Origin of the sequence: Salinivibrio sp. IB868 (assembly GCF_001995655.1) — a bacterium.
GTDB classification, from domain to species: domain Bacteria; phylum Pseudomonadota; class Gammaproteobacteria; order Enterobacterales; family Vibrionaceae; genus Salinivibrio; species Salinivibrio siamensis.
The window spans coordinates 1-57,671 of the sequence record NZ_MUEW01000004.1 but is presented as its reverse complement, the minus strand read 5'-3'; the positions used below and the strand labels follow the sequence as shown (position 1 = coordinate 57,671).

The following is a 57,671-nucleotide window of genomic DNA, read 5'->3' as shown; positions in this document are numbered from 1 at the left end:
TTAAGGGTGTGTTCGGCCAGCACTTCGATCCGCTCCGGCGCTAGGCTGTAGTCGAGCACTTGTCCCGCTATTGGTTGGCCGACAAAAGGGAAGACGGCCATACTCAACAGCGACAGCGTGGCCAGGTCGGGATCGAGATCGGCCCTGAGCTTTCCCAGCTTCTGGGCTCGCTTGACTAAGTCGCGCACGCCGCTACCGCCGCGGCTGGCGAACCCCTTCAGAAATGTCTCGCGCATCTGACCGCCGGGCGAGAGCACGTCGCGCACGATCAGCGATGGCACGGCCGGATTCTCGGCAAGCAGCCGCATATAGCCTTGAATGAAGCGCGGCAGTAAGTCCTCATCCACGGGCGGATCTGAGCGTGCGGCTTCGAGCTGGGCGAGGATGGGCCCGAGCGCGTGCTGCAGCACCGCTTCGTAGAGATCCTGTTTGTTGCCGAAGTAGTAGTGGATCATCGCCGGCGTCGCACCGGCTTCCTTCGCGATGACGGTTACCGAGACGCCGCGAAAACCGTGCGTGGAAAACTCGCGCAGCGCTACTTCAAGCAACCGCTCGCGGATGTTCGAGTCGCCGCAGGGGCGGCCCGGTGTCCGCTCGCCCTGCCTGGTTCCTGATGTTTTTCTGTTCATAGAATTAATTAATAAATCGTTTAATTAATTCTGTCAAGAAGAAATGGCCGGGCGGGTTGGGTGCCGGGCGGCCTTGCAGAAGGCCGGCGAAAACGATCAGTCCTTCAGGCGCTTGCGTCCAGTCAGCATAGCCCGCACAAGGTTGTCGCGGTGCAGCCCGTCGGCCGCCCAAAGCGGATCGGCGTTTTTTCTCGTTCCCACGCAYGAGCGTGTGCACGAGTTACACCAAACTCACCACTGAACCAAACCGAACCTCGTTCGTACTAGGTACCGTTATATTCAACCGATGTACTATCTAACGGGGTGAGCGTGAATCAAATCAATCCAGCCAAGTGATGCAATAGTAGGTGTACGGCGGTCAAACCCCTCCATCGCGATCAGCACGTTTTGCGCGAGAAAACACACCTTCATGGTAATTAGACGACTCGCTGCTACGCTTATAGCAAATAGCAGTGCAGAGGATTTTGCCATGACAATCAGCCGTAAGATTAAAGCCATGGCGCTTGCCCTTTTGTTGGGGTCATTTCTTACCATTTACCTGGTTATGGAGTGGGTAGCGAAGCCCGTTTTGCAAGAGCAGGCAGAGGCGGGCGCTCGGCAAACCGTCACAAACATTGAAGGGCGTATTGCCACGGTACTGAATGAAGGGGCAGTGTTGACCGATACACTCGCGGCGCTATCGGAAACATTGCCGTTAGATCGCGCGCAGTTTATTGAACGTCTTGAGCCTGTGGTCGATCACTACGGTAACGCCGCGATTGCGGGCGGGGGTGTTTGGCCTGAACCTGGTAAGTTAACACCGGAAAAAACACGTGATTCTCTATTTTGGGCGCGTAATGCACAAGGCTCGCTGGATCTATTAGATGATTACAATGATCCCGCTGGCAGTGGTTATCACAACGAAAGCTGGTATCAAGCGGGTCGAGGCTTACCGGCAGGGCAATGCGCGTGGTCTGCCGCTTATGAGGATGCGATTTCTGGCACGCCCATGGTCACTTGTACGGTCGCAATTCGCCGAGATGGCCAGTTTTGGGGCGTTGCGACAATCGATTTGATGCTCTCCGGTCTGTCAAACTTATTAACTGACCAAAATGAGGCAACCGGAGGCTATGCCTTTGTGCTCGATCAAACCGATCGCATTCTCTCGTTTCCAGATGTGCGTTCTTCAAGCCTTAGTATGCAAAGCCTGAGCGACGCCAGTAGACAGTATCCTCGTTTATCCCCGCTTGTCTCGGCCTTGGACGCTGAGGAGCCGGTTTATCTGCCGGAAGGCGTGGTAGGCGATAGCCGGTCGCTCCTCGTGCAGGTTCCTCTGTCGGAACAGGGTTGGACAGTGGGCATGCTGTTGCCTGAGGCAACGGCCTTGGCGGCGCTGAATCGAGTAAGTTCTGGCCTGTATATAACACTGTTACCGCTGGTGATTGTCTTCGCGTTAGTTGTGGTATGGCTCGGCCAGAGGCTCATTCGCAGTATCAAAGAGACGACTCAGCAGGTTAGCAGCCTATCGAAAGGTGAGAAAGGCGGTAAGTTAGAGATTGTTCGTGCTGATGAGATGGGCGAGCTACGGCGCGCTGTCAACGATTATGGCGCCCATCTTGAAAAAATTCTCGAAGACGTAGCGAGAGAAGCGATTGGCGTTAAAAGCAGTGCAAACGACTTACAGGCACTGAGCCAAGATTTGAGCGACCGAACGTCGGCGCAGACGAATGAGAATATCACGCTCGCCTCATCGATTAACCAAATGTCCGCAAGTGCCACCGAGGTGTCGAGCAATACTGCCACCGCCGCAGATACTGCCGAGGATGCATCGCACGTGGTGGCAAAAGGGCAGCAAGCCGTCGATGAGAACAGTGACGCGATTGCCAAGCTTGCTACCACACTGAAAGAAGCCTCCTCTGTGATTGATAAACTGGCCTCAGATTCACAGCAGGTGGGAACGGTCCTTGAGGTCATCAAAAAGATTTCCGAGCAAACCAACTTACTGGCACTGAATGCGGCTATTGAGGCGGCGCGCGCGGGAGAGCAAGGACGTGGGTTTGCAGTGGTTGCCGATGAGGTGCGCTCATTGGCCGCCAAAACGCAGGAATCAGCGGAAGAAATTGATGGCATGATTCATCAGCTTCATTCGGCGGCTAGCCAGGGCGTGGACGTGATTGAATCGAGTTATCAGTTGTCTCAATCTTCGGTTGAGCGAGCGAGTGTGGTGCGTGAGCACTTTGAAGAGATTGTCACAGCATTTGATAACATCAAAGAGCGCACCGTCAGCATTGCCACGGCATCGGAGCAGCAAGCGCATGTAACAGAAGAGATCAGTCAACTGGCGGATCGAATCAGGACGTTGTCGGAGCAGAACGCTGAAGGGGCATCTGAACTCAAAGTAATGAGTGCTGATTCACTCGAACGGGCTGACCGTCTAACCCAAATTAGTCAATGGTAGCGTTCGTTTACCTTGTATTGCTATTCTTGAAAGGGCTGATAAGTCGAAACGAGTGCATTCATTGTCAGCCTTATCAGGTGTTTGTTAAGGGGCAGTCGTGAACCAGATCAATCCAGCCAAGTTACGCAATAGCAAGTGGACGGCGATCAAACCCATTAATCGCGAGAAGCACTTTTTGGTCTCCGACGTTGAGTATGATGAAGAGGGTATAGTGGTGTTGTGCGTGCTTGAGTAGGATGACGCGGGTCGCTAGTCGTATCGCATCGTCCAACTGACGATCTTGCCGTCCTCGACAATGAACAGAAAATCCGCTGGGCTTCGGTAATTGTCATTGTTGACGTAAGTGCCGATGACGATGGCTTGTTTGTCATCTGCCATGAGTGTCGGGTTGGTTACTCGTCCATGCACATCGATGATATCGGATTCGAGCCATGCCCTGAACTTGTCGCCGGTTTTCTTGCGCGCGTACCAACGCTCGTACTCCTGGGTCGCGTTCTCGGCAAACAATGATCGGATATGTTCTGCATCGTTGGCCTCCATCGCGCTGACCAATTCGGAGATAACCTGCTCTGGCGTTCGGCTTTCGCTAGAATATGCGGAAGATGTTCCCAGCAGACTAGCACTCATCAACACAAGGGCGACAAAAAATCGGTTCATGGCATGACTCCTTATTTTATTAACGGGTTGTGTATCCGCCGTTGGCGAAAATAGTTTGTCCAGATAGCCACCAGCCATCGGTCGCAAGGAATTTTACGATTGGTACGATATCCTCGATCTTGGTGAGATCGTTACCCAGTGCCTGTGATTTATGAAACGCCACTCGCTCAGGCGTTTCTTGACCGTAGAAAAACGGCGTATCCATTGGACCTGGGCCGATATTGTTCACCGAAATGCCGCGTGACGAAAACTCTTTGGCGGCTGCGCGGGTGAAATGTTCCACCGGAGCCTTACCGCCAGCATAGGTTGAATAACCGTCGGTAAACGCGGCGAGCAATGACGTCACAATAGTGATCAGCTTACCGTTATCATTGAGATGTAAGCCTGCTTCTTTCATGAATAGAAAGGCTGATTTGGCGTTGATCGCCATCATTTCGTCGAGCTCTTCTTCCGTTGTCTCAATGATGGGCTTGCGCAGTACCTTACCCACCGTATTGATGGCCACATCGATACCGCCAAAATGATCCTTCGCCTGTTCGAACAGGGCGGTCACGTTAGCGCCTTTGGTCAGGTCACCCTGAATCGAGATGGCTTCACCCCCCGCCTCTTTGATGGCCTTTACTGTTGCGTCTGCGTCGCTTTCCGTCGCGGCACTGTGATAGTGGACCACGATCTTCGATCCCATCGCAGCGAACTCGCGGCTGATAAGACCACCAAGGTTCTTGGCGCCACCGGCGACCAATGTGACTTTACCGTTCAAATCAATCTTAGACATAACCTATCTCCCGAGTGAGTGAGTAATGTCAGCCAGCCAGTTGGTTAGCGTGACATCTACAGGCTATCTAGTTGACGGTAGCGCTGGAAGGGTGTAAATAAACAATCATTAATTGCGAAACTAACAATAAATGGCGATATAGCGATGGATAATGTAGAACGTCTGTTTCTCAGGGTGGTAGAGACTGGCAGTTTCAAACGCGCCGCTGAACAACTCAACCAAGAGCCGTCTTCAATCAGTCGTAAGATCGCGGCACTTGAAGATCGCCTCAAGGTCAAGCTGCTCAGGCGCTCAACTCAACGCACGACGCCAACCGAGCTGGGTCAACGTTACTATGAGCGCATGCGTCATATCGTCGATGAACAAACTGAGTTAGAGGAAGAAATACGGAGTGGCGTCAATCGATTAAGTGGGACCCTGCGGATCGCTGCTCCGGTGGATTTTGGGACGCGATTTGTGGTGCCGGTGGCAAGGCAGATGCAACAGCAGAGCGACGATCTCAACATTGAGCTCTTACTCGGCAGTCAGTTCGATAACCTCCAGGAGAGGAGCATCGACGTGGCTGTGCGTATCGGTAATCTGCCTGATTCAAGTCTCGTGGCGAGAAAGTTGGGTGATGTCCCTAGGGTGCTGGTTGCAAGTCCCGACTACCTTAAGGTACATGGTGAGCCAGAGACAATTGACGATCTGGAACAGCACAATTTCGTGCAATATTCCCCTGAGACACGTCGCAGTGACATCAAGTTTGAAGATGGCCAGTATTTCCCACATACAAAGATACATAGCAATATTACCGTCAACAGCGTAGAAGCGATCCGTGAATTAGTGCTGGCCAACGTTGGCATCCATCTAGGGCCTGAGTGGATATTTAAGAACGACCTGAGTAGCGGACGTGTCGTCAGGCTTTTGCCTGATTACCGCTTAAGCAGTTTTCCTGTTCATGCTGTTTACTTGGCGCGATCCTACTTACCGTTCAAAACCAGAGAGTTTACTCGTCTGCTAGCGGATTCACTGTGAATAGGCCTTGATTGTTGAGTATGATGAAGACGGTGTGGTGATTTCCTGCGTGCTCGAGTCAGTGCTGTCGAAAAAAGAGTATCCGATTGACTGGCGTGAGCTCAAAAAAGACGAGAAATGGCGTCAAGGGTGGAAGTGATGACGCAAGGGAGGAGGCTATCCTCCCTTTTTTGTTTGTTTTTGACCCGTTTCTGAAACGTCGCGCGTGGCGCTTGCTATTTCAGGTGGAAGATTTGCTCTGTTTCTAGCGATGTCATCGCGCGGATCTGACGCCAGATGTAGTAAAAAATACCAAACATCATCAACATGCTAGGGATAGCAATCATCGGGTAGCTGTACAGCGTCATCTTGCCTAGCTCTTCATTAAACGCGGGTGTGCCGGCAGGGCTGGTGACAATCCACGTGGCAAGGAAGTAGTTCATCGCCGATGAGAACACAAAGGTGCTGGCGAACAGATAGTTTGACCACATCAAGCAGCGCTCAAAGGCGGCGGATTGCCCGCTCTCTCTTAAACGCTGATTGATCAACGAGAGGTTGAGCACGGTGTCATTCAGAATTAACTTCTGCATCAGTGGGTAGCGGGTAAAGGTTGACCCTAACACCGCCAAGCCAATAACGCCGGGGATCAGCGCTTCTTTTAAGGCTAACCAACGGGTATCGAGCTCGAGTAGGCCAATCCCACCTGTTAGTAATACGCTGATAAAACCCAGTGCTGAGATAAAATTGAATTTCTGGTTACGGACCAGATCCATCCCGCCGTAAGCGAGAGGAAAGGCCAAAGCGACGACCAATGCCATGGCTGTACCTAAGTATTCATCGCCGCTCAACTTCATCAGGATGATCGAGGGGATGAAAACGTTGAACAGGATTTCAAACAGGGGACTCGGCTTTTTCGCGGTGGTATTGCTCATAATGTGTGACTAACTCTAGGTGATATCGGTTGTCATTATACTCTGCCAAGCAGTGTTCATCGACCTGGGATCGATGTAAAGCGTAAAAGCGCACCGTTGTGTAACTATGTGTGAAATCAATAGGTGTGAGGGGGTAGCGTATTAGTGAGCTCTTTCTCTAAATTCATGCATAGGCGTTATGTCGATGAAACAGAAAATGATAACCTCAAATTCAATTTTATCTAGTTGTAAATACTATGAATAATGCATTAATTGTGGGAATGAACGGTCGTGTTATAGCAATGTGTCCAGAGACAGGGACTGAGCTATGGAGAACTAAATTAGGTGATTTTTTGAGTGCTAGCTCGGGCTCAAACGTTTCAATTCTGAATCAAAATGGACTTATCATCGCTGGTTGCAATGGCCATGTTTATGGTTTGAATGAGGTTACTGGGGAGGTCATTTGGCATAATGAACTACCTGGAGCAGGGTACGGTAGTGTTTCACTAAGTATTGATGGTCATTCAGTTCAGTTTATTGAACAAGTCGTGGTTAAAGAAGTGCGGAGTGATAATGTGTAAAGCACTGTTGTTTCTGTGTACGCTGATTTCACAGGTCGAATCGATGGTTTTAGGTCGCTCGAAGCGGCCAGTGTATATTGATAGATAGGTATAATTCCATTTCATTAACCCCCTACCGAACCGCATAGATCAGCAAGCCGGTGTAGCTGACGTAGCATATAAACAGTAATCCCCCTTCGGCGCGGTTGATTTCCTGTGTCTTGCCAAAGCGTATTGCGACTAGCAGCAAGAGCACGGTGGCGGCGAGCATCACCATCCAATCTCGCCAGAAGACCGCTTCGGTGATGTTGCGAATCGGCTCGATGGCGCCGGCAATACCAATCACGGCGAGGGAATTAAAAATGTTGGAGCCGACCACGTTGCCCACGGCAATATCGTGTTCTCCTTTGCGGGCGGCGATAATTGAGGCGGCCAACTCGGGCAGGGAGGTGCCTAATGCGACTATGGTTAAACCAATAATCAGATCGCTTATGCCCAGCTGTTGGGCGATCTCAACGGCACCCCATACCAAGATGCGCGAGCTGACAATTAACAGTGCCAGCCCAATCGTTAGCCACATCAGTGCTTTTTTTAGCGACAGGGTTTGCTGGTTGAGTTCGGCATTCATGTCGGTGGCGAGGGTATCGTTTTTAGTTCGTATGCCAGACCACACTGACCAGCCTATCAGCAGTAAAAAGCCTGTGATAAGCAGTAAAGCTTCGTAGGCGCTGATCGTGAAGTCCCATAGCATTGCCCCGATAATGAGAGTGATGGCTAAAAGAATGGGTAGCTCTTTGCGCACAATGGTGGAATGCACTGCAATAGGCGCGATGAGGGCGGTCACCCCGAGAATTAAGGTGATATTGACGATGTTCGAGCCCAGCGCATTGCCCAATGCTAACGCAGGATTGCCATCGACTGCAGCCATCGCTGAGACCACCATTTCAGGCGCTGATGTCCCAAACCCTACCACCAGCATGCCAATGAGTAGCGGCGGTATACCGGCATAATGGGCGCTCACAGCCGCGCCTTCTACAAACCTATCTGCACTCCACACCAAAAGCGCAAATCCAGCAATAATCGCCAGTATTGCAAGCAGCATATCGTCACCTTGGTTGAAATAAGAAGCGTGTTTAATCATCGCCAATAATATCATGGCGATGATTAAACACAGAAGATTCAAACCCTTAATGCTAGTTGATGGGCGTTAACTGTGCCAGTCAGACGTGGCGTGGTGTGGTCAACGCCACTTCCCTGATGTATCACCTAACACTGGCGTTTTTCAACGCATACCAATCCATCTCTTTTGGCAAAGGCGTGTCGTGGCGATCGCGTGTCAGCGCTAAAAAGGTTGCGTCAATAGCGCTGAAGTAACGGCTGGTCATCGTCCATCGCCCGCCGGCGACAAAGAACTCCAGTGAGCTGGTGTCGGCGAGGACTTGTAGTGGCAAATCTTCTAGCGGCTCGGGCAAGTGAATACAGCGACGGGTATCGCCTTCTGTGGCGAGGCTTGCGCTTCTATCCAGTGTTAGGGTGCGGCTGTCACCGTCAATGGTGAGTGCACAACCGGATGGTTTGCCGGAGGAGGCTGGCGTCATCATGCCGCTGCGGCTGTGAAAGTATAGCGTGTAGTGGCCGCTGGTCGGAATGGGCAGCGTGGTGTTGAGCTCAAACTGCTTGGTGCCTAAATCCACGGTGGTTGAGTGGCACTCAGGATTAATCACCAAAAGTTGCTGAGGGCCTCTTAAGCTTTGCAGCGCGGCGGCTGGGCGCTGATAAATTTGCCCATTTTCCCAGCGTAACTCACGTGGACAGGTTAACTGATGCAACCAGCCCGCACTTAAACTGGGTTGTTCAACTTCGTCTGGCAGGCCCATCCAAGCAATGAGCATGCGCTTATTGTCAGGGGTCTGCGCCGTCTGCGGGGCGTAAAAATCAAACCCATGATCCAGCACTTGCCAGCTATCAAGCCTGATGCCGTCCGCTTCTAGCGTGGCTTTGGCGTAACCATTGTGGTGAGGAACATGATGATCGGGCGTTGGTGAAGGGCTGCCTTGTGGGCAGAGAATACAGAGCCATTGATCGCTTAATTGGAACAGATCTGGGCATTCCCACATATAACCATGCTCGCCTAAGCTATCACCGCTTAGTCCGTCATAGTGCCACGTAAGGCCATCAGCAGACGAATACTGCGCCAGGCGGCCTATTCTATCTTCACGTTGCGCGCCCAACAGCATCCGATAGTGTTGGCCGTCATGGATGACTTTGGGATCGCGAATATGCTCGGTCACGCCTGCTGGTGGGGCATCAATCACCGGGCCGAGCTTTTCAAAATGAATGCCATCGCTTGACCGCGCCACACACTGGGTTGTTTGGCGCAAACGCTCGGGGCCAATGCGGGTATTGCCGGTGTAATACAGCCAAAGGGCGTCGTTCATCACCATGGCGTGGCCTGAAAATACCCCATGGCTGTCATACCAATCACTGGGGGTGAGGCCGAGCGGCGCGGTATGCCATTGCACCCCATCAGGGCTGATTAAATGCACCCAGAATTTATCTTTGTGTTCACAGGCAAAGGGATACCACTGATAAAAAAGGTGATAGTGACCTTGAAAATAAATAAAACCATTGGGGTCATTCAGCAGCCCTTGGGGAGGACTGATATGCCATCCGGGGCGATGGAAATCTGTCTTTTGGCTGGGTGAATAGAAGGGCGCGGCTTGTTCACGCAGGTTGTGGTCGATCACGCGTCCCAGTGCCGTTAGCGCCCCCTGACTGACGGGTTGATCGAGGGTGATCTGGCGTAGTGAATGGTCAATCGTACTGATTGGCAGCACGTCTTGGTTCACGCGTTCAAGCTCGATGAGCTCAATGATCACCTTGTCTTGATGGCGCAATGCTCGTCGCACGTTATCGGCGCCACCACATGCGTCAACCAGGCCTGTTGGGGTTATTTCCATCTATCCGTACCAATTATATTTTCGGGAACGTTCCAAAAATAGCGAATAAGACGGCGGTGGCGCAAGTAAAATTTCTCTGTATTGGGTTAACGATCGCTGTGTTAAGGGCAGGTGGCGCGGCTGATATAGTTAAAGCCCATCACCAATTTGGACACATGACTTTGTCCAGTTTCCAGTAACTCGAGCAGCATTTTGGCACCACTTTCTCCTGCTGCATCAAAGGCATAGTTAAACGTCGATAAGCTTGGCGATACCACTTGGGCAAGTTCGTCATCGCCCACTCCCATCAGCTTCACGGTGTGCCCAGGGGTGATCCCTTGTGCTTGCAAGGCTTGGATAGCGCCAATCGCGATACGGTCGGTGGCACAAAATACGCCGTCAAGATCAGGATATTGCTCTAGCATAGCGGTCATGGCGACATAGCCCGATTGAATCGAGAATTGGCCTTGGTAATGGAACAAGGGTACCGTTTGGGTCAACGTGGTCAATGCGCTCTCGAAGCCTTGATAACGTTGCTGATCAACGGCAATATCTTCCGCTTGTACCCCCAGAAAGCCCACCTGTCGGCAGCCAGCATTAATAAGCTGCTCGCCAGCACAAAAGCCCACCCGATAATCATCATGGATCACGCTGGGAATGTTATAGGGTGAGCCGTCTTGACCAATTACCACCACCGGCGCACTCGAGCGCTTAATGGCGTGCACCAAGTCGGGGTTGAGCGTGGAGGCAAACAGCAGTATCCCTTCTACGCGTTTTTGGTTGAACAAATCGAGGTAGTAGCAAATACGCTGATCGTCTTGGCGCGTGTTGGCCAATAGCACGTGTTTGCCTTTTTTATCAAAGACATGGCTAAGCCCATCAACGCTGGCTGACATCGCATTCGACGATACTCGCGGTACAATCACCCCGATGAGGTTGGTTTTGTTGGATTTCAAATCCTTAGCGATTTGATTGACCACATAGCCGCATTGCTCAATGGCGCGGTTAACTTTTTCAATGGTGGCGGGCTTTACGCCATATTCCTGGTTAATCACGCGTGAAACGGTTGATTTAGAAACACCCGCTAAACGGGCGACATCATTCAAGCTAGCCATGGGTTCTCCTTTTCTGGGAGTACCATGATCGTTCCATTTACGGATCCTTTGCAAACATAGCGCCTTAAATGCCCCCTATTTAGTGATATTAATCACGTTTAAGGTGAGAGGTACGCGTCGGTTTACTGATCGATCTCACAGCGATTAGCCCTCATACTTGATGCTTTACAGGATTCAGCACATCATTTTCGGGATCGTTCCCGAAAATGTGGAGCGTGTGACGCCACACGAAAAAAAAAGTGACGGTGGCAAAGACGGTGAGAGCGTGCAGGGGAAGTAGCCATGAACTACCAAAAAATAGCACAACAACTACTCGATAAACTGGGTGGAAAAGAAAACATCGCGGCGGCGGCACACTGTGCCACGCGGCTAAGACTCGCACTCCATGATGATAACTTGGCGGATTTAAGCGCGATTGAATCGATTGAAGGTGTGAAAGGCCAATTCCAAGTCAGCGGTCAGTTACAGATCATTTTTGGCTCGGGCATTGTCAATAATGTTTATGCCGAATTCAGCAAGTTAACGGGCCAGTCAGACATGTCGTCGAAAGACGTGGCGGCGGCTGGCGCTGAAAAGCAAAATTGGCTACAACGCGCGGTGAAAGGGCTGTCAGATATTTTTGTTCCCATTATTCCAGCCATCGTCGCCGGTGGTTTGCTGATGGGGATTTTTAATATCCTGACTGCGCCGGGTTTGATTATTGATGGCAAGTCTTTAATTGAGGCCTACCCACAAATGGGCGACTTGGCCAATATGATCAATACCTTCGCTAATGCGCCATTTGTGTTCTTGCCGGTACTGCTGGCGTTTTCTGCCAGTAAAAAGTTTGGCGCTAACCCCTTTTTGGGCGCGGCACTGGGAATGTTAATGGTCCACCCTGATCTGCTCAATGGCTGGGGCTTTGGCGGTGCGGCGGTGTCCGGCGATATTCCAGTATGGGAAATCTTTGGTTTTGAGATTGAAAAAGTCGGTTATCAAGGCTCGGTACTGCCTGTGCTGGTTGCCACTTATATTCTTGCGCAAGTCGAGCAAGGGCTACGTCGTATTATTCCCTCGGTGCTGGATAACTTGCTGACGCCTCTACTGGCGATTTTTATCACCGGGCTGATTACCTTTACTCTGGTGGGTCCATTTACCCGTGATCTCGGCTTCTTGCTCGGCGATGGCCTTAACTGGGTGTATGAATCGGCTGGGATGATTGGTGGTGCATTGTTTGGGTTTGTGTATGCGCCGTTTGTGATCACCGGGATGCACCACAGCTTTATCGCAATTGAAACGCAGCTATTGGCAGACATTGCGGTCACCGGCGGTACCTTCATCTTCCCGATTGCCGCGATGTCAAATGTGGCGCAAGGGGCAGCCTGTTTGGCGTTCGGGCTAAAAACCGCGGATGTGAAAGCGAAAGGAATTGCGATGCCGGCGGGTATCACGGCACTGCTTGGCATTACTGAGCCGGCGATGTTTGGTATTAACCTTAAATACCGTTATCCGTTTATCGGTGCATTGGTAGGCGCAGCCTGTGCAGGCGCGTTCATCACCTTCTTTAAAGTGAAAGCGCAAGCGCTGGGTGCCGCGGGGCTGCCAGGGATCATTTCGATTCGCCCTGACGGAGTGGTGCCGTATATCATCGGAATGGCCATTGCTTTTGTCGTGGCGTTTGCGGTGACCTATGTACTGGGTACCCGTAAAAAATATGCGCAAACGGCGGCGGCCTAATCGAGCATTGAACGAGGAGCAAGCGTGATGAGTAAGGTATGGGTCACTGGCGATGCGGTAGTGGATTTGATCCCAGAGGGAGAACGCCACTACCTAAAATGTCCTGGCGGTGCGCCCGCCAATGTGGCCGTGGCGATTAGCCGGCTGGGGGAGAAAACAGGCTTTATTGGTCGAGTGGGCGACGATCCGTTGGGACGTTTTATGCAAACCACGTTGGCCGATGAAGGCGTAGACATTGCGTTTATGCATCGCGATAACGCGCAACGCACCTCAACCGTGTTGGTCGAGTTAGATGAGGCGGGCGAGCGCAGCTTTACGTTTATGGTCAAACCCAGTGCCGATCAGTTTGTGCAGCCCGATGACTTCCCTGTGTTTGAAAAGGGGCAGTGGTTACATGCTTGCTCCATTGCGTTAGCGAACGAACCCTCGCGATCGGCCACGCTCGGCGCCATGCAAGCGTGTCGTGACCAGGGTGGGTTTGTCAGCTTTGACCCTAACTTGCGTGATGATTTGTGGCAAAGCGAGGCGCAGATGCTAGAGACAGTGAGGCAAGCCTTGCCGCTGGCGGATGTGGTCAAAGTGTCTGATGATGAGCTTGCTTTACTGACTGCACCGTTAGTGACAGGCTCTGAGCCCGGCGAGAGCCGGTCTATCAAATCCGCGCTTGAAGTGCTCGTCTCGCACGTACCGAGTGTGTCCTTGTGGGTGGTCACGCTAGGCAGTGACGGTGCACAAGTTGCGTTCAACCGAGCGCTTTGGCAGGTGGCGACAACACCCGCCAAGGTCGTGGATACTACTGGCGCTGGTGATGCGTTTATGGGAGGCTTGTTGGCTGCCCTAGCCAAGTTGCCCGACTGGCAGTCGCCAGAGGCGGTGACTGAGGCCGTGCGTCAAGGCAACCGCTGTGGTGCGCTGGCCACTACCGCCAAAGGTGCTATGACCGCATTGCCCTCGGCGTTGCAGTTGGCTGGATAATGATATCCCATTTACCTGCCATCGTTATGAAGACGACGAGGCACGTTCGGGGGCCGTCAGTGGAATCGTCACAATGAAGCGACTGCCCTGTTGCGGTTTGCTGTTTACCTGAATACGGCCACCGAGCACACTCGTAATGAGGTTGAAGGTAATATGTAAGCCAAGGCCAGATCCGCCCTGACCGAGGTGGGTGGTATAAAAGGGATCAAAAATGTGTTTTTGCACGTCTGGCGTCATGCCCACGCCGTTATCTTGGACGGTAATATGTACCTGATCGTGTGAATCCTGACTCGCATGGATTTGAATATAGCCTTGATCTTGCTCGGTAAATGCATGCACTAACGCATTGTTAATTAAGTTGATCAGCGTTTGGGTGAGGGCTCCAGGGTAGCTATTGAGCTTAATTGCCTCAGGAATATCTACATCAAGGTGGTGAGGCGTTTGCTGCAGTGTCGGACGCAAAGACAGAAGCACTTCGTTGATAAGATGATGGAGGTCAAACTCGCGCTGGTGGTCGTTGGTTTGATCCACGGCCAGTTGTTTAAATGCACGGATTAATTCGGAGGCACGTGACATGTTGCGTTCAACAATCCGTGTCCCATCTTCAACATGGGTGAGAAATTGGTCTAAATCGTCACGTGTGATCGGCTTTTCGAGTTGTTGGACAAAATCTTGCTTCATCGACAAGATGGAGGTTGAAGACATCAGTGCGTTGCCGATGGGGGTATTCAGCTCGTGTGCGATGCCTGCGACTAGGGAGCCGAGTGAGGACAGTTTTTCATTCTGAACCAATTCATCTTGGAGTGTTTCTAAACGCAACAGCAGTGCCTTTAGTTTATCACCATAATCGTTGACGGCATGGCGTAATTCCCCGACTTCATTCAGGTTCCCCACGTCGAGTGCTTGGGTGGTTTCACCATCGATCAACTCTCGGATCTGATGGGTGGTTTGTCGAATTTTATCCAGTAAATTGCGGGCGGTGATCGTCGCGATGACACCGACAACGAGCAGCAAGCCACCAATCGCTATCATTAAAAACAACCCCATGTTGTCAGCGGCGGCGGTCATTTTGCTTTTAGGGACGGCGAGGCCAATCACCCAGTCGGCTTCAGGGTAGCGAATCAAATGAACATATGCGGCTTCGTTGAGGATGCCGTCATTTTCTACCGTGATTAGCTTGCTGGTGCTGAGTGTTAGGGTTGCCTTGAACGCCGATTGCAACCAAGGCAATTGCACTTGCAGTTCGTCTCGCGTCCATAGTGTGTTCCTGTAGGGTTGAAAGGTGACGGCTGATTGCGGAAAGCTGATCGCCTTGCTGTCTGCGTCGAAGGCGAAGACATAGCCACCGTTTTCTTTGCCATACTGGGACAAAATATCTGAGATGCCGGCGAGCCTCATATCGACGGTGGCGACACCCATAAAGCGCTTATCATCCTTCATTGGCACGGTGCAGGTGATCATCGGCTCTTTGGTAAAAGGGTCAATATAGGCGTTGGACCAACTGCAATGATCGGCGGGGGTTGTTTTGCCCGCTACGTACCAACTTTCATTGTGATACCCCTTCCCGTCTGGATGGTTGTAATCGTCGTAGTACTCCATGGTCGCGCCTGCTCGGCCCCAGAAAAAACTGCGCCGCGCCACCCCTTGTGTAAATGTGCCGGGCTCGGGCCAGATACCACCGCCGGCAATCGCTGGATCGCCATGATTATTGAGGATCTCGGGAAAGGTGGTGCGGAACAGAGCTTCATCTTTGGGGAGTGTGGTCCCCGCTAACGCCATGGTGCTGGTTAACAGTTCAATTTGGCCGAGTTTGGCGTCGAGTAAATCGAGCAGGGCGTGTTGATTGATGCTGATCCGCTCTTGTCGCTGCTCAATAAGCTCGGGTTTTACCTTCCATTCCACCACCGCAAAAATCGTCAGTAATGCCATAATCAGAACAAACGCAAAACCGAGGTTGATCTGATGACGAATCATGGGTGCGACTTTGGCCATTTTGAATACATCCTCTTTCTTAGCTGAAACAGGTGTGGAGCGGTTGCGTCCTGCGGTCAGCCTTGCCAAATTTCGATGAAGCTAGTCAATCATCCCCATTAGTGTAGTTGGCACTGAGTGTTTCTTCTGCATCAAGAAGGGGAGTGGAACGGAAAAGCGAACGTCACTCATAAAAAACCCCCTTAGCTATCCATCGCTAAGGGGGAGGCAGGGTTTTCGGTATGACGAAATAAAGCGCGGATACTTTATTTAATATTGACGACCATCTTGCCGAAGTTTCGGCCTTCGAGTACATCAATCAGTGCTTGAGGCGCTTGCTCAAAGCCATCCACCGCGTGTTCACGGTAATGGATTTGGCCTTCACCGACCCATTTGGCCATGTCGTGAGCGAACTCAGGGTAACGGTGCGCATAGTCATCAAAAATGATGAAACCTTTTACGGTTAGGCGCTTAACCAAGATGGTGCCCATCAACTGTGAAAGGCGGTCTGGGCCTTCTGGCAGGGCGGTGTTGTTGTATTGAGATACCAAGCCACACACGGGAATGCGTGCGCCGGTGTTAAGCAGTGGCATCACCGCATCAAATACCTTGCCGCCGACGTTTTCAAAGTACACATCAATGCCTTGCGGGCAGGCTTCGGCAAGCTGCTCGGCAAAGTTATCGGCTTTGTGATCGATACACGCGTCAACACTGAGGTGTTCACGAGCGTATTGGCATTTGTCTTCACCACCGGCAATCGCTACCACGCGGCAGCCTTTCAGCTTACCGATTTGTGCGACGGTCGCGCCAACGGGGCCGGTTGCGGCCGCCACCACCAGGGTATCGCCCTCTTTGGGTTGGCCGATATCTAATAAGCCCATGTAGGCGGTGAAGCCGGGCATTCCCAAGATCCCAAGCGCGTATGAAACCGGTGCGAGATCGGGATTAAGTTTAAGCAGGGTATCGCCATCGACGACAGAATGGGTTTCCCAACCTTTGTAAGCCAGTACCCAATCGCCGGCTTGGTAATCGGCATGGTTGGACTCTAGCACTTTACCCACGGTGGCACCGACCATCAGACCATCAATTGCTACCGGTTCAGCATACGACTTAGCATCGCTCATCCGGCCGCGCATGTATGGGTCAATCGATAGGTGATGGTTTTCAATCAGGACGTCATTGTTGCCTAGTGCGGGAATGGCGACTTCTTCTAAGCGAAAGTTCTCGGCAGTGGGTGCGCCAACTGGGCGTGATGCGAGAACAAAACGTTGATTTGTTAATGCTGACATTAGTTCCTCCCTTGATGTTGGGAAAAGAGGCGGCTGCTTCAGCGCGCCTCACAATAGCAATGAAATAAACCGGCGATTAAAGCGCGGCTTGCAGCACGCGGCGACACACGTCCGGGGTGACATCGCCATGTTCGCCGAGCTGGGTCATACCGTGTTGGGTTAGACTTTCAATCAACGGCTCAATCGCAGTTTCATCCAGATCGTAATCGCTCATGCGTGTTTTCACGTTCATGCGCTCGAAGAAATCGCGCGTTTTCTCGATCGCTAATTTGGCTTTCTCGGCGTCGCTGCCTTGGTCAATATGCCAAACACGTTCAGCAAATTGTGCGAGCTTGGCCTGTTTTTGCTCAAACTTCTCATTGAGCATCGCAGGCAGCACAACAGCAAGGGTTTGGGCGTGGTCTAAGCCATGTTGGGCTGTGAGCTCATGGCCGAGCATATGGGTTGACCAGTCTTGCGGGACACCCACGCCAATCAAGCCGTTAAGCGCTAAGGTGGCTGTCCACATCAGACTCGCACGCACATTGTAATCTTCTGGTGTTTCCAGCGCTTGTGGGCCCAACTCAACCAAGGTTTGTAGCAGGCCTTCAGCAAAGCGGTCTTGCACCGGCGCATTGGCAGGATAGGTGAGGTATTGTTCCACCACGTGAACAAACGCATCGACCGCACCGTTCCCCACTTGGCGAATCGGTAGGGTGTAGGTTTTCACCGGATCCAACACTGAGAACTGCGGGAACACCAGCTCACTCATAAACGGCAGTTTCGCTTGCATTGACTCACGGGTCACCACCGAGCCTTTGTTCATCTCAGAGCCGGTAGCAGGTAAAGTGAGCACGGAGCCAAATGGCAGCGCTGCTTCCACTTTTCCGCCCATGCTGGTGAGGATGTCCCATGCGTCACCGTCATATTTCGCGGCCGCGGCAACGAATTTGGTGCCGTCGATTACTGATCCACCGCCCACAGCGAGGAGGTAGTCATAACCTTCAGCGCCGACTTTCTCGACTGCCTTCATTAAGGTCTCATAGCGCGGGTTGGGTTCAATGCCACCAAATAGGCCAAATTGACGTTGCCCTAGCGCTTGTTCGACTTCATCCAAGGTGCCGGTTTTACGTGCGCTTTGGCCGCCGAAAAGAATCAACACTTTTGCATCGGCCGGGATGAGCCGATCCAGCTCGGCAATCTTACCTTCGCCAAAAACGATACGTGTGGGATTGTAGAACTCAAAGTTGTTCATTGCTCATCCTTCCTTTTATTGTGCTTGATGGTATCAAGCGTTTATTTAAATTAGACCGGTCGTCTAGTGAGTGCCGGTTAAAAACCCGCCAAAGCGGGTTTTGAGCAGATGGTGGCTGTGCGCTAACAACGAGTGCCGTCGCGAGTGCCACGCATCGGAGATTAATTTGTTGTTTAAGCGATGCTTGATACAGCAAAGCGTTGTTAATCGATCAGCCCGAGCTTTTCTTCGGTGATGGTCATCGCTTGTGCAAGATGACTATCGTTACGATGCAGTTTGGTTAATAAGCTGGCGCCCAGCCACAACTGATACAAGGTCGTGGCAGTGGTAAGCGCGGTTTTTTCATCAAACACATCGCTATCTTGGGCGAGGGTACTCGCCAAGCAGCTAATCAGCTGATCGGTGCCATCGCGCAGTGCCAGCCGCATTGGCTCGGATAAATCAGCCACTTCTGCACTCAGCTTCACGACCAAACACGTTTGCACCGGATCCAAACTACAATATTGTGCTTGCCAGCGACTGAAGTAGCTGTGTACACGTGCAATGGGAGAGAGCGTGCTATCTGACAGTAAGCGGTTTACATCGGCAATGTAGCAAGCAAAATAGTGGTCTAACACGGCTTGGCCGAATTGTTCTTTCGACGCAAAGTAGTGGTAAAAAGACCCCTTGGGCACGCCGGCTTGTTTTAGTATCGCGCTAAGGCCGACGCCGCTAAAGCCAAATTGCGCCATCACGCTCACGCCCGTTTCCAACAAGTGTTGGTGGGTCGCGTTGTGAGTGCTGGTTTCTTGGGTGCTGCTCGATTTCATGTGGGGTAGCATAATCAAAATTAGACCGGTCGTCTAGTGGTGCGAGAATTTTTTATGTTGGCGTGGTTCGGTGGCATAAATCAGGCCGGTATGCTGTGCGAAATCCCAGTTTGTGTCAGATTTATTACTCTGTTCACAATTTGAACGGCACGCCGTGGCACAGTGGCAAAAGTGTGCTTTACTGAAAATGTCAGCTGAGCTGACACACAATTTGGTAGATGATTAGCGCGCAGTGACGCGCCACATAATGCGTTAAGTCCCCGTTAATGTCAGGCGCCCATGACGACACCTTGTTAGCCGCCAGCCAGGCAATTAACACAAGACCATGCGGTGAGGACGCTCAACGTAGTGAGCACACGGGGCAATGTAAGAAACATGTTCATTGACCAACAACCAACAAGGAATGCATCTTGAAGCCGCTCAGTAGAGCGGCTTTCTCTTTTGTGGGCCTCGCGCCTGACCTACCTGACATATTGAATACGTATTTAGCACCTTGAGCTGGCTGTTTTCTCGCCTTATCGCTGCTTGACAGTGATCGAATTTGCTTTCCGGAACGAAATAATATAAGACTATGAATTGGCGCCGTATTCGGCGCTTGACATCAATATCGTTCATTAATCTGATTGAGAGGTGTTCGATGAACAACAAAAGCAGACGTTTGTGGTATTACTACAAAACAAAGTCGAATAAGACCCGCCCAGTTAAAGCGGCTGGGTCAGCGTAATCAAGCGTTAGTCAGGCAACCGATGGGTTGCCTTTTGTCGTTCTAAGCGATTGAAAAAATCACTAAGCTATTGTGCATTGTCGAATTTTTCATCTAATCTTATCAGTAAAGCTTTAACAAGCGCATTGACCCAAAGAGGGGCGCGGGAGGGACGATGAATGTACTATCTTTCCAGCATGTCAATGAATTGATTAATGAAACGATCACGCTCATTGATGGAACGGATACGGAATACGCAATGACGCTGGCGCGTGTCGACACCCATCCTGGCCACGGTGATGAGGTGGGTGGGCACGCGGTAGAAAACTTCAGCCTAGTATTGAAAGGGCCGGAAGACACCCGCTTTCCGCAAGGCAATTACCTGCTTACCCATCCAGCGCTTGGCGAGCAGATCCTACATATGCTCCCCGTCGGGGACGCCACCTATACCATTAACATCAACACGCAAGCCTAATCTTTCTGTGGTCGCTCACTGTTGTCCATTGGGGCCTCGTAATAGTTAGCGACCAACACTGATTAAATAACCGCCAGTCAATGAGTTACTTTCGCCTTTTCATAGATTAGTCACGGAAATTGAGTAGAATAAGACCGCTAAGCTAGCAGTAGGGAGGTCATATGTTTGCCTGGCTGAGTGGCTTATTTGAAAAGGAACAGCTGCAATCGTTTGTCTGGGTGAGAGACATTATGGCGAGCAACCCCAAAGGGAGCTACGCCAAGTATAAAAAGTATTACGATCGCCACGTTGATCGCATTCTTAAGGGTTATCACAAAGACTTTCTCCGCTTTGAGAAATTCGCCGCCCGTAATTACAAATACAGCGACCAATCGATTTTTATGGCGATAAAGGTTGCTAACTATGCCTATCAGCTTGGACAGCTGAAAGTGGCCGCTTGCATAACGGCGGCAGTGATTTCGGCGTGTAATCGTGCAAAAACAGGCGAGTCACAGGTTCACCCTAAACTGTATCGCGCCACCGTGGTGCTGCATAAAAAAGTGCTCGAAACGGGTAAGGCGAATAAGACAGAGAAACCGAAGACACCAGCGTGACGACACAGTGTTGGGTAAATTTTACCCACTTAACAAAAATGTCATATTCCTATTCAGCCCCCGCCATGGCTGAATAGGTGATGCTTGTCACGTTTTTCCCTTCTTTGACTGTAACAATTTGTTCTGGTCATTCATTCGCCACACTGATAGAGTCCCCTCCCTCACACACCTTGTGAGCGAACTAATGCTTAAATCTACACAAAATAATGACCGTCTCGTAGCCGTGTTTACTATCGGCTTTGTTGCTGTCTTCCTTGCCTTTGCCTTGTTTGACCTGAAACACTTCTCTTCTGTTATCCAGTCTCTATTTTCTGAGTCTGCCAACCTTTTTGGTTACTGGTGGCAGTGGTTGATGGTGATCAATTTTGTACTGGCGCTTGCTATCGGCGGCAGTAAATTTGGTAAATTAAAACTTGGCGCCACGGATACTGTCTCAATGAGTCGTTTCCGTTGGGTTGCGATGATCATGTGCACCCTGCTTGCGGGTGGTGGTGTTTTCTGGTCAGCCGCGGAACCTATTTATCACTTCATGACGCCGCCGCCGGCGTTGGGTGACATGGAAGCGGGTGTGATGGAAACCGTCGCCCCTGCCCTGAGCCAAAGCTTTTTCCACTGGGGCTTTTTAGCCTGGGCAGTATTAGGCACTTTGGCAACCATCGTACTGATGTATGCCCACCATCAAGCGGGTGTACGCCTGCGCCCTCGTGCGTTGCTGTATCCGCTACTCGGTGACAAGCTGGAAAACCACTGGTTAGGCTCTGTGATTGATGCCTGCTCTATCATTGCCGTGGCGGCCGGTACCATCGGTCCGATTGGCTTTTTGGCCACCCAGCTTGGCTACAGCCTAGAAAGCTTTGTGGGTATCGAAAACACCATGCCAATGCAGATGCTGATTCTGGCTGCCGTCGTGGCGATTTACTCGATCTCTGCATTTACGGGGATGGATAAAGGCCTACAATGGCTGAGCCGCATGAATGTGATTGGTGCAGCCGTATTGTTGGGCGTGGTGATTGTGCTGGGTCCAACTGGCTTTATTTTCGAACAGTTTGGCTCAGGCTTTAGCTACTACCTCAACAATATGCATACGCTAGCACTGAATACCGATAACGGTAGCTGGAATGCATGGTGGACTTGGTTCTTCTGGGGTTGGTTTATTGGCTTTGCGCCGATGATGGCGATCTTTATCGCTCGTATCTCGAAAGGCCGCTCGATTCGTGAGCTGATCGTCGCCGTGGCTATCTGTGCACCGATTGCGACTAACTTCTGGTTCTCAGTACTGGGTGGTACGGGTATCTTTTATGAGTTGCAATCGCCTGGCAGCATTTCTGGCCCAATGGCGGATGCGGGTTTGCCTGCTATCTTGATTGCGTCCTTGTCACAGCTGCCTTACAGCGTGGTTCTGATCCCAGCCTTTATGCTGCTGACCACCACCTTCGTGGCGACCACGGGTGACTCGATGGCTTATTCGATTGCGATGGCCGTGTCAGGTGACAACCAGCCAACGCGCCGTCATCGTCTGTTCTGGGCGATTGTGATGGGTGTGGTTGCCGGTGTGCTTCTGCTTGCCGGCGATGGTGGCTTGAATGCGCTTCAGTCGTTTATCGTGATCACCGCCGTGCCTGTGTCTTTCTTGATTGCCTTTACCTTTATCACCGGTCCGATTGCGGTGATGCGGATGCAGCAAGAGAAAGAAGCGAACTTAGCATTACAGCCGGCGACCGCCAGCTAGTAAGACCAGAGTTTGTTAATGAGAAAAGCGCCGAGTTGTCGGCGCTTTTTTTTGCTTATTGGATAGGAATCATCGCGCTATTTGGGTTGCCATTGTCCACTGGTGACGAGTTTATCCATCACCTTATCGACGGCGACTTGCGCTTTAGCGACGATTTCATCCACTTCGTTGGGGGTGACCACCAAGGGTGGGGCAAAACCAAGAATATCGCCATGTGGCATCGCACGCGCAATCAGACCTTGCTCCATACAGGCAGCGGCCACTTGTGGGCCCACTTTAAGGCTGGGGTCAAAGAGGCTGCGGTTGGCACGATCAGGCGAAAACTCGAGGGCATGGAGCAAACCCACCCCGCGGCTATCGCCAATCAGTGGGTGATTGGCAAACGCGGCTTTCATCTTCATTTGCAAATATTCCCCCGTGGTCGCGGCGTTCTGAGTCAGATTCTCGCTCTCGATGATATCGAGGTTACACAGTGCGGCTGCCGCGCCCAGTGGGTGGCCAGAGTAGGTGTAACCATGGCCAATCGCGCCCCACGCATCGGTGCCGTCTTCCAGCACATCCCATACCTTGTGACCGATCATCACCCCAGAGAGAGGTTGATAGGCCGAGGTTAATCCTTTGGCAACGGTAATCAGATCAGGCTTCATGTCGTAGTAAATAGAGCCAAAATCACTCCCGATACGGCCAAAGCCACATACCACTTCGTCGGCGATCAGCAAGACGTCATACTTATCCAGTACTTTGCGAATCGCCGCCCAGTAGCCCTCGGGAGGTGGCACAATGCCACCGGTGCCGAGCACGGGTTCGGCAATCATCGCTGCGACCGTGTCGGGTCCTTCCGCGAGGATCATTTTCTCCAGTTCATCGGCACAGTGTTGCGCGAATTCAGGTTCTGTCATGCCGCTGTCTTCACGGCGATAATAGTAGGGAGCCATGGTATGTTTGATGCGCTCGATGGGCAGATCAAAGTGCGCATGGAACAGTGGTAACCCCGTGAGTGACCCTGATGCCACGCTGGAGCCGTGATAACCCCGATCCCGAGAGATGATTTTCTTTTTCTCAGGCTTACCACGCGCATTGTTGTAGTACCAAACAATTTTAAGCTGTGATTCATTGGCGTCACTGCCCGACATGCCGTAATAGACTTTGCTCATGCCCGGCGCCATGTTGATTAGGCGCTCCGATAAGGTCACGAGCGCTTCGTTGGTGTGGCCTACATAGGTGTGATAGTACGCGAGCTTTTTCGCTTGCTCATAAATGGCGTCGGCCATTTCTTCCCGACCATAGCCGATATTGACGCAGTAGAGCCCAGCGAAGCCATCAATCAGCTCAATCCCTTCGGAATCGGTGATGCGAATACCTTTGCCTGTCTCAATCACTCGGCCTGGCATCTCGCCGTGCGCATACTGCTTCAAGTGGGTTGAAGCATGGAATACGGTGTTTCTGTCTTTTTCCAACAAGGCTTTTGTTTCTGGACGCATGATCAGTCTCCTTATCCGTCAGCAAACCTGAATTAGCTGCCGCTCACCGTGGGCAAGCCACCTAAACAGTAGTATTTGATTTCACTAAATTCGTCGATGCCATAGCGGCTTCCTTCACGGCCCAAGCCCGACTGTTTGACGCCACCAAATGGAATAGGGTGACCGGTCATTTTCACTGAGTTGACACTGACCATGCCGACCTCAAGGCCGCGCAGACAGCGCCAAATATCTCGAATATCATTGCCATAGACATACGCCGAGAGTCCGTACTCGGTATCGTTACCCATCGCAATTGCCTCATCTAGATTGTCATAGGCAATCACGCCCGCCACAGGACAAAAATTCTCTTCTTGATACACCAGCATATCGGGCGTCACCTTGGTGATAAGCGTAGGGGCAAAGAAGTTTTCGCCTAGGTTGGGGTTGAGTTTTCCGCCCATCACGGTCGCGCCTTTGGCAATGGCGTCATCGACAATGGCTTGTGCTTTGTCCACGGCACGAGACGAAATCAATGGGCCGATATCTGTGCTGGGCAGCAAACCATTACCCACTTCAAGTTCATCCATTAACGCGGCGAAGGCATCGACAAAGGCTTGATGTTTGTCGCGCGGGACTAAAATTTTGTTGGCGGCCAAGCAATCTTGTCCCGATGTTTGAAACTTGGCATCGATGGCCGCGCGCGCCGCTTGTTGAATATCCATATCAGGCAAGACAATAAAGGGCGCATTGCCGCCAAGCTCCATGGCGCACTTTTTCACGGTTTGGGCACTTTGTTCGAGTAGTAACCGTCCCACACGCGTTGAGCCTGTGAAACTCAGCGCTTTGACTTTGTCGCTTTGACAAAGCTGGGCCGAGACCATGGGCGCGTCACCCATAATCACGTTAAACACCCCTGCAGGGATCCCGGCACGTTCTGCGAGCTCGGCCAACGCTAGCGCAGAAAAGGGCGTTTCTTCTGCGGGCTTGACGATCACACTACAGCCAATCGCGAGCGCTGCTGCTGCCTTACGGGTGATCATCGCGTTAGGGAAATTCCATGGGGTGATTAAAGCTGCCACCCCAATGGGCTCACGTAGTGTCGCCAGATGGGCGTTGGGAATGTGGCTAGGCATGGTGTCGCCATACACGCGTTTCGCTTCTTCGGCAAACCATTGAATGAACGAGGCCCCGTACGCCACTTCCCCCTCGGCGTCGCGCAACGTTTTGCCTTGCTCGAGCACCATTAGATGCGCGAGATCGTGTTGGTTTTCCATGATTAAGTCGTGCCATTTCATCAATAGCTTGGCGCGCGTTTCGGCGGACTCGGCACGCCACAGGTGGAAAGCGGTCTCGGCGTCATCAATGGTTTGATTGATTTGCGCAGCATTGAGTGATGCGGTGTAGCCGAGCACTTCGCCCGTTGCCGGATTGAGCACGGGTGTATCTGAATCGCCATTGATCCATTTACCATTGGCATAGGCAAGTTGGCGAAATAGACGCTGATCGTCCAGGTACGCGAGAACGTCTGAACTGGCTTTGCCGGCTACATCATGACGCAATGCATTGGCTGCGCTGCCAGTGTAGTTAAGATCGCGTGATTGGAATACGGTCATACTCCCTCCTGATTCAAAATCGCCACGCTGCCTATCAGCGTTTGCCTACTGTTACTGTATGCAATCAGCAAAAAAGAGGTTTTTTGTTAAGAAGGGGGATTAACGAATTTTTTTCTGAAACCGCGCGATGACAGAAGAAAATTTTCTGGTGTCGATAAAAAGGTCGGATTGGCGTGATAAAACCATGAGAGGTAAGCGGTCAAGCAATGCATCAGGCGCACGAAAATACCGTGCGCCTTGCCGCTATTATTGGCTAACATCCAGTGTGACACCACTGAACGCGCGATAGCCACGAATACCAATAAACACCTCGTCGCCGGCGTTGACATCTACCTGACAGCTCTCACTGTTGCCACTGGTGTACGGACGACATTGGTACTGGTTTTGGTCTGGTTTGGTGCCTTTTTGTACATACAAGTCGGCATCTCCCGTGCCGCCATACATGCGCACGGTGGCGCTACCTGTTTGTGGCGCGGTATAAGCGAAGTATTGCCAGCTGCTGCGTTGACCGCTTAGATCGGTACGTGGAAAGTCGTTAACACTACCCACGGTAAAGGCTTTGCTTACCGAGTCAGTCAGCCCTTGGTCATCGGTGACGGTCAGTGTCACGGAATAGGTGCCAGCGCTGCCATACTTATGTGACGCTGTCACGCCAGTCGCTTGATAGCCATCACCAAAATCCCATTGATAACTGACGATGCTGCCATCGCTGTCATTGGCGCCATTGGCGTCAAACTCACAGCTCAGTGCTGTGCATTGGCCTGTAAAGACGGCATTCGGCGCGCCTCCCGATTGATGATCGCCTTGCGGAGGGACATTATCAAACTCACCGGCCACTTGTGGCCAAATCTTGTCAATGCGTACCCCTTGGTTTTCACAGCCGCCAAAGTGGTGAAGCGCTATCACATTGTGGCTTTCTTTGGCGAGTACGGGTGAGCCCGATGAGCCGCCGGTGGTATCACAAAAATAGCCTGTATCCGTGTTGCTGCCTCGACCATTCGTGATGGCGACGTCAATCTGGCATATTCCACCACTGTTTTGGTCGCTTTCAATCGAGAGTTCTTTCGGGTTACCTGCGCCGTGTTGTGGAATAAAAATGGTTTCGCCACGTTGAGGTTGGCGCACATCAAGTCCCATATAACCGAACTGCGCCACTTTGGCGAAGTTGTTCACGCTAAATAGGGTGTAATCGAGGGTGTAATCGGTGTTGAGTAGTTGCGCGCCAGTGACTTTTACCACATCAGTAATTTGACCACTGCCACAGGTGGGGCGCTGATAATTAAACCACACTTCGGTATTAGCAAGCTCGGTCTGGCTTTCGACACAGTGATTGTTGGTGAACATGTGATTGTCTGGCCCTACACGCCAGCCGGTGCATAAGCCACTACCATTCATTAATAAGCGCGCCACTGGGCGACTGCGCTCATATTCTTCTGGGTGACTGTCCTGCCAGCAAGCGACGTCTTTGCGCTCATTGATACCACAGGTTGAGAGTTGACCTACCTCTTGCTCGGCGATGATTTCATCACTGGGATCGCCCGCTTTATAGGTATCGATACGCAAGGCATGTTTTGATTGCCATTGTGTGCCAGCGGGGAGGGTGAGCGTGACTCTTGCGGTGTCGCCATGCACTGACATGGCAGAAAACTGATTCACACCGTCTTCGCCGTTTTCTGCGTTGAAGGTTCGCTGACCATTGGCTTGCATGGTGTAACGATATTGCTCTTGACCATCTTCACTGCTCACCGTGACATAGGCCCCTTCTGGTAAAGAAAATTGTGAAAAATGCACCTTAATAAAAGCCGCGTCAGTCTGATGTACCGTGATGGTTTTTTGGTAAGGGCTTGTGAGTGAAAATGCCTGGAAATTTGGCGGTGGTGTAAGGTCGGCATCCAGTGCGAACTGACTGGCGATTTGGATTGGGCTGAGCGGGGTGTCACCCATGCTCGCCAGTGCCGATGATGAACAAAGTGTTATTGCTGCGAGAGTTGTACAAACTAAGAATGGTCGTTTCATGATTTCCTCTATCTTCCGTGAGTGTCAATGTGCAAACGTCACAGTGATAGAGGCTAGTGAAGGTTTTATTGATAGGTGAATTTGTTTGTCTGTAATGTTGGACAAATCATGCCGTAATGTAACAGGAAGAGATATGTTGCTAAAAAGTTAATGGGCCATGCGTCAATGTCATTGAGTACTAGCAAACAAGGACAAGCAATGATTAGCCATTGGCAGCAACATCTGGTGTTTCAAGTGGTAAGGTGAGGGCTGGTCGCTTCACCTGTTTGGTGACGATATAGGTGTAGTACTGTTTGATGCCAAGGTCATCGGTCAACCAGCTATCAATCAGACGCTGATAATAGTCGATATCAGTGACACCAAGACGAACGATATAGTCTATCCCACCGCCCGTCGCCCAACACTCTTTGACATCGTCGCAGTGCTGCATGGCACGTTCGAAACGTTGAAAGCTGTCAACATCATGCTGGCCAAGGGTGATCTCGACCAGCACAGTGTTAAGTTTTACCACCGCATCTGGATTGATACGTGCGCCATAGCCCTCGATGATACCTGCTTGCTCGAGCCGTTTTACCCGCTCCCAGCAGGGGCTTACAGACAGGTTGATCGCCTGTGCGAGGTTAGATTTGGTAATACGGCCATCTTGCTGCAAGATCTGCAAGATTTTGATATCAAATTTATCCAGCTTCATGGCCCCTCCGCTAAACAGGTTCGGCAATCACCGCAAAGGTATCGCCGATATAAATCCGTCCGAGGTGACGTTTGGCCAGTAAAATACCGTCGCGCTCGGCGTAGTAGGGGATGGGTTCGGTCCCTGTACGCTCAATATTATGCACTTTGCCAATTAAATCACCCTGTTTGATGGTATCGCCTAAGTGGACAGAGAACTCAATAATCCCTGCGTGCTCGCTTTGTACATAACAATGTTTATCTGGTAACTCGAGTTTGATAGGGGCGATGGGTGGGTGACGGTAGTCGTCTTGTAAGATCCCTGAAAATACCAAGAAGTTATGAATACCACGTTGGGTAATCGCGATGGAGTCTGGTGTGCTGGTGCCGCCGCCGCCAAGCTCTGTGGTGACAAAAATCTTACCTTGTTGCTCTACCGCCGTGTCGTACATGCTGGTGGCATCCATTTCAGTGGTTTGCACTTGATAGGGGGCACCAAACAGGCGAGCCCCTTCGGCACAGGCGTCGGCTTGCTGAAGATTCTCTAAGCGGTGGGACGCCGCATAGGGAATAAGATCTAAGGTTTTACCGCCTGAGTGAATGTCTAAAGCGGTATCGCACTGTGGGATTAAATATCGGGTGAAGTAATCGGCAATTTGTTCGGTGACACTGCCGGTTGGTGAACCAGGAAAAGCGCGGTTCATGTTGCCTTGATCCCAAGGGGAAGTGCGTGTGCCTGCGGTCACGGCGGGCGCGTTCATCATCGGTAAAATGATCACACGGCCTTTGATATCGTTTGGCATCAGTTGATGGCAGGTATTGAGTAACGCCGTGATGCCCTCGTATTCATCCCCATGGTTGCCGCCCGTCAGCAAGGCCGTTTTCCCCTCGCCGTTTTTAACTACAGTGATCGGAATGGTGACACAGCCCCATGCGGATTGGTCGTGTGAGTGAGGCAGTTTAAGAAAGCCGTGCTGTACACCATCGGCATGAAAATCGACGGTGGCTTCAATTGCGGTGGGTTCCATAACCTCTCCTTGTGATCTGTCGTGACGCTCCATCCGGCGGAAACGGGTAACGTTTGATTTTTAAATCATCACGTTATGAGTGTAGCTAAAAATAATAATGAGGCTGAACAGAAAAGGGCACAAGTATGGTGCCCGTATCTGGCGCGGTGTACCAAGCTAGTGTTTGACAAACAACTGGCGCGGTAGGTCACACAAGGTTTGCGCACCATCGCGGGTGATCACAATGCTTTCTGTGGTTTCCATGCCCCAGTCTTTCATCCAAAGCCCTGGCATGAAATGAAACGTCATCCCCTCGCGCAATAGGGTTTGATCACTGGGTCGCAAGCTCATGGTGCGCTCGCCCCAATCGGGTGGGTAGCTTAACCCTATCGGATAGCCACAGCGCGCGCCTTCCCGATCAAACCCATAGCGCAACAAGGCATCATTGAGGGCGTTGGCAATGTCTCCGCATGTGTTGCCGGGCTTGGCGACCGCGAGACCGGCTTCTAGTCCGGCCTGTAGCGCCTCGTCAGCACGGAGGAACTCATAACCCGGCTCTCCTAAGAAAATGGTACGAGAGAGTGGGCAGTGATAGCGACGATGCACTCCAGCGATTTCGAAGAAGGTCCCTTCTCCCCGTTTAAATGGGCGATCGTCCCACGTTAAGTGAGGCGCAGCAGCATCACCGCCTGAGGGCAACATCGGCACGATAGCGGCATAATCCCCAAAGTGGCCATCGTGGCCAACCACCGCGTGTTTATTAATCTCTGCAACCAGTAAATGCTTGGGTAAGCCGGGCTCGATCATTTCAAAGGCGACGCGGTGCATATTCTCCACGATACGCGCAGCTGTATGCATGTAGGTGAGCTCTTGATCAGACTTGACCGCGCGGCACCAATTAACTAGTCCGGTAGTATCGACGAGGGTCGCCATTGGCAGATGTTCTTTGAGCGATTCAAACGCCGTGGCGCTGAAATAGTAGTTGTCTTTCTCGACGCCGATGCGGCCACGATCCCAATAGCGTTCTGCCAGCACATAGTTTGCCAAGTATTCCATGGGGTGCAGGGGCGGATTCATCACGTAATGGTCAGGGTAGTAGGTGATGCACTCAGCACTCATGTAGACAGTACGCAGCGCGCCATTCGCGTCCTGGACACGTCCGAACCACAAAGGGTCACCCGTTGCGCCAATCACTACGCACTGAGGCACATAGAAAGACCAGCCATCGTAACCGGTTAGCCACGCCATGTTAGATGGATCGTGCACTAACAAGGTGTCGATCTCTTGTTCTTCCATGGCATAGCGAACCTTGGCTAAACGGGCGCTGTATTCTTCGTAAGAGAACTTCAATACAACGTCGCTCATACGCGTGACTCCTGTTCAATACCACGACTGTGGTGCTTATAAACGTACTACTGACCGGTAATCAAACTTGGATCAAGTATGATTACCGGTACAGAAAGGTGCCGTTTTTCGGTCTTGTTATCGAACAAACGGAGGAAGCGCGAGTGTTGCGCGGTCCTGTCTAGGCGACTCTACTGTCTGGTGCGGCTGTTGCTCAGTGAGCCCATTCGGCCTGCTCACCGGATAAGATTTTGTTTCGCCTCTAGTTAAGTGTTAAACCATGGAGTGAAAACCCGTCAAGTTTTATTAGCAACAAATTTGTCACTAAACTGCCAATCTGTGCAGACAGGCAAGTGTTGGCGTGAAGCGGGAAAGCGTGGGAAGGGGATACGAAATACGCGAAAAGAGCCTAGTGCTGGTTTATGGGGCAAGCGCTAGGCTCTTATCAAGTAAGATTATATTGGTAGATTACTGCTTTTTCAGGTGATACATCTCAGCAAGGTCGCCTTCGATGGTTTCGCCATTCATGTCTTGCATGATCACCTGGTTTTCCGCCACAAAGAAGTGGTTAGGGCTGTCAGTCAGCCCTTCAAGGATGACGACACTGCCTGTTTCATCCCACTTGAAGGTGCCTGATTCTTTAAGAGCTTCTCCCTCTTTGCCCAGATAGGTTTTGGTGAGTGAATACGTATTGTCTGGGTTCAGTGTTAGTGTGGTATCAATACCTTCACAGTCGGCGCAGGGCACCACACCTTGATACGTACCGTTCCAGTCTAGTGATGTTTTTGCATTATGATGATCAACCATTTCAGAAACGGTGTTTTCTGCGCTATCGATGGCGTTTTCTGCACTATCCATCGCTTGCTCTGTGCCTTCTTTCACTGCATTTTGGGCGTCGTCTAAGCTAGATTCGACTTGCGATTGCGCCTCTTGTGGTTCGTTGGTTTGCTGTTCACAGCCAACCAGTGCGACAACCAGTGCCAGTGGTGCAAGTAAATAGGTTTTTTTCATGTTTACCTCGTTTAATCAATGTTTAAAGGCTAAATCGTTGCTGGGGGYCAGCGATGAATGACTTCATGATAGGCGTTTGCTGCGCTTAGGTGTCATTATTGCGCTAGCATTAGGTCAGCGTTAGACAATAAACGTAAAAAAACCGTCAACTGATGAGAGTGATCTAAGCGACCACCTTTTACGTTAACACTCATGTCTTGTTAGTCTACTCAATGAAAACCAAGCAAATACTACCCAAACGCGTGACAATAAGGAGCGATGATGCAACAACACAAAATTTTGATGGTGCTGACATCTCACGATGCCATGGGCGATACGGGACACAAGACAGGCTTTTGGCTTGAAGAGTTCACCACCCCTTATTACGCGTTTAAAGATGCTGGAGCGAGCATAGTAGTTGCCAGCCCGGAAGGCGGCGCGGCACCGATTGATCCGAACAGCGAAGCGGAAGATGCGCAATCGGAATCCACACGCCGGTTTGATGGCGATGCGGAGTTGCAAGATATGGTTAATAACACCGTCAAGCTGAGTGATGTGAATGCGTATGAGTATGACGCGATTTTCTATCCCGGAGGACACGGTCCATTGTGGGACTTGGCGGAAGATCCGACATCTCGTCAGCTGATTGAGACCTTCTATTATCAGGGCAAACCCGTTGGTGCGGTATGCCACGGCCCAGCCGTGTTCCGCCATACGCGTTCAGATCGCGACGAGCCACTAGTGAAAGGTAAGCGCGTCACTGGTTTTACCAATGGCGAAGAAGCCGCCGTTGGCTTGACTGAGGTGGTCCCGTTTTTAGTTGAGGATATGCTCAAAGAAAACGGCGGCCTTTATGAGAAAGCGGATGACTTTACCTCGTATGTGGTTACTGATGGCAACTTAGTGACAGGGCAAAATCCGGTGTCATCTGAAGCCTGCGTCAATGCGGTGTTGGCATTGCTAAAGTAAGTCATATGATAGTCTCTCGATGAAAGCGCCTGCGGGCGCTTTTTTTGTATCGGACGAGATCAATAGAGTGGGGTGTATTTTATCCAATGGATTCGTGTAGATTAAAAACGACACGGATAGAAGAGCACGCCGCATGAAAATACTCATCATTGAAGATGACCACGATCTCAGCTTAGCGATGTCAGAATATTTAGAGCTGCATAATATCGACTGTGATTTTGCCTATAACGGCGAAACGGGGATCCAGCTTGCCAGCCAGCAGACGTTTGATTGTGTGATACTCGACAATATGCTGCCCAACGTTCAGGGTATGGCGGTTTGTCGTGAGCTGCGTGAGCAGGGTATCGATACCCCGGTGTTAATGCTGACCGCGTGCGGCGCGGACGCCGACCAGCTTGAGGGCTTTCGCGCTGGCGTGGATGATTATGTGGTCAAACCTTGCACCATGCCTTTGTTGCTCGCACGTTTACAGGCCTTGCATCGACGTCATCAACCGGTACGAGAGTGTATTACCATTGCTGATCTGACGATTTACCCCAAAGAGCATATCGCGTCGCGCGGTGATACGCCGCTTAAGTTGACCCCTATCGGTTGGAACATTCTGTTGCTACTCGCGCGCCGCTCACCCACTGTGGTGTCCAAAAGCGATATTGAGGAGGCGATTTGGGCCAGCGATGATGTGCGCCAAGGAACCATTAACGTGCACCTTCACCATTTGCGTAAAGTGGTTGATAAGCCCTTTGCTAAAACGCTGATCCACACCCATGTCGGTATTGGTTTGTCCCTTTCTGAGGCCGCGCCGGTATGAGCCAAAGCCCTGTTCGAAGCCTCGCGGCACAATCGCGTCGCCAGCTTGTGTTCATGGCGGTGGCGATCTTTATCGGGTTGTTGGCACTTGTCACCGTGTTTAGTTTTTATCAAATCAGTCAGGCAGGCAAAAACTACATGCGGCTCGATGCTATCAAGCTAGAGCAGAAGCTGGCCGCCGATCCTAACTATCCATTGCCCCAAAGCAACACTGTTAGTGCGTATCGAGATTGGCAGGCTATCCCGACATCGGTGCGTGATTTGTTTTCCTCAGAGCCGATACAGCCCGATGATCCAATTGAAATTCAGCGCATTAATGACAGTGGAACGCGTGAGTATGGCTACTTGTTGTACTCCGATCAGCACCTATCGCAAGGGCTATACCTGGTCGAGTTTGAAGCGGCAGAAAAAATCGAAGCATTAGCCGCCATGATTGTCGAGCGCTCGTTGGCCGATGCCAGCGTGTTAATTGCCGCTTTTATGCTGGTGCTTGTCACCGTGATTGGGCTGTTGTTTAACAATGCATTGAAGCCACTCAAAGAGTTGGTGGCATGGTCGGCGCGGGTAAAAACACACCCTGATCAAGCTATCGATGTGCGCTTTTCGGTACGTGAGGTTAACCAAATCGCCGACCACTTGATGGCCTCGCTGCAACAGGTGCGTGAACATAATCAACGAGAGCAGCAGTTCTTAAAGCATGCCAGCCATGAACTGCGCACGCCGTTGGCGATTATGCAGGCATCCTTGGATACTTTGTCACTGCGCATCGATGACAAGGATGCCAGTTATCCGGCCTTGCAGCGTGCCTCGCGTGCCAACGCCAATATGATGGCACTGTCTGAATCACTGCTTTGGCTGGCACGGCAACATCCAGATAAGGTTCGCCAATCAAAGGTCGACCTTGGCTCGCTCTGCGCAACCCTCGTGGATGAGCTGGCGTATCTTGCTGCGCATAAGCCAGTGACTGCCCATATCGATAATCACAGTGATCCTATTTCTATTGAGAGGGATTTGTTTCGTATTGCGAGTACCAACCTGATTCGCAATGCGCTCACCTACAGTGCGCCCGGCGCGATTGAGATTAAGATCACCAACGGGCAGTTTTCGATTGCCAACCCTATTGATTCAGACGTGGACGAGAATCAGATCGGATTTGGTCTAGGCCTACAGCTTGTTGAGCGCATTGCCAGACAGCTCAACTGGCATTTTGAATTTCAGTGCGACGCTCAGATGGCGAAGGCGGTTATCAATTGGGAAGCCGCGCACAAAATGACGGGAGAGTCTTAAGGTTTTCTTAATACCGGTTGTTTCAAGATAAGGGCGAACTCTCAGTTACTATTTCGCCATTATGGAGAATCGCCGGTGAACCCATTTGTCACACTCATCTGTTTCGTTTTGACCTTGGTGCCCTTAGCCGGGCATGCGCAAACCGACAGTATGTCCGCGGATAATTATCTGACCGTCGGCCTGGTCGGCTATACCGAGCCGTCGATATACCTCGGTGGTGAAGATGACCAAGACATTGAGCTGGTGGTTGAGGCGCAATGGGAGGGGATTTTTTATCGCAACGATACCCTAGGTGTGTATCTCGCCGAGGGCGACAGCTGGTATGTGTCGGCGGGCGTGGGCGACGATGTGTTTGGCGATCACGCCCGCGGTGACAGCAAAACCCTCAAAGATATGAAAAGTCTCGATACGGTGTATACCGCTAATCTAACCACCGGCTGGATAACGTCGGTGGGCTATTTTGAGCTCGGCTACCATCATGATATCTCGGATAATCATAACAGTGGCGCGGTGGTGGGCCGCTATGGCGCGCCGATGGAACAAGGCCAGTGGGTGCTTGACCCTCAAGTGTCACTGACTTGTGTGGGTCGCGCGGTGAGTCGTTATTATGTCGGTGTGTCATCCCAAGACGCCAAAGCTGGCCGACCTACTTATCAACCTGATCAAACCTGCAAATTCCAATCCGACCTCAATCTCTATTACAGGCTTGGCCGCGCGCATCATCTGTTGTTGGGGGTGAGCTATCGCCACTATGGCGATGAAGTATCAGACAGCCCTATTGTCGATAGAGACGATCTTTGGTCGTTCAATACCGGCTATTTATACACCTTTTAGTGATAATGGGGTGGAAGGAAAAGGCGATGAAGTGGCTAAAGCGAGGTTTGATAGCGCTGATGCTGATAGGCGCGTTTGTGTTGATAGTCATGGATGACCCAAACGCGGGGCTGACGCGTCAATCCATTCACTTTAACGTAGGCGATAATCAGCTCACGGGTGAGTTAATTTTACCTGAAGGTACTGAGGCGCCGAATCAGTGTGTGGTGTTTGTGCATGGTTCTGGTGACGTGCCGACCGATGCGTTTGGTTATTACCTCCCACTTTGGCGAGTATTAGCGGCGAATGGGTGGTGTGCGTTGTCTTGGGATAAGCCGGGAGTGGGAGAGTCGAGCGGGGATTGGCGGGCGCAATCGATGCAAGATCGGGCCGATGAAGTCGCGGCGGCGATTCGCTATTTGCGCCAAACCTTGGGGCTAAAGGATGGCAAGCTGGGGTTGATGGGCTTTAGTCAAGCTGGTTGGGTGATCACTAAGGTGGCGCACCAAGTCGAAAACATCGATTTTCTGATCAGTGTCGGTGGAGCAGTCAACTGGATGGCGCAATCCGAGTATTCTGGACGTCAACGGCGATTAGCCGCCGGATACAGTGAATCCGCTATTGCGGCTGAGCAAGCTGCCGAGGCGACAGTGGATGCCTTGATCCAATCCGGCGCGTCGTATCAGCAGTACCTCAACCACGTAAACTCGAATGGCAACGCGCCCATGAGCGAGGCCTTTTGGCAATTTGTACAACGTAACTGGGCCTCGGATGTGACTGCTGATTTAATCGATCTCGACGTGCCCACGTTAGCGTTGTTTGGTGCGCGGGATGCTTATGTCGACTCAGATAAAACCGCTTCTACGTATCACCAGCTGCTCGCTAACGCGCCGCTGCCTTTTTATCACGTGCGTGTGTTTGAAAATGCCGACCACAGCCTACTGCGCACCGATAATATCGCCAACGCGCACAGTGAGCGTCACCGTTGGTTAACGCTAGCACGGATTTGGTGGCAGGGAGAGGCAGCGTTTGCAGATGGCGTGATGCCATGCTTAACGTCTTGGCTAGCGCAGTTTGAGAGCGGGCGGCCAACACAGACTAATATCTGCGCGCCTGAGCAGCTAAGCGATGTAAAGCCAGTACTAAACGCGGTTACGACGCAGGGGTAACGTTTCAATTTGCGGTGAATTGGGGTTTAATGCAGGCATTGACGCTAACGCTAAGAGAGCCAGCATGCAAATATGGGTAGATGCGGACGCTTGTCCGGTCGCGATGCGCGAGATGATAGTGCGCGCGGCACACCGAACGCACATTCAAGCCACCTTTATTGCCAACCAGTTTATTCGTTTACCGCCGTCGCCTTATGCCAGCGCACGTCAGGTCGAGAAGGGCTTTGATGTGGCGGACAACCAAATTGTTGCCGAGGCAGAGGCGGGCGATTTGGTGATCACCCAAGACATTCCGCTGGCGGATGAAGTGATTGAAAAGGGCGTGACGGTGATTAACACCCGCGGCGAATTGCTGACCAAAGAAAACATCCGCGCCCGGCTTAATATCCGTGATTTTATGGAAACCATGCGCAGTAGCGGTGTGCACACAGGTGGGCCTGCTCCGCTTGGTCCGCAGCAAAAACAAGCCTTTGCCAATCAGCTTGATAAATGGCTGGTTAAAGCCCAGCGTTATCATGCTGCGCGAGCAAAATCGTCTGATTAAGCCTGCGCGCTTTTTCTCTCACTAAATAGCTCTCCTTACTCAATTTTTTCTGCTGACTAAATAGCAACCGGTGCCCACTCACTATCGGCGAAGTGGGCAATCAGCGCATCCAGCAGCGCACGCACCGCTGGTGGCTGGTTGCGACGTGACGGATACAAGGCGTAGATATCCATTGCCTTGGGTTGCCAATCGGGGAGCACGACCTCCAACTGACCTCGCGCAATGGCACTATGAGCCAGATACACCGGCTGCATGCTTACGCCCATGCCCTGAATGGCAGCACTGAGCAAGGTGGTCGCCTCGTTAGCTGAGAGCTTACCTTGCACTTCAACCGCGGCGTGTTCCTCGCCTTTGTCTAAATGCCAAATCGGTCGATCAAACTGCTTGTAACTGAGACAGCTATGCGCGGTGAGATCCTCCGGTGAGCGGATCGATGCATGGGCCGCCAAATAATCCGGTGCCGCTACCAAAACGGAATCACACGCGGCGATCGGACGACCAATTAGGGAAGGGTCGGGGTTGGATGCAATGCGAATGGCTATATCAATCCGTTCCGCAATCAAATCGACCGCCTTGTCTTGTACTTCAATATCTACATCGACCCCGGGGTGAGCGGCCATAAAGGGCTTTACCGCGGGGATCAGTTGCGCAAAACCAAACGACATACTGGTGGCCACCCGCACTTTTCCGGTCAAGCCCGCGTCTTGTTGCCATTGCTGTGTCAGGGCATTGGCTTGTTCAACCCATTGTTCCAGTTGTGGCAAGCTTTGCTCGCCAGCGGAGGTTAACGATACTTTGCGCGTGGTGCGCTGCAATAAGCGCACGCCTAACCAGTCTTCCAGCGCTTCGACATGACGAGTCACCATCGGGCGCGACATCTCGAGACGCTCGGCAGTGGCGGTAAAACTTTGCGTTAGGGCGACATCCACCATGACTCTTGCCGCAGTAAGTTTATCCATGAGTGTGCTCCGAGGTTGGCTATAAACAATATCGATCGTGTGATGCATGGCGACGACGCATCAATATGATCGAAATATGAAACAATGATGCAAATTATTAGCTATATATCCGAACAAGTCGAGCCCGTAAACTGCACAGCATCTCAACACCGAATGCAAACAACGGAGCACGACGATGAAATTGATAAAAACCCTAGCCGCCTCTTTATTACTAACCGGTAGCGCAATGGCAGCAAATAATGCTGAACCCTTGAATTTAGACGTGTATAACGCGGATGGTAACAGCTTTCACGTAAACTCAACCTTGGTGTATGGCGAAACCGAAGCCATGGTGGTTGATACGGGCTTTACTAAAGCAGACGCGCTACGTATTGCTGCTAAGGTGCTGGACTCTGGGAAAGCGCTGACCACTATCTTTATTAGCCAAGCAGACCCAGATTACTATTTTGGTGCGGAAGTGCTGCACGGTATGTTCCCTGATGCAAACGTGATCACCACACCGGCAGTGCGCGCCACCATTGCAGAAAAACTGGATGGAAAAATGGCATTTTGGGGCCCAAAAATGGGTGACAATGCGCCGCAAAATCCCGTGGTACCTGCTGCGTATACCCGTACGTCATTGACACTGGACGGTCGTAAAATTGAAATTCGCGGCGCGAAAGGCGAGTTGGCACATCGTCCGTATCTTTGGATCCCAGCCAACAAGGCGATCCTGGGTAACGTCGCTGTATATGGCAATGTTCACCTTTGGATGGCAGACGCACAATCTGACCAAGCGCGTGAAGGTTGGGCTGCACAATTAGAAGAAATGGCAGCATTGAAGCCTAAAGTCGTGATCCCAGGACACATGACCGCGGGTACGGCACTGAACGCTGACACCATTACTTTTGCCCAGCAGTATTTGCAAGACTTTGCCGAGGCGAAAGCAAACAGCAAAGACAGTGCTGAGCTGATTAAAACCATGCAAGCGAAATATCCGAAAGCGGGTTTGCCGATGGCTTTGGAAATTGGTGCCAAAGTACATATGGGAGAGATGGAATGGTAAACGTCCACTATATTTTTGACCCAATGTGTGGCTGGTGCTTTGGCGCCGCCACCTTGATTGAAAGCCTGAGCAACATCCCTGAGGTTAACTTGCAGCTTCATCCAGGTGGTATGCGAGAGCGTGCGCCGATTGAAGACAGCTTTCGTCAACACATCTTGGCGGCAGATCAGACCATTGCCGATCAAACCGGACAGGCATTTGGTCAAGCCTATCTTGACCGCGTGGCAAGCGACCAGCCGGTAATTTTGGACTCCTTTATTACCGCGCAAGCCATCCTCGCTGCCCAGCAGCTTGATGGTCAGGGTGCAGAGATGCTGAAACGCATCCAGCGTGGCCATTATCAGCAAGGTCGCTCCGTCTATGAAGCTGACACGCTCGCAGAGCTTGCCAGTGAGATGGGGATAGAGGCAGGGGCTTGGCAACAGGCGATGAATCGCGCCAAAAATGACGTGATGCCGGCGGTGAATCAAACCCGTCAATTGATGGCAGCGCATGGCTTACGCGGTTTTCCATCCATGCTGGTGGAGAAAAACGGTCAATGGCAAGCCATCACAGTGAGCCAATACTATCGCCGCCCAGACGCATGGCAGGCGCTCTGGCAAACACTGACTCAGGCATAAAGCAAACAAAAACGGCGAGCACCAGGCTCGCCGTTTTTTGTCGCGATCATTGTTTGTACATTATCACTTGGGTGCAGTCAGCGGCACCGGCTTTTTAGGCTCAAAGCCTTCGATAATACGGCGTTCCAGTGGATGCCCGAGACGTGCCTCAATCATGCGTAAGTTTTTGGTGTTATCTTTTGAGACCAATGAAATCGCTTCGCCTTGAGCACTGGCGCGACCGGTACGGCCAATTCGGTGGACGTACTCGTCGGCCGGGAAGGGCAGATCGTAATTGACCACGCGTTCGAGCGACTCAATATCAATGCCGCGTGCAGCGACACCGGTGGCAATTAAAAATTGGATGTCACCGTTTTTAAAGTTTTCCAGCAGTTGGGTCCGCACGGCTTGGCTGCGTCCACTGTGAAACGCTTCGGCGGCAATGCCCCGTTTTTCCAGCTGGGTGGCGAGTTTGGCGGCGCCGTGTTTGGTTTCGATAAAAATCAACGCCTGTGTCCAGCCATTCTCTTTAATCAAATGACTAAGGAGTGCGGATTTCTTATCTTTATCGATTGGAATGCACCACTGAGTAATGTTGTCTTTCGAGGCATCTCGTGCGGCAATGCTGATTTCTTTGCCTTCATCGCCAATGGTCGCTTTGGCCAGATCGCGCACTTTATTAGACAGCGTCGCCGAAAACAGTAAGCACTGTGTGCTGGCCGGCAAGCGGTCAAGAATATTCTGAATCGCATCGATAAAGCCCATATCCAGCATACGATCCGCTTCATCCAGCACCAGCACTTCCACTTCATCTAAATAGACCGCACGTTGGCTGAGTAAATCCCGTAGTCGTCCTGGCGTGGCGACCAAAATGTCGACGCCGTCGATCAAGGCTTGTTTTTGTGCTTGCTCGTCCATGCCGCCAACCATCGCTAAGGTTTTTAGCTCAGTAAACTGGCTGTCTTGACGTGCGCTCTCTGCCACTTGCAGGGCGAGCTCACGAGTAGGGGCGATGACGAGAGCGCGAGCACGTTTTTTGCGCCCAGCTTCACCGGCAGATAATTTATCGATGATAGGCCAGATAAAACTCGAGGTTTTCCCCGTGCCCGTTTGTGCCGCGGCAATCAGATCATGCCCTTGCTGGATAACCGGAATCGCTTTGGCTTGAATGGACGTTGGCGTGGTAAAGCCGCGTTGGGCAATGGCTTGGCAAAGAGGGTCGTTTAAACCCAGTTTTTTAAATGGCATAACAGACTCAACAAACAAGAAGCGTGTGTCCGCGTTCCCGCTCAGACACACTGAATGGCGTGGAGTCTAGCACGAACCTTACAGCAGCACGACGCAAAATCTGTTGGTGTTCTAGGAACAGTTTGTTCTAGGCCGCGTACTTTCTGAGCTCATGAGGATATACCCGCATACCATTGAGCGTGTTTTCGTACACGGCTTGCTCTCGAAGGTAAGACCAAACATGAGGCTCTGTCCCTGTTTGTGCCGCTAATCGATCGATAACGGCGTCAATATGTCGGCCCGCATAATCTTTATGAGGGGTAAAAAGTTCCTTAATCGCAGATAACATAGCACGCTCCTTATGTGTAACTAAATTACATATTGGTATGTTTAGAGCATAGTTATTGTTTTATTTGTGATCAATGTTTAATTAATATCTGTGCTAAATGACAATTTTGTAATTATATTTCAGTGGTGTGGTCTTATTCAGTAGTTTGGGTTTCTTCTTCTATTGACGGCCTTGACCGAGTGACACGACAAGACGGAAATCGGTTACTCAATAGATATAATAACCCTATTTTTTGTAGCACATTAAAGTGGTTTGAATTTGTTTAATATCAAAGGCAGTGTTTTCGTGTGTGCTAGGGTGACATCATCGAAATTCTCCTATGGAGTGCTTTACCATGCTACTGAATGTCACCGACAAACAAAAAGAAGATAAGATCCCACCGTTGCTTCGATTGGGCTTTCGGCCCTTCTTCCTCTTTGGTGCTCTCTACTCATGTCTGGTTATTATTATATGGAGTGGGCTTTACACGCATCCTGGAATGGTTTCACTGACCGTTCCCTCCCTTTGGTGGCATGCCCACGAGATGCTGTTTGGGTTTTCGATGGCCATTGTCGGTGGGTTCTTAATGACGGCGGTGCAAAACTGGACGGGTGTGCCAGGTACCCGAGGGCTGAAGCTTTTCGCCATTTTTTCATTATGGCTGTTGGCGCGGTTGAGCTTCTGGGTGGATGTCCCAATTTGGTCGAGCCTTGTACTTGATACCCTGTTTATGGCCTGCGTGGCATGGTCGTTGGGTTATCGCGTGGTAGTGACTAAGCGTCAGCGCAATTACCTGTTTATTCCTATTTTAGCGGTGGCGGCCTTACTTAACGCATTGTCTTACGGCGTACTGCTAGGGGAAGTCTCACTACCCATTAATCAAGTTTGGCACAGTACTTTGTTGTGGTTCATGCTGCTTATTAGCGTAATGGGTGGCCGTGTGATCCCGTTTTTCACGGAGAAGAAGTTGGGTATACAGGTGTCCAGCCCACCTGTGTGGCTAGAGCGAGCGATTATCGCTCTGTTTGTGCTACTGATTGGCGTCACTTTGGTGTCCGGCACTGATAACATGGTCGCGCGTGGGTTGCTGCTTACAGCGGGTATTGCGCAATGTGTTCGGCTTTACCGCTGGAAAGGTTGGAGAGCGTACCAGGTACCTATGCTGTTCTCGCTGCACCTATTCTATCTCTTTTTACCGCTTGGCTTGTTATTAAAAGCCTTGGTGATTAACCCCTGGGCATCAAATCTTATCTGGCACTTATTCGCGATAGGTGCGCTCGGTGGCGTTGTCTTGGCCATGATTGTGCGAGTCACGCTCGGCCATACTGGGCGCAATGTCTATCAAGGTCCCACTGTTTCTTGGCTCTTTTATGCCTTACTCATTTCAGCCCTCGTCCGTGTATTTGGCATGTGGTTTTGGCCCGTTTATACCCTAGAGCTTGTTGCTGCATCAGCACTGCTTTGGACGATCAGCTATGGCTGGTTTGCGGTGCGATTTGGCCCTATGCTGAGCCAAGCACGCGCAGATGGCGCGGCGGGGTAATGTATGACGCTTTACCGGACTGTGTTGGATTGATGCTAGGTAGTCTAACGCCTAATCATTGATGAGATGGCTGATAGAGATGGAAGGCGTTTATCAATTAGTAGGTTGTTTATTGTCGTTTTTTCTGGCGAACAACTAACATTAGACCTAATATGCAGTTACACACTTTAAAAGCGCTGTCTCATTTTTAATAATGGATTGAAAGAGGTCGGTTTTATTGCCGCCTCCTTCACTTTGCGTCACGGTGGGCGTGAGGTAGGGTGTTGCAAAAAGGTTGAATGGACGTCATCGCACGGGAACCACAATGAAAAAAACGAACTACTACGCACTGAAGCTGGCGTTTATCTATTTCTTTTTTGCGACCTTGTGGATCTTGTTCTCCGATCGTGTGGTAACTGCTGTAACAGCCAGCCTAGAGATGTACGAATTGGCGCAAGCATTCAAAGGGCATTTCTTTGTGGTGGTGACATCGATTATGCTCTGGCGCTTGGCGAGAAAGAATAACCTAGCGTTAGAGCGAGCGAGTGACATTGATAGTGTGACCGGCTTGCACAGTCCCTCTGTGTTTATGCGTCATGTCGATACTTTGCTTGCCCCACGGGATCAACAAACCTCGTATGTTTTGGTGATTATCGACATTGATGGGTTTACATCACTCACCAATAAACTTGGGTTTGAACGTACCAATCACCTGTTGTCTGACATGGCTCATGCCATTGAGGTATCAACGCTATTCGATAAACTCACGTCGCGCGTCCATGCAGACCGCTTTGCCTGCCTTGTAGCGTTAGACGGTGCTAGCGATATGGCCCTTTATATTGATAGGTTGCACCGTGAGTGTCATCGTCATTTGCAACGATACGATCAAAAAGCCACTTGCTCGATAGGGGTGGCGTTATTTGGGCCTGATGGTGACGATGCCGCCACCTTGATGACGGCGGCTACGCGCGCCCTGAATGATGCCAAAAAGCGCAAAGGGGCGATAACGTATCATGATATTCATTTAACTGAGCAAGCTCAAAAGCGTAGGCAGCTCGTTTCCGCACTCAGGATTGCAATCAATAACAAAGAGATTGAGGTTGTCTTTCAGCCGCAATATCGCTTGGCATCAGGCGAGCTAACCGGCTTAGAAGTATTGGCGAGATGGACCCATGAAACCTATGGTGTGGTGCCACCGAGTACGTTTATCACGCTCGCCGAAGAGCAGGGGTTTTGCGAAGACCTAACGGCGCTCGTGCTCGAAAAAGCTGCCAAGCAGTTACATGATAGCGGTCTGTTGGGAACTGTCATTCAGCGTGTGTCGGTTAATATTTCTGCGGTTGAGTTTAATAGTGAGAGTGCGATCCGGCGTATTGATGACTACTTGCAACTGAATCCAGAATTCGCGCGTTACCTGTGCCTAGAAATAACCGAAACCGCGGCACTTGATGATATTCTTGAGTGCGCACGAGTGGTTGATACCCTCAAACGCCATGGCGTGGCTTTCTCCATTGATGATTTTGGTGTGGGATATACCTCTTTAGGGATGTTTAACCGAATCAACGTCGATGAGATCAAGATTGACCGTAGTTTCATCCAATCGATGGAAACCGACAGTCGTGCCAAAGCGATCACTGCAGGTATTATTGATATTGCCAAACGACTTGACATTAACGTGGTGGCTGAAGGCGTGGAAACGGACACTCAGCTTGCATTGTTGAAAAGCTTTGAGTGCGAATATGCACAAGGTTATTACCTAGGCTACCCTTCTTCGCTATCCGAATTGAAAGTGGCGATGTCTGTTTGAAAGGCGGATACTGAGTAGAGAGTTGATAAAGCACCGCCAAGATTTACCCGCAAAACCATTAAATATCGTATACCAAGCTATCTTTCGCCAAAAATGGCCAATTAAGGCGTTGTGGCTCCATGTCAGTGCCGTTGAAAAAATATCCGCGGTGCGGCATCGCATACACGGTATCGCCCTTTTGATACGCTGCGGCTTGCCACGCATGATGGGTCAAGGTGGCCTCCCACAGTTGTTCACTCTCCCAGCCTTGTGGAGCGAGTGAAACCCGCACCTCGGCACCGACTGGATTGATAGAGACCACACGCATGGGCAGCGAGAGTTGGCTATTGGGTTTATCGGCCAGAGTTAACTCATGGCTGCGCACATACAAAGTGCCTGATTGTTGGGTGTGCGTGTTTAGTGCGGGTTGGATAAAGGCATTGCCATTTTTCCAGACGCCTTGTTGATAGGCACCGGAAAAGACATTTACATTCCCCAAAAAATCAAACACAAAGCGACTTTTCGGCGCAGCATATAGATCAACCGGGCTGTCGACTTGTTCAATTTGACCGTTACTCATCACCACCACGCGATCCGATAGTTCCAGTGCTTCGTCTTGGTCGTGGGTAACAAACACACTGGTAAAAGCCATTTCATCGTGCAGTCGGCGTAACCATTGGCGTAACTCTTTGCGCACTTGGGCATCTAATGCCCCAAATGGCTCATCAAGCAACAGGATTTCCGGCTGTGTCGCTAACGCTCGCGCCAGCGCGATACGTTGCTTTTGCCCGCCTGATAATTGTTCGGGATACCGCTGACCCAGGTGGCCTAACTGCACGACTTCAAGCAGTTGATTAACCCTTTGTGTCATCGTGGCCGGTGAAGGACGCTCGCGCCGCGGCATCACTTGCAAGCCAAAGGCGATGTTCTCCGCCACCGTCATGTGTTTAAACAAGGCATAGTTTTGAAAAACAAACCCGACACGGCGATCTCGCACATGAACGCGGGTGACATCGCGCTCTCCAAACAGGATCTGGCCGCTGTTACTGCTTTCTAATCCGGCAATAATACGCAATAAAGTGGTTTTCCCGGATCCTGAGGGGCCAAGCAGCCCCATCATTTCACCTTGCTCAATGGTGAGTGATAACGGCGATAACGCTTGGAATTGGCCAAAGTGTTTGGTGATATCGTTCAGTTGAATGCGCATGGCTTACGGCTCACTCTGGTTCGTTTGTAAGGTTAAGTGGGCAGGCGTTGATGCACTGCTTTCATCCATCGGCGCGGTACTGGCGTGCACACGACGCTGACGCCATTCCACCAAAGCTTTTAGCGCCAAGGTGGCGAGAGCCATAAAGGCAAGTAATGACGCACAGGCAAACGCCGCTTGGGTTTGGTAGTCCTCATAGAGCAGCTGTACCTGCAAAGGCAGGGTATTGGTTTGACCGCGAATGCTGCCTGACACCACAGCGACCGCACCAAACTCGCCGATGGCGCGCGCATTAGTCAAAATGACCCCGTAGATGAGGGCCCACTTAATATTGGGCAAGGTGACGCGGCGAAAAAGCTGCCACCATGATGCGCCTAACACCACCGCCGCTTCTTCCTCTGCTTGTCCTTGCTGTTGCATGATCGGGATCAGCTCGCGGGCGACAAAAGGGCAGGTAACAAAAATAGTGACCAACACAATGCCGGGTAGGGCAAACATTACTTGAAGATCATGCTCAAATAGCCACGCGCCTAGCCAGCCGTTACTGCCATAAAGCAGCAAATAGAGTAAGCCTGCGACCACGGGCGACACGGCAAACGGGATATCAATCAAGGTGGTGATCAGTTTTCGCCCCGGAAACTGGAAGCGAGTAACGGCCCATGCCAACATCACGCCAAATACGAGGTTGATGGGCACCGTGAGAACGGCCACCAACAATGTAAGGCCAATCGCGTGGTGGGTATCGGGCGCGAGTAAATGCTGAAAATAACTTGTGATGCCATCGGCGAAGGCAATGGAAAAGATGCTTACCAGTGGCACAACCAACACCAGCGCCACGAGCAGCAGCATAAGCGCGATTAAACTGCGCCTGATCCATGGGGTATCACCGATTCTCACCGTGTTTGTACTCATAAGGTGTCCTTATCGCCCGTGAATGCGCTTTAAGTAGCGACCTTGCCAAAGGTTAATGGCAAATAACAATGACAGGGATGCCATCAAGATCACCGAGGCAATGGCGCTAGCCGCTGGAAAGTCAAATTCTTGCAAGCGAACAAAGATCATTAGCGACGTGATCTCGCTGACGTAGGGCATATTGCCAGCAATAAAAATGACCGCGCCGAACTCGCCCAAGCTGCGGGTAAACGATAAGGCCACACCCACTAACAACGCTGGCTTGATGGTCGGCAGAATAATCCGCCAAAATACCGCAGCGTCGCTCGCCCCGAGCACAGTACCGGCCTCTTCTTCCTCTTGGGAAATTTCCTCCAACACGGGTTGGACGGTACGCACCACAAACGGCAAGCTGGTAAACATCATGGCAATCACGACCCCAAGCGGCGTGTAAGCAACTTGGATACCGACGTTAGCAAGCACACTGCCTATCCAGCCGTTATCGGCGTACAGGGTGGCGAGCGTGACACCGGCAACGGCGGTGGGCAGGGCAAACGGCAAATCAACCAGCGCATCGACCAAGCGTTTGCCTGCAAAATCGTATCGCACCAGCACCCACGCAAAGAGCAGGCCAATCACACCATTTAGTAGTGAGGCAATCAGCGCCGCACCGGCTGTGACTTTATAACTGGCAACAATCCGTGGGTCAGTGATGGCAAACCAGTATTCTTGCCAACTCATTTGGCTGGTTTGCATGATAAGGCCGCTGGCCGGTAACAGCAGGATTAAGCTGATGAACAGCAAAGACACGCCCAAACTGATGCCAAACCCGGGCAGCACGCGCTGCTGACGTGCTGCCCAAGGTGTGGATTGGCGTTGATACGATAGCGATGGCATAGCGTCTCAATACCTAGAAAACATTAACGGCGTTGTAGTTGGTCGAGTTTTCCGCCACTGGCAAAGTGCGTTTTCATGGCCTGGTCCCAACTCCCTGCGATAGCTTCCACGGTCAGCAATTCGACTTCAGGGAAACGATCGGCATTGTCTTTGACCACGTCAGGATGATGGACGCGGTAGTTAAAATCGGCCAGTAAGCGTTGTGCTTTTTCGCTGTAAAGGTAAGACAAATACTCGGTCGCCAGCTTGGTAGTGCCGTTGCGTTTGGCGTTGCGCTCGACCACGGCGACGGGGAACTCGGCCAAAATCGAGGTTTTAGGCACCACAATATCGTATTTATCACTGCCATATTGCTGGCGGATATTATTGACCTCTGATTCAAAGGTGACCAGCACATCGCCAATTCCGCGTTCAACAAACGAGGTGGTTGCGCCGCGGCCGCCGGTATCAAACACCGCCACATTGGCGAGAAGCTGTTTCAAAAATTGGTCTTGCTGCTCGGTGTTATCTTTGCCGAATGCCTTTTGTGCATAACCGAGTGCGGCAAGGTAGGTATATCGGGCGTTACCAGAGGTTTTTGGGTTGGGGAAGACAGAGGCAACGTCGTCCTTGGCTAAATCATCCCAATTTTCAATGCTCTTTGGGTTGCCCTTGCGCACCAAAAACGCGGTGGTGGAGTAGTACGGCGAGCTACTGTTGGGGAAATTCTCTTTCCAGTTTTTATCGATCAACTTGCCGCGATCGTACAACACCTGCACATCCGTTACTTGGTTGAAGGTGACAACATCCGCTTGCAGCCCTTGCATGATGGCACGCGCCTGCGCCGAGGAGCCACCATGAGACTGCTTAATGGTCACCGATTCTCCGGTTTTTTCTTGCCAGTGCGCTGAAAACAGCGGATTGTAATCAGCAAAAAGCTCACGTGCGATATCGTAAGATGAATTCAAGAGGGTTTGCTCGGCGGCAGATACCGGCGCCGCGCTGGTGGCAAGCAAGGCCGAAAGAGCCAGAGTTTTGAATACCTTCATTGTTAAATCCTTGATGGCCGTTTGTTGCTGTGATCAGCAAAGAAAGTTGGGATAGGTCACAGAATAAAAGCAATTGAAGGGAATAAAAAACAGTTTAAATATAACCATTTTGTATATGTTAGTGAAAAAATGTCTGCGTGTCGTATCAAGCCTCCTTGTAGGATGTGGCGGTAGACAGTCTCTTACGCGGTGTTGAGAGCATCCATCAGGCAGGCAATTCATGAAACATGAAGAGGTAAACAACGTGGCTGATTTCCCCACGCTTGAAGACTATGTGGGTCAGACCCCTTTGGTGCGCTTGCAGCGGTTAGCCGCAGCCACAGGCAGCACTGTTTTAGTCAAACTCGAGGGCAATAATCCGGCCGGTTCGGTGAAAGACAGACCCGCACTCAATATGATCGTGCAGGCAGAAGCGCGGGGTGATATCCAACCCGGCGATACCTTGATTGAAGCGACCAGTGGCAACACAGGGATCGCGTTGGCGATGGCGGCGGCGATTAAAGGTTATCGACTGATTTTAATCATGCCTGAAAACGCCACACAGGAGCGCAAAGATGCCATGCGAGCCTATGGCAGTGAGTTGATCCTCGTCTCTCAAGCGGCGGGGATGGAGGGCGCTCGCGATTTAGCTTTATCCATGCAAGCACAGGGCAAGGGCAAAGTGTTGGATCAGTTCAATAACCCGGATAACTGGCGGGCGCATTTAATGGGTACGGGGCCAGAAATTTGGCAACAGAGTCAGCAACAAATCACCCACTTTATTGCCAGCATGGGCACCACAGGTACCATTGTGGGAACCTCAAAGTACTTAAAAATGCAAAATTCCGCGATTAAAACCATTGGTTTACAACCGACAGAGGGGAGCGCGATTCCTGGTATTCGCCGCTGGCCAGCTGAATATCTTCCCGGCATTTATACCGACGAGCACATTGATGCAGTGATGGACATTTCCGAGCAAGATGCGAAAGAGACCGCGCGCGCCCTCGCCAGAGAAGAGGGTATTTGTGCAGGGGTTAGCTCGGGTGGTGCCGTGTTTGCGGCCCTGCAAGTCGCCAAAGCCGAACCCGGCTCTGTGGTGGTGGCCATTGTTTGCGATCGCGGCGATCGTTATTTGTCGTCTGGGTTGTTTTCGTAACCGTTTACTGGCGAGCATAAAAAAGGTGACCCATGTGGGGTCACCCAGTTGAATTTGAACATAGTGTTCGCACTACGCTGTGGCGAATTTGTAGGTGCGATAGCCACCAATTAAGTTGCGGGCTTTAAAGCCATTGTTGACTAGCTGGCGGTAGGCGACGTTGCCGCGCAGACCGACTTGGCAGTACACCACAATTTCTTTGTCTTTTGGCAGCTCATTAATGCGTCCGCGCAGCTCGTCGACCGGAATATGCACATCGCCTTCAATGTACTGGCTGTTTTCGCGCTCTGGCGCATTGCGCACATCGAGTAGCACTTGATCGTCGGTAAGCTTTTCTAACTCATCAAAGTGGATCGGCGTCGCGTCACCTTTAAGAATATTGGTGGCCACAAAGGCCGCTTGGTTAATCACATCTTTGGCACTACCGTAAGGTGGCGCGTAAGTCAACTCTAAGTGTTGAAGCTGCTCGACTGTCATACCAGCACGCTGCGCGACCGCCATGACATCAATGCGCTTATCAATGCCATCTTTACCCACCGCTTGTGCGCCTAAAATCGCGCCGGTATCTGGGGCAAACAGCAGCTTAAATGAGACGATTTCCGCGCCAGGATAATAACCGGCATGACTGGCGGCGTGAACATAGACCTTTTGATAGTCGATATCAGCGTGCTTGAGTTGTTTCTCGTTTTGGCCCACCGAGGCGACGGCGAGATCGAACACTTTACAGATGGCGGTGCCTTGGGTGCCAAGATAATGCTCAGTGCTTCCTAGCATGTTGTCAGCGGCCATCCGCCCTTGACGGTTCGCCGGACCTGCCAGTGGTACTAACGTCGGTTTATGGGTCACAAAGTCGATTTCTTCGACTGCATCGCCGACCGCGTAAATGTCGGGGTCTTGGGTCTGCATGGTGCTGTTGACCACAATGCCGCCTTTTTCACCAATGGCAAGGCCCGCTTGTTGCGCCAGCGTGACTTCAGGCTTAACGCCAACCGCCATAATCAAAAGCTCGGTATCCAGTTTGTCGCCATTGTTAAGTGTCAGACGTAAAGCGCCTTCTAGGTGTTGCGGCTCACTCGGCTCGCCGGCATCATCACTGGCGACATGCGTGGTGGGAATAAACTCGGCGGTCTCCAGCGCTGTGCCTAGGCGTAAATCCACTCCTTGATCGCGAATGCTCTGGTGGGCAAAGCCGGCCATTTCGCGATCAACTGGCGTCATGACCTGATCGGCCATCTCCAATAGGGTGGTTTTAATCCCGCGTTGATGCAGCGCTTCCATCATCTCAAGGCCAATAAATCCTCCGCCAACGACAGTCGCATGGCTGGGGTTATTCATATCAATGGTATGCAAAATCGCATCCATATCTGGAATATTGCGGAGCGAGTGGGTCAGCGGGTTATCTAAGCCAGGAATGGGCGGCATGATGGGGGCCGCACCTGGGCTTAACAACAACTTGTCGTAGCTTTCTTGATAATTGCTACCATCGGCACGGGTGACGGTAACGGTTTTGGCCTCGCGATTAATCGCAGTGACTGTGCTGTTGATGCGCACATCCACATTAAAGCGGGCACGAAAACTATCTGGGGTTTGCAGCAAGAGTTTACTGCGATCGGTAATATCTCCGCCGATATGATAAGGCAAACCACAATTAGCGAACGAGACGTACGGGCCACGTTCGAACATGATAATTTCGGCTTCTTCACTTAAGCGACGGGCGCGAGCGGCGGCAGAGGCGCCACCAGCGACGCCGCCAATAATTACGATTTTGGTCATTATGACTCCATCAAGCGTTGCTTAGTCCAAGTTTTTTCAGGAAAAAGGCAGCCGGACAAATCCCTGTAAACGCACTTTGGATCAGGTTTACGCCAATGAAGACGGTTAGCCAAACAAATTGGCTGTGAACTGTGAGGGTAAGCACGACAGAAAGTAGCACCATCATGCCAGCGATTACACGTACGCCATTATCAATTGTCATAGCAAGACTCCTTTGCATCCTCTATTCGATTCCCCGACAGACCGAACCGCTTTGGCTCGAACGCCTTCAGTGTTTGTCGGCACTGGGATCACTCTAGAAGTTATATTTAGAAAAGTCTAATAATATTTAAACTAAATTAGAATTGACTAAATAAAATGGCGCGCTAAGCTATGAGTATTGGCGAGAGAGGAGTAGGCGATGGCAGAGTCAACGGTGCCGTTTGAGGCAGAAAGCATACCTGACATGGACATTGTTGCCATGCGTGAGCAAGCGTCTTTGGTGGCGACCATGTTGAAAGTGATGGCCCATCCTGAGCGATTAATTGTGCTGTGCCAGCTTTTGGCCGGAGAGCGCTCCGTGGGGCAATTGCTGCAAGGGTCGTCGCTCAGTCAGTCGGCGTTTTCCCAGCACCTTAGCGTGTTAAAGCGGCATCAACTGGTCAAGGTACGTAAGTCATCCCAGCAGGTGTTTTATCAGCTCAATGACCCCCACGTCGCGGCGATTATCGCCACCTTGCAGCGGCTCTATTGTGCCTGATGTGTCTGAATCTGAGCGATCAGCATACATTCATTGCCCGTCGATGCGCTAAGTTAATTAATATTCAGCGTTTTTACTTATCGTTTTCTTGTCGTTACTGACATCAGCCAAAGGATCGAATATGCGAGATGCCCAGCCACAAGGTCAGCTGATCACCCGAGTAATGAACAGCTTCTTCCCGCCTATCCTCATCGTGCTCGCACTGCTGGTCGGGGCGGCGGCGCTGTGGCTTACACCCAAAGAAGAAGATCCGCAAATCGTGGTGCCAATGGCAGATGTGGTGGTACAAGCGCCTGGTTTGAGTGCGCCACAAGTGGCAAAGCAGGTGACGCAGCCGCTCGAGAAAAAAGTCAGTCAAATTGATGGGGTGGAGTATGTGTATTCCACCACCCAAGCAGGCTCCGCGTTGGTCACGGTGCGCTTTTACGTGGGTGAAGATCGCGAGTCTGCCTTGGTGAAACTTTATAACAAGCTGTACGCCAATCAAGATGCGATCCCAGCTGCTGTGAGCGCATGGGCAATCAAGCCGGTGGAAATTGATGATGTGCCGATTGTGATTGCGGCACTGCGTAGCGAAAACCCTGACCAGCTCGACCATTATGCGCTGCTCCGTATTGCCGAGCAGGCCACTTTGGATCTCAAAGCCCTTCCCGAAACCAATGCGGTGAAGGTGGTAGGTGGTGTGCCGCGTCAGGTGTTGGTCACGCTCGATCCTGCCGCCATGGCTAGCTATCAGATCAGTGTGTCCGATCTCACCAATGCCTTCTCATTAAGCCATCAAAAGCGAGATGTCGGGGATATTCAGCATCAGGGTGAGCGCTATGTATTAAAAACCGGCCAGTGGTATCAAAGCCTTGAGGAGATACGTCATTTAGTGGTGGCGGTGGTCAATGGCAAACCTGTGTACCTGCAGGATGTGGCCGAATTATCTGACGGTGCGCAAGAGCCCACCACAGATACCTGGATCCAATCGACGGATGATAGCCAGCCGCATCCAGCGGTGTTTCTCTCGGTGGCCAAGCAAAAAGGCTCGAACGCGGTGAGTGTGGCCGAGGATGTCACCGCCACGCTCAATCATCTGGTCGCCACGCAATTTCCTGAGGGCGTGAGCGTTGAGGTTATTCGCAATTACGGTCAAACCGCCGATGCCAAAGTGAAAAACTTGGTGTCCAGCCTCGGTATTGCGGTGCTCACCGTGGTGGTCTTTGTTGGCTTGTTCTTAAACTGGCGCAGTGCCTTAGTGGTGGCAATTGCCATTCCCATCAGTTATGGCGCGGCATTAGGGCTGGATTTAGCCTTTGGCTATTCGATTAACCGCGTCACCCTGTTTGCGTTAATTTTGGCGCTGGGACTGATTGTTGATGATCCGATTGCCAGTATCGACAACATTGAACGGCACCTGACTCATGATAATAAGCCGCGTGGACGCACGATTGTGCTGGCGATGTTGGAAATCAAACGCGCATTGATCATGTCGACGGTGGCGATTGTGATTGTATTTACCCCGATGTTTTTTATCACCGGCATGATGGGGCCGTATATGGCGCCCCTTGCATTCAATGTGCCGGTCAGTGTGGTGATCAGTACCTTGGTAGCGTTTTTAGTCACCCCTTGGCTTGCCAAAAAAATTGTCCGCGCTTCCAATAAAGGTGATGACTATCGCATAGAGACCACGCCGCTGTACCGTGGCTACCGACGCGTGTTGCTGCCATTGCTGGAAAACAATCGTCGCGCCAAAGCATTTTTATGGCTAGTGGGCGTGTTGTTCGTCATCGCCGCCTTGCTGCCTGCTTTGCGCCTCGTGCCACTCAAACTCTTGCCGTATGACAATAAAAACGAGTTTCAGGTGGTACTGGATTTGCCGGAAACCGCCAATCATGTTGATACCTCCAACGTGCTGCGAGAAATGAACCGTTATCTACAAACGCAAGCCGAGGTGTTGTCGGTATCCGGCTTTGCCGGGCTCGCCTCACCGATGGATTTTAATGGCATGGTGCGACATTACTTTACTCGCCAAGCGCCTTACCAGGGTGAACTGCGTGTGGTGCTGGTGGATAAGCACCGGCGCACGTTGCAATCGCATGGCTTGGTCACCCGCATGCGTGATGAATTAGAAGCCATCGCAGCAAAATATGATGCCGAGGTGCAATTAGTGGAAATGCCGCCGGGGCCGCCGGTGCTGGCAACCATTGTCGCGGAAGTGTATGGCTCACCAAGCACGCCTTATTCAACCCTGCAAGCGCAAGCGACGCAGGTGGCCGAGCGATTAAAGCGTGAAGCCTTGGTGTCAGAAGTGAGCACCAGTATTCAAGGGCCTCTATCGAGCTGGCAGTTTGTGGTGGACCAAGAAAAAGCCGCGTTGTCGGGTATTGCCGTGGCCGACATCAACCAAGCGCTCAGGGCCGCGAACCAAGGGGTCACGCTGGCCCATTTAGCGGATGCCGATGAAATGGATCCCTTGCCCGTGAGGCTGCAACTTGCGCCAGATGCCCGTGATCAACTTGATGCGCTGCTTGCACTGCACGTACGCGGTCGGGCTGGAGTGGCTAAACAATCGATTCAAGGTGCCTTGGTGGATGCGCCGCAGCCGCTGGTCGCCTTGAGTGAGCTCGGTCATTTTACGCGGCAACCGGTTGATCAGCCTATCTATCATAAAAACTTGCGCCCCGTCGTGTATGTGTACGCCGAACCCACTGGACGCGTGCCGGGCGAAGTAGTCGCCGATGTGATGGCCGACTTTAATCAACCTGAATCGGATAGTGCTCGCCCGCTATCAGCGCGTAGTTATCTGGATAATGGCGCGGGTGATGGCTGGCAAGTTGATGAGGGTATCGAGGTGGTATGGAGTGGTGAAGGAGAGTGGAAGATCACCATTGATGTCTTCCGCGATCTGGGGATTGCCTATGGCGCAGCACTGCTGGGCGTCTTTATTGTGATGCTGATACAAACTGGGCTACCGGCGGTATCGGGTATTATTATGCTCGCGATCCCGCTGACCGTGATTGGCATCATGCCGGGTTTTTGGTTGCTCAATGGCTTAAGCGGTGAGATCAACGACTACCCAAACCCGGCGCTATTCACCGCCACCGCGATGATTGGCATGATTGCATTGGCAGGGATTGTGGTGCGTAACTCACTGGTGTTGATTGAATTTATTCAACAGTCACTTGCACAAGGCATGGCGCTGAGTGAAGCCCTAGTACAAGCGGGCGCGGTGCGAATGCGGCCTATTTTGCTTACCGCCGGCACCACCTTATTGGGGAATGTGATTATCACCCTCGACCCTATTTTCAATGGCTTAGCGTGGGCAATTATTTTCGGCATTGCCGCGTCTACCGTGTTTACCTTGCTGGTTGTGCCTGTGGTGTACAACCTCGCGTATCAACATCACCCGACCCATGGCTTATCAGTAGAAGGAGAGGATGCATGAAGGCAAAAAAAGGCTTACTCGCACTGGTGCTAGGCACTGGGTTATTGGTGTTATTTTTGGCGATGGCTGGCGTCTTTACCGAGAAAGTGGCGTCAGAATCGCCCCCCAAACCTGTCGCAAGCGATATGAAAACGCTAACACTGGAAGCGGTCGAGCAGCCGCAAACGCGTACCTTCTCGGGTAAGCTAGTGGCACGACAAAACGCCACGCTGGCAGCGCGGATGACGGCCACCGTCGCGGAAGTGTTGGTTGATGTCGGTGACCGCGTTGAGCAAGGGGATGTGTTGCTGCGTTTGGATAATGCCGACCTCAGTGCCAAAGTTCGCCAAGTGCAACAAGCCTTGGCCTCGGCGCAATCGCAACTGAATACCGCGCGCAGTGACTACCGACGAATGGAGACCTTGTTGGCGAAAAAGCTGGTGCCTCAATCTCAGTTTGATGAAGCGGAAAATCGCTTAAAAACGGCGCAGTCTGATTATCGCCGCGCCCTTGCTGCGGTGGACGAGGCAGAAACCCAATTTGGTTTTAGTCTGGTGCGAGCGCCTTTCTCAGGCGTGATCACGGAAAAGATCATCAACCAAGGTGATACGGCAACACCGGGCGCGGCGATGTTATCGCTGTATAACCCTGCCAGTATTGAAGCGGCGGTGAATATGGCTGAGTCTGTTTTGCCTTTTGTGGCGATTGGCCAATCGTTAACGGTTGAATTGCCCACCTATGATAAAACGCTGATAGGTATGGTGCGCACGATGACGCCCGCCGCCGATGTGAGCTCACGCAGTTATCGTGTCGTGGTGACACTGCCTCATTCGGATCCTAACGATAGCTTGCTGCCAGGCATGTTTGCAAAAGTGACCGTGTCACAAAAGTCCGAACCTGTGCTTTACTTACCGAGCAATGCGTATTATCAAATTGGACAACTTAACTATGTGAAGGTGCTCGACGCGGGTAAGGCCAAGACTCGGCTGGTATCGCTCACAAAGCAAGGACGCGTACGTAAGGGGTTAAAGCCTGGCGAGGTGGTTATATTGAATCCGTAAAAAATGCAGTGATTCAGGTCGCATTATGGAGAATATCGTCAATACTTAAGGTGAGTTTTCCTAAAAGGAGTTCACTATGAAAATAGCGACACTTTCTGCAACCGCAATCGCCGCGACAGCACTCACTGGTTCCCTACTATCTGGGCCAGCGCTCGCTTTAGAGACATCATCACTCAAAGCCTGTGGAGACGGTGCTGGTTGGCCACCATATACCTTTGAAAAAGGCGGACAAGTGCAAGGGTATGATGTTGACGTCCTTGACGCGATATTCGGCAAAGAAGGGGTTGATGTTTCGGTCGAAATGCCTCCTTGGAAACGTTGTGTACTGCAAACGAAGGCCGGCAACTATGATATCGCCCTCAGTGCTTCGTACAGTGAAGAACGAGATAAAAATTATCTTCTTACTGATTATTACTATACGTTACAGCCTAGCTATATTTATTCGACAAGCCAACATCCTAATGGCTTGAATATAAACTCAGTGGACGATTTAAACGGCCTAAGAATGTGTGGCTTACTTGGCTATAATTATACCGGTTTTGGTGTTGACGACAGTAAAGTCAGAAAATCAGCAAAAAGTTTCGAACAGCTCGTGCAAAAAACGGAAGCAGGACGCTGTGATGTCTTCTTGGCGCGTTACGAAATATTGGCTGGATTTAAAGTTTCCCAAGGGACTGATTATCTCGCCGGTGGTATGAAAGCTGAACCTATTCCGGGCAACAGTGGGGATAAGTTCCACATGATGATCTCGCGTGAGCATCCAGAAGCCATGGAAATAAAAGCCACGCTGGATGCCGGGTTTGAGTCAATGCGTAACGCCGGTGAATTACAGTCTATTCTCGATACTTATATTAAATAAATGGT

General features: G+C 51.4%; 50 protein-coding genes and 2 pseudogenes (1 of these 52 running past the window's edge). 25 read left to right on the top strand and 27 right to left on the bottom strand.

Translation table 11 applies throughout. From position 1 onward, the window contains the following. Window positions 1-629, bottom strand: the 5' portion of a protein-coding gene (locus BZG20_RS05800) for a TetR/AcrR family transcriptional regulator (protein WP_077520691.1). Its footprint begins 28 nt before the window's first position; the window shows 629 of its 657 coding nt (coding positions 1-629); the start codon lies at window positions 627-629; the stop codon falls past the left edge of the window. A 469-nt stretch (window positions 630-1,098) separates the two neighbouring features. On the opposite strand from BZG20_RS05800, the gene BZG20_RS05795 reads away from it, so the two are divergent. Together BZG20_RS05795 and BZG20_RS15905 are read left to right on the top strand one after the other, a co-directional pair. After that, on the top strand, window positions 1,099-3,066 hold the full coding sequence (locus BZG20_RS05795) for a methyl-accepting chemotaxis protein (protein WP_198531456.1): 1,968 nt from the start codon (window positions 1,099-1,101) through the stop codon (window positions 3,064-3,066). A 97-nt stretch (window positions 3,067-3,163) separates the two neighbouring features. After that, window positions 3,164-3,298, top strand: a pseudogene (locus BZG20_RS15905) (TIGR02450 family Trp-rich protein); the annotation flags it as partial. A 17-nt stretch (window positions 3,299-3,315) separates the two neighbouring features. Here BZG20_RS15905 and BZG20_RS05790 read toward each other — a convergent pair. Together BZG20_RS05790 and BZG20_RS05785 are read right to left on the bottom strand one after the other, a co-directional pair. Beyond that, window positions 3,316-3,723, bottom strand: a complete 408-nt coding sequence (locus tag BZG20_RS05790) for a nuclear transport factor 2 family protein (protein WP_077578390.1) — start codon at window positions 3,721-3,723, stop codon at window positions 3,316-3,318. Window positions 3,724-3,742: 19 nt separating this feature from the next. Next, window positions 3,743-4,498, bottom strand: a complete 756-nt coding sequence (locus BZG20_RS05785) for an SDR family oxidoreductase (RefSeq protein ID WP_077578389.1) — start codon at window positions 4,496-4,498, stop codon at window positions 3,743-3,745. A 144-nt stretch (window positions 4,499-4,642) separates the two neighbouring features. Here BZG20_RS05785 and BZG20_RS05780 point away from each other — a divergent pair, with 144 nt between their 5' ends. Both BZG20_RS05780 and BZG20_RS05775 read left to right on the top strand, forming a co-directional pair. Then, entirely contained in the window at window positions 4,643-5,515 is an 873-nt protein-coding gene (locus BZG20_RS05780; protein WP_077578388.1) for a LysR family transcriptional regulator, read from the top strand. Between the two features lie 13 nt (window positions 5,516-5,528). Beyond that, window positions 5,529-5,654 (top strand): annotated as a pseudogene (locus BZG20_RS05775) (TIGR02450 family Trp-rich protein); the annotation flags it as partial. Window positions 5,655-5,730: 76 nt separating this feature from the next. Here the strand turns inward: BZG20_RS05775 and BZG20_RS05770 are convergent. Further along, window positions 5,731-6,426: a VC0807 family protein gene (locus BZG20_RS05770; protein WP_077578386.1), complete on the bottom strand. Its 696-nt coding sequence runs from the start codon at window positions 6,424-6,426 to the stop codon at window positions 5,731-5,733. 236 nt (window positions 6,427-6,662) lie between these two features. On the opposite strand from BZG20_RS05770, the gene BZG20_RS05765 reads away from it, so the two are divergent. Further along, window positions 6,663-6,986, top strand: a complete 324-nt coding sequence (locus BZG20_RS05765; protein ID WP_077578385.1) for a PQQ-binding-like beta-propeller repeat protein — start codon at window positions 6,663-6,665, stop codon at window positions 6,984-6,986. Window positions 6,987-7,098: 112 nt separating this feature from the next. Here BZG20_RS05765 and BZG20_RS05760 read toward each other — a convergent pair whose 3' ends face one another. The 3 genes from BZG20_RS05760 to BZG20_RS05750 all read right to left on the bottom strand — a co-directional run bounded on the left by BZG20_RS05760 (window position 7,099) and on the right by BZG20_RS05750 (window position 11,019). Then, window positions 7,099-8,067, bottom strand: coding sequence for a calcium/sodium antiporter (locus tag BZG20_RS05760; protein ID WP_077578502.1), 969 nt, complete (start codon window positions 8,065-8,067; stop codon window positions 7,099-7,101). A 160-nt stretch (window positions 8,068-8,227) separates the two neighbouring features. Beyond that, on the bottom strand, window positions 8,228-9,925 hold the full coding sequence (locus BZG20_RS05755) for a glycoside hydrolase family 32 protein (protein WP_077578384.1): 1,698 nt from the start codon (window positions 9,923-9,925) through the stop codon (window positions 8,228-8,230). 101 nt (window positions 9,926-10,026) lie between these two features. Further along, on the bottom strand, window positions 10,027-11,019 hold the full coding sequence (locus BZG20_RS05750; protein WP_077578383.1) for a LacI family DNA-binding transcriptional regulator: 993 nt from the start codon (window positions 11,017-11,019) through the stop codon (window positions 10,027-10,029). A 282-nt stretch (window positions 11,020-11,301) separates the two neighbouring features. On the opposite strand from BZG20_RS05750, the gene BZG20_RS05745 reads away from it, so the two are divergent. After that, window positions 11,302-12,735: a sucrose-specific PTS transporter subunit IIBC gene (locus BZG20_RS05745; protein ID WP_046075745.1), complete on the top strand. Its 1,434-nt coding sequence runs from the start codon at window positions 11,302-11,304 to the stop codon at window positions 12,733-12,735. Window positions 12,736-12,762: 27 nt separating this feature from the next. Beyond that, the gene (locus tag BZG20_RS05740; protein ID WP_077578382.1) at window positions 12,763-13,710 is read left to right on the top strand and encodes an aminoimidazole riboside kinase; all 948 of its coding nucleotides are present in this window, start codon (window positions 12,763-12,765) and stop codon (window positions 13,708-13,710) included. 24 nt (window positions 13,711-13,734) lie between these two features. On the opposite strand, the gene BZG20_RS05735 is transcribed toward BZG20_RS05740, so the two are convergent. The 4 genes from BZG20_RS05735 to BZG20_RS05720 form a co-directional block, all read right to left on the bottom strand. Next, entirely contained in the window at window positions 13,735-15,702 is a 1,968-nt protein-coding gene (locus BZG20_RS05735) for a sensor histidine kinase (RefSeq protein WP_077578381.1), read from the bottom strand. A gap of 245 nt (window positions 15,703-15,947) precedes the next feature. Further along, window positions 15,948-16,970 (bottom strand): NADP-dependent oxidoreductase, encoded by a 1,023-nt coding sequence (locus BZG20_RS05730; protein ID WP_077578380.1) that lies wholly within the window; start codon window positions 16,968-16,970, stop codon window positions 15,948-15,950. A gap of 76 nt (window positions 16,971-17,046) precedes the next feature. Beyond that, on the bottom strand, window positions 17,047-18,204 hold the full coding sequence (locus BZG20_RS05725) for an iron-containing alcohol dehydrogenase (RefSeq protein WP_077578379.1): 1,158 nt from the start codon (window positions 18,202-18,204) through the stop codon (window positions 17,047-17,049). A 203-nt stretch (window positions 18,205-18,407) separates the two neighbouring features. After that, entirely contained in the window at window positions 18,408-19,013 is a 606-nt protein-coding gene (locus BZG20_RS05720) for a TetR/AcrR family transcriptional regulator (RefSeq protein WP_101494513.1), read from the bottom strand. 878 nt (window positions 19,014-19,891) lie between these two features. Here BZG20_RS05720 and BZG20_RS05715 point away from each other — a divergent pair. The 3 genes from BZG20_RS05715 (at window position 19,892) to BZG20_RS05705 (ending at window position 22,513) form a co-directional block, all read left to right on the top strand. Continuing rightward, the gene (locus BZG20_RS05715) at window positions 19,892-20,191 is read left to right on the top strand and encodes a hypothetical protein (protein WP_077578378.1); all 300 of its coding nucleotides are present in this window, start codon (window positions 19,892-19,894) and stop codon (window positions 20,189-20,191) included. A 161-nt stretch (window positions 20,192-20,352) separates the two neighbouring features. After that, entirely contained in the window at window positions 20,353-20,784 is a 432-nt protein-coding gene (locus tag BZG20_RS05710) for a hypothetical protein (protein ID WP_077578377.1), read from the top strand. A gap of 184 nt (window positions 20,785-20,968) precedes the next feature. After that, complete coding sequence (locus BZG20_RS05705) at window positions 20,969-22,513, top strand: BCCT family transporter (RefSeq protein ID WP_046075753.1); 1,545 nt, start codon at window positions 20,969-20,971, stop codon at window positions 22,511-22,513. 77 nt (window positions 22,514-22,590) lie between these two features. On the opposite strand, the gene BZG20_RS05700 is transcribed toward BZG20_RS05705, so the two are convergent. The 7 genes from BZG20_RS05700 to BZG20_RS05670 form a co-directional block, all read right to left on the bottom strand. Next, window positions 22,591-23,994 (bottom strand): aspartate aminotransferase family protein, encoded by a 1,404-nt coding sequence (locus BZG20_RS05700; RefSeq protein WP_077578376.1) that lies wholly within the window; start codon window positions 23,992-23,994, stop codon window positions 22,591-22,593. A gap of 32 nt (window positions 23,995-24,026) precedes the next feature. Further along, window positions 24,027-25,586: an NAD-dependent succinate-semialdehyde dehydrogenase gene (locus BZG20_RS05695; protein WP_077578375.1), complete on the bottom strand. Its 1,560-nt coding sequence runs from the start codon at window positions 25,584-25,586 to the stop codon at window positions 24,027-24,029. A gap of 246 nt (window positions 25,587-25,832) precedes the next feature. Beyond that, a complete protein-coding gene (locus BZG20_RS05690) occupies window positions 25,833-27,602 on the bottom strand; it encodes a PKD domain-containing protein (RefSeq protein ID WP_077578374.1) in 1,770 nt (589 codons plus the stop codon). 202 nt (window positions 27,603-27,804) lie between these two features. Next, window positions 27,805-28,293, bottom strand: coding sequence for an Lrp/AsnC family transcriptional regulator (locus BZG20_RS05685; protein ID WP_046075756.1), 489 nt, complete (start codon window positions 28,291-28,293; stop codon window positions 27,805-27,807). Between the two features lie 10 nt (window positions 28,294-28,303). Next, entirely contained in the window at window positions 28,304-29,299 is a 996-nt protein-coding gene (doeB, locus tag BZG20_RS05680; protein WP_077578373.1) for a N(2)-acetyl-L-2,4-diaminobutanoate deacetylase DoeB, read from the bottom strand. A 156-nt stretch (window positions 29,300-29,455) separates the two neighbouring features. Next, window positions 29,456-30,643, bottom strand: coding sequence for an ectoine hydrolase DoeA (doeA, locus tag BZG20_RS05675; protein WP_046075758.1), 1,188 nt, complete (start codon window positions 30,641-30,643; stop codon window positions 29,456-29,458). Window positions 30,644-31,090: 447 nt separating this feature from the next. After that, entirely contained in the window at window positions 31,091-31,633 is a 543-nt protein-coding gene (locus BZG20_RS05670; protein WP_046075759.1) for a copper resistance protein NlpE, read from the bottom strand. Window positions 31,634-31,894: 261 nt separating this feature from the next. On the opposite strand from BZG20_RS05670, the gene BZG20_RS05665 reads away from it, so the two are divergent. From BZG20_RS05665 to BZG20_RS05640, 6 genes are all read left to right on the top strand, one after another. Continuing rightward, the gene (locus BZG20_RS05665) at window positions 31,895-32,581 is read left to right on the top strand and encodes a type 1 glutamine amidotransferase domain-containing protein (protein ID WP_046075760.1); all 687 of its coding nucleotides are present in this window, start codon (window positions 31,895-31,897) and stop codon (window positions 32,579-32,581) included. A 133-nt stretch (window positions 32,582-32,714) separates the two neighbouring features. Then, the gene (locus tag BZG20_RS05660) at window positions 32,715-33,389 is read left to right on the top strand and encodes a response regulator transcription factor (RefSeq protein WP_077578372.1); all 675 of its coding nucleotides are present in this window, start codon (window positions 32,715-32,717) and stop codon (window positions 33,387-33,389) included. Further along, window positions 33,386-34,675: a HAMP domain-containing sensor histidine kinase gene (locus BZG20_RS05655; protein ID WP_077578371.1), complete on the top strand. Its 1,290-nt coding sequence runs from the start codon at window positions 33,386-33,388 to the stop codon at window positions 34,673-34,675. The genes BZG20_RS05660 and BZG20_RS05655 overlap by 4 nt, the downstream gene beginning before the upstream one ends. A 75-nt stretch (window positions 34,676-34,750) precedes the next feature. Beyond that, complete coding sequence (locus tag BZG20_RS05650) at window positions 34,751-35,509, top strand: MipA/OmpV family protein (protein ID WP_077578370.1); 759 nt, start codon at window positions 34,751-34,753, stop codon at window positions 35,507-35,509. Window positions 35,510-35,535: 26 nt separating this feature from the next. Next, window positions 35,536-36,657 carry an alpha/beta fold hydrolase gene (locus BZG20_RS05645; RefSeq protein WP_198531455.1) on the top strand — a complete coding sequence of 374 codons (1,122 nt, stop codon included), beginning with the start codon at window positions 35,536-35,538 and terminating at the stop codon, window positions 36,655-36,657. A 64-nt stretch (window positions 36,658-36,721) separates the two neighbouring features. After that, window positions 36,722-37,201, top strand: a complete 480-nt coding sequence (locus BZG20_RS05640; protein WP_046075764.1) for a YaiI/YqxD family protein — start codon at window positions 36,722-36,724, stop codon at window positions 37,199-37,201. Window positions 37,202-37,257: 56 nt separating this feature from the next. On the opposite strand, the gene BZG20_RS05635 is transcribed toward BZG20_RS05640, so the two are convergent. Beyond that, window positions 37,258-38,160, bottom strand: a complete 903-nt coding sequence (locus tag BZG20_RS05635) for a LysR family transcriptional regulator (RefSeq protein ID WP_077578368.1) — start codon at window positions 38,158-38,160, stop codon at window positions 37,258-37,260. A 175-nt stretch (window positions 38,161-38,335) separates the two neighbouring features. On the opposite strand from BZG20_RS05635, the gene BZG20_RS05630 reads away from it, so the two are divergent. Both BZG20_RS05630 and BZG20_RS05625 read left to right on the top strand, forming a co-directional pair. Beyond that, window positions 38,336-39,205: an MBL fold metallo-hydrolase gene (locus tag BZG20_RS05630; RefSeq protein WP_077578367.1), complete on the top strand. Its 870-nt coding sequence runs from the start codon at window positions 38,336-38,338 to the stop codon at window positions 39,203-39,205. Then, the gene (locus tag BZG20_RS05625; protein WP_077578366.1) at window positions 39,199-39,825 is read left to right on the top strand and encodes a DsbA family protein; all 627 of its coding nucleotides are present in this window, start codon (window positions 39,199-39,201) and stop codon (window positions 39,823-39,825) included. Before BZG20_RS05630 ends, BZG20_RS05625 begins: the two co-directional genes overlap by 7 nt. A 63-nt stretch (window positions 39,826-39,888) precedes the next feature. Here BZG20_RS05625 and BZG20_RS05620 read toward each other — a convergent pair whose 3' ends face one another. Then, complete coding sequence (locus BZG20_RS05620) at window positions 39,889-41,052, bottom strand: DEAD/DEAH box helicase (protein ID WP_077578365.1); 1,164 nt, start codon at window positions 41,050-41,052, stop codon at window positions 39,889-39,891. 127 nt (window positions 41,053-41,179) lie between these two features. Then, a complete protein-coding gene (locus BZG20_RS05615) occupies window positions 41,180-41,380 on the bottom strand; it encodes a hypothetical protein (RefSeq protein WP_077578364.1) in 201 nt (66 codons plus the stop codon). 334 nt (window positions 41,381-41,714) lie between these two features. Between BZG20_RS05615 and BZG20_RS05610 the strand changes: the two genes are divergently transcribed. Further along, window positions 41,715-42,902: an NnrS family protein gene (locus tag BZG20_RS05610; protein WP_158010021.1), complete on the top strand. Its 1,188-nt coding sequence runs from the start codon at window positions 41,715-41,717 to the stop codon at window positions 42,900-42,902. A 304-nt stretch (window positions 42,903-43,206) separates the two neighbouring features. Next, the gene (locus BZG20_RS05605) at window positions 43,207-44,688 is read left to right on the top strand and encodes a bifunctional diguanylate cyclase/phosphodiesterase (protein ID WP_077578362.1); all 1,482 of its coding nucleotides are present in this window, start codon (window positions 43,207-43,209) and stop codon (window positions 44,686-44,688) included. A gap of 58 nt (window positions 44,689-44,746) precedes the next feature. Here BZG20_RS05605 and BZG20_RS05600 read toward each other — a convergent pair whose 3' ends face one another. The 4 genes from BZG20_RS05600 to cysP are packed head-to-tail and all read right to left on the bottom strand — an operon-like array spanning window position 44,747 to window position 48,690. Beyond that, window positions 44,747-45,874, bottom strand: coding sequence for a TOBE-like domain-containing protein (locus tag BZG20_RS05600; RefSeq protein ID WP_077578361.1), 1,128 nt, complete (start codon window positions 45,872-45,874; stop codon window positions 44,747-44,749). A 3-nt stretch (window positions 45,875-45,877) separates the two neighbouring features. Beyond that, entirely contained in the window at window positions 45,878-46,786 is a 909-nt protein-coding gene (gene cysW / locus BZG20_RS05595) for a sulfate ABC transporter permease subunit CysW (RefSeq protein ID WP_077578360.1), read from the bottom strand. Window positions 46,787-46,795: 9 nt separating this feature from the next. Then, entirely contained in the window at window positions 46,796-47,662 is an 867-nt protein-coding gene (cysT, locus tag BZG20_RS05590; protein ID WP_077578359.1) for a sulfate ABC transporter permease subunit CysT, read from the bottom strand. 23 nt (window positions 47,663-47,685) lie between these two features. Further along, entirely contained in the window at window positions 47,686-48,690 is a 1,005-nt protein-coding gene (gene cysP / locus BZG20_RS05585) for a thiosulfate ABC transporter substrate-binding protein CysP (RefSeq protein WP_077578358.1), read from the bottom strand. Between the two features lie 244 nt (window positions 48,691-48,934). Between cysP and cysM the strand changes: the two genes are divergently transcribed. Then, window positions 48,935-49,825 (top strand): cysteine synthase CysM, encoded by an 891-nt coding sequence (gene cysM, locus BZG20_RS05580; protein ID WP_077578501.1) that lies wholly within the window; start codon window positions 48,935-48,937, stop codon window positions 49,823-49,825. Between the two features lie 72 nt (window positions 49,826-49,897). Here cysM and BZG20_RS05575 read toward each other — a convergent pair whose 3' ends face one another. Both BZG20_RS05575 and BZG20_RS05570 read right to left on the bottom strand, forming a co-directional pair. Next, window positions 49,898-51,598, bottom strand: coding sequence for an FAD-dependent oxidoreductase (locus BZG20_RS05575; RefSeq protein ID WP_077578357.1), 1,701 nt, complete (start codon window positions 51,596-51,598; stop codon window positions 49,898-49,900). Window positions 51,599-51,608: 10 nt separating this feature from the next. After that, complete coding sequence (locus BZG20_RS05570; protein WP_077578356.1) at window positions 51,609-51,800, bottom strand: DUF2892 domain-containing protein; 192 nt, start codon at window positions 51,798-51,800, stop codon at window positions 51,609-51,611. 198 nt (window positions 51,801-51,998) lie between these two features. Between BZG20_RS05570 and BZG20_RS05565 the strand changes: the two genes are divergently transcribed. From BZG20_RS05565 to BZG20_RS05550, 4 genes are all read left to right on the top strand, one after another. Continuing rightward, window positions 51,999-52,337 carry a metalloregulator ArsR/SmtB family transcription factor gene (locus BZG20_RS05565; protein WP_241829520.1) on the top strand — a complete coding sequence of 113 codons (339 nt, stop codon included), beginning with the start codon at window positions 51,999-52,001 and terminating at the stop codon, window positions 52,335-52,337. A gap of 121 nt (window positions 52,338-52,458) precedes the next feature. Next, window positions 52,459-55,767 (top strand): efflux RND transporter permease subunit, encoded by a 3,309-nt coding sequence (locus BZG20_RS05560; protein WP_077578355.1) that lies wholly within the window; start codon window positions 52,459-52,461, stop codon window positions 55,765-55,767. After that, window positions 55,764-56,807: an efflux RND transporter periplasmic adaptor subunit gene (locus tag BZG20_RS05555; RefSeq protein WP_077578354.1), complete on the top strand. Its 1,044-nt coding sequence runs from the start codon at window positions 55,764-55,766 to the stop codon at window positions 56,805-56,807. Before BZG20_RS05560 ends, BZG20_RS05555 begins: the two co-directional genes overlap by 4 nt. Before the next feature lie 76 nt (window positions 56,808-56,883). Beyond that, window positions 56,884-57,666, top strand: coding sequence for a transporter substrate-binding domain-containing protein (locus BZG20_RS05550; RefSeq protein ID WP_077578353.1), 783 nt, complete (start codon window positions 56,884-56,886; stop codon window positions 57,664-57,666). Window positions 57,667-57,671 lie beyond the last annotated feature (5 nt).

What these genes read in the sequence shown, in the direction of transcription:
- BZG20_RS05645 (WP_198531455.1), top strand. Translation starts at nt 35,536, where the DNA reads ATGAAGTGGCTAAAGCGAGGTTTGATAGCGCTGATGCTGATAGGCGCG.
- BZG20_RS05730 (WP_077578380.1), bottom strand. Translation starts at nt 16,970, where the DNA reads ATGTCAGCATTAACAAATCAACGTTTTGTTCTCGCATCACGCCCAGTT.
- BZG20_RS05665 (WP_046075760.1), top strand. Translation starts at nt 31,895, where the DNA reads ATGCAACAACACAAAATTTTGATGGTGCTGACATCTCACGATGCCATG.
- BZG20_RS05795 (WP_198531456.1), top strand. Translation starts at nt 1,099, where the DNA reads ATGACAATCAGCCGTAAGATTAAAGCCATGGCGCTTGCCCTTTTGTTG.
- BZG20_RS05660 (WP_077578372.1), top strand. Translation starts at nt 32,715, where the DNA reads ATGAAAATACTCATCATTGAAGATGACCACGATCTCAGCTTAGCGATG.
- doeB (WP_077578373.1), bottom strand. Translation starts at nt 29,299, where the DNA reads ATGGAACCCACCGCAATTGAAGCCACCGTCGATTTTCATGCCGATGGT.
- BZG20_RS05625 (WP_077578366.1), top strand. Translation starts at nt 39,199, where the DNA reads ATGGTAAACGTCCACTATATTTTTGACCCAATGTGTGGCTGGTGCTTT.
- cysT (WP_077578359.1), bottom strand. Translation starts at nt 47,662, where the DNA reads ATGCCATCGCTATCGTATCAACGCCAATCCACACCTTGGGCAGCACGT.
- BZG20_RS05620 (WP_077578365.1), bottom strand. Translation starts at nt 41,052, where the DNA reads ATGCCATTTAAAAAACTGGGTTTAAACGACCCTCTTTGCCAAGCCATT.
- BZG20_RS05725 (WP_077578379.1), bottom strand. Translation starts at nt 18,204, where the DNA reads ATGAACAACTTTGAGTTCTACAATCCCACACGTATCGTTTTTGGCGAA.
- doeA (WP_046075758.1), bottom strand. Translation starts at nt 30,643, where the DNA reads ATGAGCGACGTTGTATTGAAGTTCTCTTACGAAGAATACAGCGCCCGT.
- BZG20_RS05570 (WP_077578356.1), bottom strand. Translation starts at nt 51,800, where the DNA reads ATGACAATTGATAATGGCGTACGTGTAATCGCTGGCATGATGGTGCTA.
- BZG20_RS05700 (WP_077578376.1), bottom strand. Translation starts at nt 23,994, where the DNA reads ATGCGTCCAGAAACAAAAGCCTTGTTGGAAAAAGACAGAAACACCGTA.
- BZG20_RS05690 (WP_077578374.1), bottom strand. Translation starts at nt 27,602, where the DNA reads ATGAAACGACCATTCTTAGTTTGTACAACTCTCGCAGCAATAACACTT.
- BZG20_RS05740 (WP_077578382.1), top strand. Translation starts at nt 12,763, where the DNA reads ATGAGTAAGGTATGGGTCACTGGCGATGCGGTAGTGGATTTGATCCCA.
- BZG20_RS05670 (WP_046075759.1), bottom strand. Translation starts at nt 31,633, where the DNA reads ATGAAAAAAACCTATTTACTTGCACCACTGGCACTGGTTGTCGCACTG.
- BZG20_RS05695 (WP_077578375.1), bottom strand. Translation starts at nt 25,586, where the DNA reads ATGACCGTATTCCAATCACGCGATCTTAACTACACTGGCAGCGCAGCC.
- BZG20_RS05760 (WP_077578502.1), bottom strand. Translation starts at nt 8,067, where the DNA reads ATGCTGCTTGCAATACTGGCGATTATTGCTGGATTTGCGCTTTTGGTG.
- BZG20_RS05610 (WP_158010021.1), top strand. Translation starts at nt 41,715, where the DNA reads ATGCTACTGAATGTCACCGACAAACAAAAAGAAGATAAGATCCCACCG.
- BZG20_RS05750 (WP_077578383.1), bottom strand. Translation starts at nt 11,019, where the DNA reads ATGGCTAGCTTGAATGATGTCGCCCGTTTAGCGGGTGTTTCTAAATCA.
- BZG20_RS05720 (WP_101494513.1), bottom strand. Translation starts at nt 19,013, where the DNA reads ATGAAATCGAGCAGCACCCAAGAAACCAGCACTCACAACGCGACCCAC.
- BZG20_RS05640 (WP_046075764.1), top strand. Translation starts at nt 36,722, where the DNA reads ATGCAAATATGGGTAGATGCGGACGCTTGTCCGGTCGCGATGCGCGAG.
- BZG20_RS05755 (WP_077578384.1), bottom strand. Translation starts at nt 9,925, where the DNA reads ATGGAAATAACCCCAACAGGCCTGGTTGACGCATGTGGTGGCGCCGAT.
- BZG20_RS05605 (WP_077578362.1), top strand. Translation starts at nt 43,207, where the DNA reads ATGAAAAAAACGAACTACTACGCACTGAAGCTGGCGTTTATCTATTTC.
- BZG20_RS05745 (WP_046075745.1), top strand. Translation starts at nt 11,302, where the DNA reads ATGAACTACCAAAAAATAGCACAACAACTACTCGATAAACTGGGTGGA.
- BZG20_RS05630 (WP_077578367.1), top strand. Translation starts at nt 38,336, where the DNA reads ATGAAATTGATAAAAACCCTAGCCGCCTCTTTATTACTAACCGGTAGC.
- BZG20_RS05600 (WP_077578361.1), bottom strand. Translation starts at nt 45,874, where the DNA reads ATGCGCATTCAACTGAACGATATCACCAAACACTTTGGCCAATTCCAA.
- BZG20_RS05555 (WP_077578354.1), top strand. Translation starts at nt 55,764, where the DNA reads ATGAAGGCAAAAAAAGGCTTACTCGCACTGGTGCTAGGCACTGGGTTA.
- BZG20_RS05780 (WP_077578388.1), top strand. Translation starts at nt 4,643, where the DNA reads ATGGATAATGTAGAACGTCTGTTTCTCAGGGTGGTAGAGACTGGCAGT.
- cysW (WP_077578360.1), bottom strand. Translation starts at nt 46,786, where the DNA reads ATGAGTACAAACACGGTGAGAATCGGTGATACCCCATGGATCAGGCGC.
- BZG20_RS05575 (WP_077578357.1), bottom strand. Translation starts at nt 51,598, where the DNA reads ATGACCAAAATCGTAATTATTGGCGGCGTCGCTGGTGGCGCCTCTGCC.
- BZG20_RS05785 (WP_077578389.1), bottom strand. Translation starts at nt 4,498, where the DNA reads ATGTCTAAGATTGATTTGAACGGTAAAGTCACATTGGTCGCCGGTGGC.
- BZG20_RS05615 (WP_077578364.1), bottom strand. Translation starts at nt 41,380, where the DNA reads ATGTTATCTGCGATTAAGGAACTTTTTACCCCTCATAAAGATTATGCG.
- BZG20_RS05655 (WP_077578371.1), top strand. Translation starts at nt 33,386, where the DNA reads ATGAGCCAAAGCCCTGTTCGAAGCCTCGCGGCACAATCGCGTCGCCAG.
- BZG20_RS05735 (WP_077578381.1), bottom strand. Translation starts at nt 15,702, where the DNA reads ATGGCCAAAGTCGCACCCATGATTCGTCATCAGATCAACCTCGGTTTT.
- BZG20_RS05685 (WP_046075756.1), bottom strand. Translation starts at nt 28,293, where the DNA reads ATGAAGCTGGATAAATTTGATATCAAAATCTTGCAGATCTTGCAGCAA.
- BZG20_RS05715 (WP_077578378.1), top strand. Translation starts at nt 19,892, where the DNA reads ATGAATGTACTATCTTTCCAGCATGTCAATGAATTGATTAATGAAACG.
- BZG20_RS05635 (WP_077578368.1), bottom strand. Translation starts at nt 38,160, where the DNA reads ATGGATAAACTTACTGCGGCAAGAGTCATGGTGGATGTCGCCCTAACG.
- BZG20_RS05705 (WP_046075753.1), top strand. Translation starts at nt 20,969, where the DNA reads ATGCTTAAATCTACACAAAATAATGACCGTCTCGTAGCCGTGTTTACT.
- BZG20_RS05790 (WP_077578390.1), bottom strand. Translation starts at nt 3,723, where the DNA reads ATGAACCGATTTTTTGTCGCCCTTGTGTTGATGAGTGCTAGTCTGCTG.
- BZG20_RS05770 (WP_077578386.1), bottom strand. Translation starts at nt 6,426, where the DNA reads ATGAGCAATACCACCGCGAAAAAGCCGAGTCCCCTGTTTGAAATCCTG.
- BZG20_RS05710 (WP_077578377.1), top strand. Translation starts at nt 20,353, where the DNA reads ATGTTTGCCTGGCTGAGTGGCTTATTTGAAAAGGAACAGCTGCAATCG.
- cysP (WP_077578358.1), bottom strand. Translation starts at nt 48,690, where the DNA reads ATGAAGGTATTCAAAACTCTGGCTCTTTCGGCCTTGCTTGCCACCAGC.
- BZG20_RS05560 (WP_077578355.1), top strand. Translation starts at nt 52,459, where the DNA reads ATGCGAGATGCCCAGCCACAAGGTCAGCTGATCACCCGAGTAATGAAC.
- BZG20_RS05550 (WP_077578353.1), top strand. Translation starts at nt 56,884, where the DNA reads ATGAAAATAGCGACACTTTCTGCAACCGCAATCGCCGCGACAGCACTC.
- BZG20_RS05765 (WP_077578385.1), top strand. Translation starts at nt 6,663, where the DNA reads ATGAATAATGCATTAATTGTGGGAATGAACGGTCGTGTTATAGCAATG.
- BZG20_RS05565 (WP_241829520.1), top strand. Translation starts at nt 51,999, where the DNA reads ATGGCAGAGTCAACGGTGCCGTTTGAGGCAGAAAGCATACCTGACATG.